Source organism: Pseudomonas sp. BF-R-30, assembly GCF_019956175.1.
Classification (GTDB): Bacteria; Pseudomonadota; Gammaproteobacteria; order Pseudomonadales; family Pseudomonadaceae; genus Aquipseudomonas; species Aquipseudomonas jessenii.
On record NZ_JAHBDE010000011.1, the window covers coordinates 173014 to 229932 of the forward strand.

Consider the following 56919-nt stretch of genomic DNA (forward strand, 5'->3'; position numbering starts at 1 on the left):
CATAAAACCGATCACCCCTTCACTTACATGATCGGCCTTGGTCTTCCAATATTTGGTGTATCGATTATCTGCACCTACATCGGCTTCATCGCCGGCGCAGAACTCACCTCACCGGTCATCTATGCTGCGATGACACTTCTATTACCGCTACAATTTACCGCTTTGGCCGGCAAGCACTGGCCTCATTATTCGGAAGTATCGAGTTACTGGCTTGGCTTTGTCGGCGCACCATTACTGGTCTATCTATTCAAGGATTACAGCTTGCTCTGCACGCCTTTTATAATCGGCGGATTGATCGTGCTAATTGAAAACAATTACAAAAAACGAGGTGGTGTAGCTCCATGACAATCTGGCTTCTTATTGCATTTTCCGCCCTTACCGCCTTTGCATTTCGTGCCCTTCCCTTTGCCTTCAAAAACAGCGCTGCACTTACGCACACCCAAGGTTCCTTTTATAGGTTTATCAGCTACAGCGCACAAGCAATGTTGGGAGTCATCATTTACGACACTGCATTCAACAAGAAGGATGCTCTGACACTGATACAGCAATTTGAAGCGCTGGATGCACTGAAGCTATTCTTGCTAGTCGGCACCTTCATCGCGGTGGCCAAAACAAGAAAAATTCTGCCTGCTTTTTTTGCAAGCCTATTCATTTATGTTGCAGCTTTCGTTTATCTGAACGGCTGAATGCAGTACTTTGCCTGACAGTGGAATTGTTCGCGAGCAAGCTGCAATGGCTGTTCGCGAACTCAATTTTCAGCCAATTCGTCACGCGCCCTCTGCACTTCGTAATCTTTTCCGCCACTGCTCCGCCCTTGATCCTCCCCCCTCGCAGGCCTAATCTAGCGCCACGCAATCGTTTCACCTATCCCCTCGCAGCACCGCTCCATCGCCACTCCATACCCAGGAGGTTCACGAATGTTCGATTTCTACCCCCAGCTCAAGCAGCGCTTCGCTGCCTTGCGCACGGGTGCTGAATTCTTTTCCCTGCGTTATGTGCGCGAATCCGGGCAGTACCTGTCGGTGCGCAAGAACGTCGCCGAACCACCGAGCCTGAGCCGTGACGAAGGGGCGATGCTGACCGTGCGGGTCAATGGCGTCGAGGCCTATGCGGCCACTAACGACCTGTCGCAACAGGGCCTGCAAGCCGCCCTCGAACGCGCCGAATTCCAGGCCCGTCGACTCAAGCCCCACGCCTTGCTGGACCTGCGCGAGCAGGCTGTTTCCAGCGACCGCGCCGATTACTTTTCACCCAACCTCGACCAGGCCTTCCCGTCCCTGAGCGACTGCTTCCAACTGCTTGGCACCGAGTCGGCCGCCGTGCCCAAGGACGAGCGCCTGGTGAACTGGCAGGTCAGCCTGGGTATCACCCACGTCGAGCAGATCTACCTCAACAGCGCCGGTGCCGAACTGCGCCAGGCCCAACGCTTTGTGTACCCCGGCCTGGACGTCACGGCCTACGACGGCAACGACAGCCAGACCCGCAGCCTTGGCCGCGAGAACTTCGGCCAGCAAGGCGCCGCGGACGTCATCAGCCGCTGCGGCCTGATCGGTGCCGGTGCCCAGGTGGCCGATCAGGCCCTGCAATTGCTCCTGGCGCCAAACACCCCGCAAGGCAAGCGCGACCTGCTGCTGATGCCCGACCAGATGATGCTGCAAATCCACGAGTCCATCGGCCATCCGCTGGAACTGGACCGCATCCTCGGCGACGAGCGCAATTACGCCGGCACCAGTTTCGTCAAAGCCAGCGATTTCGGCCGCCTGCAATACGGTTCCGGCTTGCTCAACGTGACCTTCGATCCCGACATCCCCGAGGAACTCGCCAGTTACGCTCATGACGACGACGGTACGCCCGCCAGCAAACAGTTCCTGATCCGCGAAGGCCTGTTGCTGCGTCCGCTGGGCGGTGCGTTGTCGCAATTCCGTGCCGGCATGGACGGCGTCGCCAACAGCCGCGCCTGCGGCTGGAACCGCCCACCCATCGACCGCATGGCCAACCTCAATATCGAGCCCGGCGATCAGTCCATCGAACAACTGATCGCTGGCATCGAACACGGCGTGCTGATGTCGACCAACCGCTCATGGTCGATCGACGATGCACGCAACAAATTCCAGTTCGGCTGCGAATGGGGCCAACTGATCGAAAACGGCGAACTCAAGGGCGTGGTGAAGAATCCCAACTATAGGGGCATCTCCGCGCAGTTCTGGAAAAGCCTCAGCGCCGTCGGCGATGCCGGTACCCTCAAGGTCCTCGGCACACCGAACTGCGGCAAGGGCGAACCGAACCAGGTGATCCGCGTCGGCCACGCGTCACCGGCCTGCGTGTTCAGCAACGTTGATGTATTCGGAGGAGACGCCTGATGAATCCTTCAAACAGCCAGTCCGCGTCGTTCAAGGCGCTGGTCAACAGCCTGCGTGCAGCCCTGCAAGAGCCCGAGCAGTTCACCCTCAGCTACGCCGCCGAGTCGTCGGCCTTCGTGCGTTTCAACCACGCCAAGGTGCGTCAGGCCGGTCAGGTGCAGCAGGCGAGTATCGGCTTGAAGCTGATCAACGAAGGCCGCCATGCCGACCTGAACATCACCCTGGCCGGCGATCCCCAGGTTGATCTGCGACGTTTGACCGAAGGCCTGCAACAGCTGCGGGAAACCTTGCCGCTGCTGCCTCCGGATCCTTATTTACTGCTCAACCACAATGGCTGGCAGAGCAACAACGTACAGTCGCATCCACTGCCGGACACCGAACAGGTGGTCGCGCAAATCACCCAGGCTGCCGAAGGCCTGGATCTTGTCGGTTTCTACGCTGCCGGACCGATCAGTCGCGGCTTTGCCAGTTCTTCGGGTGCCTTCGGCTGGCATCAGGCCAACAGCTTCAATTTCGACTTCAGCCTGTTCCACGAGAATGGCCAGGCCGTGAAAGCCAGCTACGCCGGGCACGACTGGAACAGCGAAGGCTTTGCCAGACGCTTCCAGCAAGCCCGCGAGCAGCTTGAGTTTCTGGGCCGGCCGCTGCGCACTTTGGCGCCCGGCCAATACCGCGCCTACCTGGCACCGGCGGCGCTGGAAGAAATCATGGGCATGCTGTGCTGGGGGGGATTCTCTGCACAGTCGATTGCCAGCAAAAGCAGCCCGCTGCAAAAGCTCTACGGAGGCGACAGCGCGTTCAGCCCGCTGGTCTCGCTGGATGAAAAAGTCAGCGGCTCGCTGAGCCCGGCGTTTTCCGATGAAGGTTATCCACGCAGCGACCTGGGCTTGATCGTCGACGGCAAGGCCGGGGCACAACTGGTCAGCTCGCGCAGCGCCGCGGAATACGGCTTGACCGCCAATGGTGCCAGCGGCGGTGAATCACCGAGCGCGCTGAACATGAAAGCCGGGGCATTGCCTGACGCGGACATCCTCAAGCAACTGGGCACCGGGTTGTACATCAGCAACCTGTGGTACCTGAACTTCTCGGATCAACCGGCCGCCCGCCTGACCGGCATGACCCGGTTTGCCACGTTCTGGGTCGAAAACGGCGAGATTCAAGCACCGGTCAACACCATGCGATTTGATGACAGTGCCTTCAGCCTGCTCGGTTCGCAGCTGGAAGCGCTGACCGCAGAGCGGGAGTTGTTGCTGTCGGCTAGCACCTATAGCCAACGGGCGACGGCGTCGGCGTTGTTGCCGGGAGCGCTCGTGAGCCGACTGACCCTGACACTGTAAACGCAATACCTGTGGGAGCGGGCTTGCCCGCGAAGAGGCCATCAGCTTCAACATTGATGTTGACTGCCCCACCGCCTTCGCGGGCAAGCCCGCTCCCACAGGGTCCGGTTACATGACCACCACAAGAGGTCCCATGCCCAACCGCCCGCCTCTCGACGCCGTCACAGCCCGCTGGGTGCCGTGGGTCGTAGCCATCGCTTTTTTCATGCAGTCCCTCGACGGGACGATTCTCAACACTGCCCTGCCGGCCATGGCCCGCGACCTGGCCGAAGACCCATTGCGCATGCAGGGTGTGATCATCGCCTACATGCTCACGGTCGCCTTGCTGATTCCCGCTTCGGGCTGGATCGCCGACCGTTTTGGCACCAAGAAGATCTTCTTCAGCGCAATCCTGCTGTTCAGCCTTGGCTCACTGCTCTGCGCCCTGTCGAGCAGCCTGAGCATGCTGATCGGCGCGCGGGTGATTCAAGGGTTGGGCGGTGCTCTGATGTTGCCGGTCGGGCGGCTGGTGGTGTTGCGCGCCTACCCGCGCTCGGAGCTGGTGCGGATCATGGGCTTCATCACCATTCCCGGGCTGCTCGGCCCGTTGATCGGCCCGACCATGGGCGGCTGGATGGTGCAATACCTGACGTGGCACTGGATATTCCTGATCAACCTGCCGGTGGGGCTGGTCGGTTGCTACGCCGTGTGGAAGTTCATCCCGGACCTGCGCGGCACCGAGCGCACCCGTTTCGATAGCCTGGGCTTTGTGCTGTTCGGCGCGGCGATGATTCTGATCACCATCGCCATGGAAGGCCTGGGCGAACTGCACCTGCCGCACCTGCGGGTGATGTTGCTGCTGTTCGGCGGCATGGCATGCCTGGCGGCGTACTGGCTGCGTGCCGGGCATATCGAGAATCCGTTGTTTGCGCCGTCGTTGTTCAAGACCCGGACCTTTGCCGTGGGCATTCTCGGCAACCTGTTCGCCCGCCTCGGCAGCGGCGCCCTGCCCTTTCTGGTGCCGTTGCTGCTGCAAGTGGCGCTGGGCTATTCGCCGTCCCAGGCCGGGATGAGCATGCTGCCGCTGGCGGCGGCGGCGATGATCGCCAAGTGGGTGGCGCGGCCGCTGATCGAACATCTGGGTTACCGCATCGTGCTCACCGGCAACACCCTGGCGCTGGGGATCATGCTGGCGAGCATGGGCCTGGTCAGCGAGCAGACGCCGTACTGGCTGCTGCTGTGCCAGCTGGCGATCCTTGGCGCGATCAACTCCTTGCAGTTCACCGCGATGAACACCGTGACCCTGATCGACCTCGACGATGCCAGCGCCAGCAGCGGCAACAGCCTGCTGTCGGTGGTCGCGCAATTGTCACTGAGTCTGGGGGTAGCCTGCGCCGGTGCATTGCTCGGCGGGTTCACGGCCGAGATCGGAAATGACGGCGTGGACACGGTTTTGGGCGCCTTTCAACTGACGTTTGTGACGGTTGGAATCATGGCAATGCTGGCCGCGACGATCTTTTCCCAGCTGTCACGGAATGACGGACGGCGAGTCAAACGTCCGGAAGAACACATAGAGCCTTAGGGCGAATGGCCATCGGGCTGGTACACTGCGCGACATTTTGTTTTGCAGGCCAGTCCCGTGACCACCATCGCCACCGAATTTAATACTTTGCCGCTGTCCGCCGCCATGCTGGCTAACCTCGACTCCCTCGGTTATGCCCAGATGACGCCGATCCAGGCGCAAAGCTTGCCGGTGATCCTCAAGGGGATGGACCTGATCGCCCAGGCCAAGACCGGCAGCGGAAAGACCGCCGCGTTCGGCATCGGCCTGCTGAACCCGATCAATCCGCGTTACTTCGGTTGCCAGGCGCTGATCCTGTGCCCGACCCGCGAGCTGGCCGACCAGGTCGCCAAGGAAATCCGTCGCCTGGCCCGTGCCGAAGACAACATCAAGGTCCTGACCCTGTGCGGCGGCGTGTCCCTCGGCCCGCAGATCGCTTCGCTGGAACACGGCGCGCACATCATCGTCGGCACGCCGGGGCGCATCCAGCAGCACCTGCGCAAGGGCTCGCTGGTGCTCCACGGCCTGAACACCCTGATCCTCGACGAAGCCGACCGCATGCTCGACATGGGTTTCTACGACTCCATCGAAGAAATCATCATGCAGGCCCCGGAACGTCGCCAGACCTTGCTGTTCTCCGCTACCTACCCGGTAGGCATCAAGCAGTTGGCCTCGAAGTTCATGCGCAACCCGCAGCAGGTCAAGGCCGAGGCGTTCCACGACGACACGCAGATCGAGCAGCGCTTCTACGAGATTTCCCCGGATGACCGCATGAGTGCGGTGACCAAGGTGCTTGGCCACTTCCGTCCGGCCTCCTGCGTGGCTTTCTGCTTCACCAAGCAGCAAGTTCAGGAAACCGTCGATCACCTGACCGCCAAAGGCATTTCCGCCGTCGGCCTGCACGGCGATCTGGAACAGCGTGACCGCGATCAGGTGCTGGCGATGTTCGCCAACCGCAGTACTTCGGTACTGGTGGCTACCGACGTCGCCGCCCGCGGCCTCGACATCGACTCGCTGGACATGGTGATCAACGTCGAGCTGGCCCGTGATTCGGAAATCCACATTCACCGCGTCGGCCGTACTGGCCGCGCCGGTGAGAAAGGCCTCGCGATCAGCCTGGTGGCGCCGTCCGAAGCACAGCGCGCCCAGGCTATCGAGCAATTGCAGAAGACACCATTGACCTGGGATCAGGTGGACAACCTCACCTCCAAGGGTGGTGGTCCGCTGTTGCCGCAGATGAGCACCCTGTGCATCGCTGGCGGCCGTAAGGACAAGGTTCGTCCGGGCGACATTCTTGGCGCACTGACCGGTGACGCCGGCATCCCCGGTGCCCAGGTCGGCAAGATCGCGATTTTCGACTTCCAGGCCTATGTGGCCGTGGAGCGCGGCGTCGCCAAGCAGGCCTTGCAGCGACTGAACGACGGCAAGATCAAGGGCCGTTCGTTGCGCGTGCGCATTTTGTAAAACGATCTTCGACCCAACGAAGATCCCCTGTGGGAGCGGGCTTGCTCGCGAATGCAATCTGTCAGTCGATCTATCAGGTGACTGATACACCGCTTTCGCGAGCAAGCCCGCTCCCACATTGGTTTTGTGGTGATACATCAAGAGGACACCGTTTTGCGCTCTACCGAAGTCGTGATCATTGGCGCTGGCGCCGCAGGGTTGATGTGTGCACTGACCGCCGCCGGGCGCGGGCGCAAGGTGTTGCTGCTCGACCATGCCAACAAGGCCGGCAAGAAAATCCTGATGTCGGGCGGTGGCCGCTGCAATTTCACCAACATGTACACCGAGCCGGGCAATTTCCTCTCGCAAAACGGGCATTTCTGCAAATCCGCCCTGGCCCGTTATACCCAGTGGGATTTCATCGGCATGGTGGCCAAGCACGGCGTGCCGTACCACGAGAAAAAACTCGGCCAGTTGTTCTGCGATAACAAATCCAGTGACATTCTCGAAATGCTGCTCAACGAGTGCGATCAGGTCGGCGTCAGCCTGCACCTGGACACCTCGATCCAGACCATCGAGAGGCTTGAAAAAGGCTACTTGCTGGACACGACGCTTGACCAAATCACCTGCGAATCCCTGGTGATCGCCACCGGCGGCCTGTCGATCCCGACCCTGGGCGCCACCGGTTTCGGCTATCAAGTGGCCAAGCAGTTCGGCCACGAACTGCTGCCGACCCGCGCCGGCCTGGTGCCGTTCACCATTACCGATCAGCTCAAAGCCTTGTGCACCGAGTTGTCCGGTACGTCGGTGGATTGCCTGGTGAGCTGCAACGACCAGAGCTTCCGCGAGAACATCCTGTTCACCCACCGCGGCCTCAGCGGCCCGGCGATTTTGCAGATCTCGTCGTTCTGGGAATCCGGCGATACCGTCGAGATCAACCTTCTGCCGGATCACGACGTACCGAGCTGGCTGCAACAGCAACAGGCCGAACGTCCCAACAGCGAGCTGAAAACCCTGCTTGGGGAAATCTTCACCAAGAAGATGGCCAACCTGCTGGCGGACAACTGGTTCGTCTCCAAACCGATGAAGCAGTACACCCACGCGGAACTGGCCGATATCGCGGAAAAACTGGCGAGCTGGAAAGTCGTGCCGGCGGGCACCGAAGGCTATCGCACCGCCGAGGTGACCCTGGGCGGCGTCAACACCAATGAAGTGTCGTCCAAGACCATGGAATCGCTGAAAAGCCCGGGGCTGTACTTCATCGGCGAAGTGCTCGACGTGACCGGGCATCTGGGCGGGTTCAACTTCCAGTGGGCGTGGGCATCGGGCTACGCGGCTGCGCAGTACGTCTGACGAACACAAATCAAAATGTGGGAGCGGGCTTGCTCGCGAAGGGGCCATAACATTCAACATCAATGTTGACTGAAAGGACGCTTTCGCGAGCAAGCCCGCTCCCACATTGGATCTGTGATGATTTGCAGATTGTATTCACACAAGGAAGGAACAGATTTTGCTGTCTGATGTGATCGACGCCATTGCGTCGGCGTCATTAGTGGCTCAATTTAGCGTCATTGCCTCGGAAGGCCTTCGCATTTCATGTCATCGACTTCGTTCCGCCAGTCTCTGCGTCGCCTTTGGGCGCTGGATAAGTTCAGCTACAGCGTGCGGGTATTCATTGCCCTGACCGGCACCATGGCGCTGTGTTGGTATCAGGATGAAATGGGCCTTCTGATCCCGTTGTTCCTGGGGATCATCGCCAGTGCCCTGGCCGAGACCGACGACAGCTGGCAGGGCCGTCTCAACGCACTGGCGGTGACGCTGGTGTGTTTCGCGGTCGCCGCCCTCTCCGTCGAACTGCTCTTCCCCTACCCCCCGCTGTTTATCATCGCCTTCGCCCTGGCCGCGTTCTGCCTGACCATGCTCGGCGCCCTCGGCGAGCGCTATGGCGCGATTGCCTCGGCGACGTTGATCCTTTCGGTCTACACCATGATCGGCGTGGACCAGCGTGGCGGTGCGGTCACCGACGTCTGGCACGAGCCGATGCTGCTGGTGGCCGGTGCTGCCTGGTACGGCTTGCTGTCGGTGTTGTGGCAGGCGCTGTTTTCCAATCAGCCGGTGCAGCAGAGCCTGGCGCGGCTGTTTCGCGAGCTGGGCTTTTACCTGAAGCTCAAATCCTCGCTGTTCGAGCCGATCCGGCAGATGGACGTGGAGGCGCGGCGCCTGGAGTTGGCCCAACAGAACGGCCGGGTGGTGGCGGCACTGAACGCCGCCAAGGAGATCATCCTGCACCGGGTCGGCAACGGGCGCCCGGGGTCGAAAGTCAGCCGCTACCTCAAACTGTACTTCCTCGCCCAGGACATCCACGAGCGTGCCAGTTCGTCGCACTACCCGTACAACGCCCTGGCCGACGCCTTCTTCCACAGCGACGTGCTGTTCCGCTGCCAGCGCCTGTTGCGCCAGCAAGGCAAGGCCTGCCGGGCCTTGGCCGAATCGATCCAGATGCGCCAGCCGTTCACCTATGACGCCAGCTTCGCCGAGGCCCTGAGCGACCTGGATGCCTCTCTCGAACACCTGCGCATCCAGAGCAACCCGGCCTGGCGCGGCTTGCTGCGTTCACTGCGGGCACTGGCGGCCAACCTCGGCACCCTCGACCGCCTGCTCAGCGATGCCAGTAACCCCGACGCCCTGGCCGACGCCACCGACAGCAGCCTGCTCGACCGTTCGCCGCGCAGCCTCAAGGACGTGTGGCTTCGCTTGCGCACGCAGCTGACGCCGACCTCGCTGCTGTTCCGCCATGCCCTGCGATTGCCCCTGGCCTTGAGCATCGGCTACGCCATGGTGCATTTGATTCACCCGTCCCAAGGCTACTGGATCATCCTCACTACGCTGTTCGTCTGCCAACCGAACTACGGCGCCACTCGCCGCAAACTCGGTCAACGGATCATCGGCACCGCCATTGGCCTGACACTGGCCTGGGCGCTGTTCGACCTGTTCCCGAACCCGCTGATCCAGTCATGCTTCGCCATCGCCGCCGGGGTGGTGTTCTTTACCAACCGCACCACCCGCTACACCCTGGCGACGGCGGCAATCACCCTGATGGTGCTGTTCTGCTTCAACCAGGTAGGTGACGGTTATGGACTGTTCCTGCCACGGTTGTTCGATACCTTGCTCGGCAGCCTGATTGCCGGGCTGGCGGTGTTCCTGTTCCTGCCGGACTGGCAGGGCCGACGCCTGAACAAAGTGCTGGCCAACACCCTGGCCTGCAACAGCATTTATCTGCGCCAGATCATGCAGCAATACGCTGCGGGTAAAAGCGACGACCTGGCTTACCGCCTGGCCCGCCGCAACGCGCACAACGCCGACGCGGCACTGTCGACCACACTGGCCAACATGCTGATGGAGCCGGGACATTTCCGAAAGGAGGCGGATGTGGGCTTCCGCTTCCTGGTGCTGTCACACACGCTACTCAGTTACCTGTCGGGCCTGGGCGCGCACCGGGAAACCCAACTGCCGACGGCCGTGCGTGAACATTTGATCGAAGGGGCCGGAGTGAAACTGGCCGCCAGCATCGACGAGATCGCCCAAGGGCTGGCGAGCAAGTCTTCGATTGAAATTCAGAGCGATGAAGAAGAAGCACTGGCCAATGAACTGGAACAGATGCCTGATGAAATCGATGAGGGGCAGCGGTTGGTGCAGACGCAACTGGCGCTGATCTGCCGGCAGTTGGGGCCGCTGAGGACGTTGGCGGCACATCTGATCAAGGACACCAGTGAGGATTGAGATCTGTGGTGTCTGGGCGGGCCTCATCGCGAGCAAGCTCGCTCCCACAGGGGGCTCTGGTGTTCACAAAACTTGTGTCGACTGAAGATCTACTGTGGGAGCGAGCTTGCTCGCGATGAGGCCATCAGCAACAACACAGAAACTGGCTCAACCCACTCACATCCCATGCCGTTTCATCAACTTGTCATAACTCCCGTCTGCCTTCATGGCCGCGATCTCGCGGTCGAAACCGGCGACGATCCGTGCATGCTCGGGATTCTTCAGGCTGACGATGATATGCAGGCTGTTCTCGCTCAATGCCTTGGGCAGGAACTCCACGGCGTTCCGCACCTTGGGTGACTCACGGGCCAGGTAGTAGCGGGCGACGAATTCATCTTCCAGCGTCAGCTTGACCCGGTCCGCCGCGAGCATGCGCACCGCCATGGCGAAACTGTGCACAGGGACTTTCTGCAACGACTCGTCGTTGTCGAACGGGGGCGAATAGGCGTATCCACGCACCACGGCAATCGGATAGGTGTGCAATTGCTGCAGGTTATTGAATTCAATGGGCGCGTCCTTGCGCTTGAGAAAGCGCACGCGATTGAGCAGGTACTCGCCGGAGAACTGGCCAAGCCTGGTCCGCTCCTCCGAGTACCACGCGTTGACCAGCACGTCGTATCGGCCCTCGCCCAATCCCATCAAGGCCCGTGCCCAGGGCACCTGTTCGAAATCACTGGCGTAGCCAGCCCTGGCGAGCGCGGTACTGACAATATCCGTCGCCAGACCACCGTTGACGAGCGTGGAATCGGTAAAGGGGGGCCAGGCATCAGCGACCAGCCGCAGTTTTTCTGCCGCCGCTCCCTGAACCAGCAACAGCAATCCAATCAAGGCCAAAGCTCGATGCAATCGCGGCATGCCAGAAAATCCTTAGCGGGCGGCTTGCCCGACGTGTTTTCAGCCAAAACCCCAAGGCCCCTGTACCGGCAAGGCCCGGGTACTCAACATTCGCTCATCGAAGCCATAGCACAGCGCTTCGATCCAGATTACACAAAGAAGACATCCGCGCGAAAAATGAATGATGGCATTTTGGCCTTTGTCACAGATTCTTCCGCCATAAAGACTTCTGGCGTGAGTGCGCTTAGTATCGGAACGACGTTTTCAGGGAATCAAAACATGACAGTCGACTGGATCTGCAAACACCACAGCGACCTGGGCAAGGAGCAGCTGTACGCCATTTTGCAGCTGCGTGCAGAAGTGTTCGTCGTAGAACAGAAATGCGTTTACCAGGATATCGATGGCCAGGATCTGGAAGGTGACACCCTCCACGTGATGGCCTGGGACGGTAACCGGCTGGTGGCCTACTTGCGCCTGCTTGACCCGCAATCACAGGGCGGCGATGTGGTGATCGGGCGGGTGATCATTGCACCCCAGGCACGCGGTGCCGGGCTGGGGCATGAGCTGATGGAACAGGCACTCAAACAGATCGAAAAATACTGGCCCGGTCTGCCGGTCTACCTCTCGGCCCAGGCGCATTTGCAGGGGTATTACGGGCGGTACGGGTTTGTCGTGGCGGGTGAGGAATATGTCGAGGATGGCATTCCACACATTGGCATGCGTCGCCCTTAAGGACCTCTTCGCGAGCAAGCCCGCTCCCACATTTGAGATCTATCGCACACGAAACCTGTGTTCACTGCTGATCTAATGTGGGAGCGGGCTTGCTCGCGAAGGCGTCGGTTAAATCACTGAAAGATTTCAGGGATACTCCAGCACCGCCTTGATCTGCCGCAGATTGCGCTCGATCCACCCGCGATCGATCGCACCCCACTCGCGAATCCGATAGCGCCCTGCATGGTTGCGCGCGCCCTCTTCCTGCTCGAACTCACAAATGATATCCAGATCCGCCAACGCCGCGATGGTGTCCTGTGCCGTGCGCCGGGGCATACCGGTGACTTCGGTCAGCGCCGGGACGCTGCTGGCCAGCCCGCTGTCGATCAAGTACGCCACGTACAACCGGCGATAGAAGCTGCTCTTGGTCTTGCTCACGTCCATCCAATGCTCCTTAAAAGGTCGCAGCCTGCGGCAGCTCCTACAGATCCCGCCACGTCAGGTACACCCGCACATCAAATTCCACCTGGTGATAACCCGGCAGCATGTGTTCGCACAGTTTGTAGAATGCCTTGTTGTGGTCCGATTCCTTGAAGTGCGCCAGCTCATGCACCACGATCATTTTCAGGAACTCGCAAGGCGCTTCCTTGAACAGCGAAGCGATGCGGATTTCCTTCTTGGCCTTGAGCTTGCCACCCTGCACCCGTGAAATCGTGGTGTGCAGGCCAAGGGCACGGTGGGTCAGGTCCAGACGGTTGTCGAACAGCACCTTGTCGATGGCCGGAGCGTTACGCAAGTACTCCTGCTTGAGGTCCAGAGCATAGGTGTACAGCGCCTTGTCGCTCTGCACCCCGTGCTTTTGCGGGTAACGCTGGTTCAGGTAATCGCCCAGCCGACCGTCGGCGATCAGCTGGCGCACCTGATCCTGCAAGGTGGCGGGATAGGCCTGGAGATATTTCAACACGGTCATCGGGGCGGCAATACAGGTCACTAAAAGGTCGCCAGTGTAGCGAATTCAGCGGGGCAGCGCGCTCCAGTCGAACGGCTGGACAAAGACCCCGGCGTCTTCGGCCATCATGGGCCGGGCTACCAGAAAACCTTGCACATATTCACAGCTGTTGGCTTGCAGCCATTCATACTGAGCGACGGTTTCCACCCCTTCGGCAATCACCAACATCCCGAACTGCTTGCACAGGTCGATCACACTGCGCACCAGCGCCGCATCCCTTGCCGAATCCGGCAACCGGGCGATCAAATGGCGGTCGATCTTCAGAGTATCCAGCGCCAGGTCGCGCAAGTGCGTCAGGGAGCAGAGTCCGGCCCCGAAGTCATCCAATGCCACTCGTACGCCCAGGTTGTGCAGCAGGCGCAACTGCTTGCGGGTTTCTTCGGGGTTGTGCATCAAGGCCTCTTCCGTGACCTCGACTTCCAGGTGACGCGGTTGCAGGCCATGACGCTCCAGCACCTGGCGCAACTCGGTGACCAGGTTGGGCATGCCGAACTGCGTACTGCTCAAGCTGACGCCGAGCACCAGGTCCTCGGCAAACAGGGACTCCCAGGCTTTGCGTTGCCCGGCGCCGCGATGGTAAATCCAGCTGCCCAGGCGACTGATCAGTCGCGCCTCCTCCAGCAATGGCAAAAACAGCCCCGGGGGGACATCGCCAACGCTCGGATGCTGCCAGCGCAACAAGGCCTCGAAGCCACGAATCCGCCCGTCGGCAATCGCAACCTGAGGCTGATACACCAGATTGAAATCCCGGTTCTCGATGGCCGTGCGCACACTTTCTTCCAGCATCAGCCGCGTGCGCGCCCGGCCGTTCATTTCATGATCGTAGAAGCGATATTGCTGGCGGCCGGCACGCTTGGCCTCGTACATGGCAATGTCGGCCGCCCGCATCATCCCGTCGAGATTGGCGCCACAATCAGGGAACGTGGCAATGCCGATGCTGGCACCCAGAGCGATATCGAGGCCGTCGATCTGCTGACAGATCGACACTCGCTCGATGAGCTTCTCGGCAATCTTCGCCGCCTGCTCGGGGAACTCCAGATCCAGCAGCGCGGTGAATTCGTCGCCGCCCATTCGCGCTAGAGTGTCGAAGGGCCGCAGGCAAGCCTTCAACTGTTCGGAGACCCAGCGCAGCACCCGATCGCCGGCATCGTGCCCGAGCGAATCATTGACTCGCTTGAAGCCGTCGAGGTCCAGATACATCAAAACCCAGGAGCTGTCGGAACGCTCACCGCGCAACAGCAGGTTCTCTACGGTCTGGTAGAAACCCCGGCGGTTGAGCAATCCGCTCAGCGGATCGGTGACCGCCTGAAACTCCAGTTGCTGATGCAGATGGCGCACCACCGACATGTCCAGCACGGTCACGACCATCGCATGTTGCTCGGCGGGCAATGGCGCGCAGGACAAGGCCACCGGCACTTGCTGCCCGGGCGCCGTACGTAGCAGGGCATCGTGCAGGCGCAGGGTTTCGCCGCGTTTGTATCCGGCCAGCAACTCGGAATCGGCCCAGATCGGGATATGCGGTTTTTGCAGGTAGTCCAGAAACTCCTTGCCTTGCAGTTCCTGCACCGTGGCATTGAGCAACCGTGACATCGCCGGATTGGCAAAACGAATCAGACCGTCCTCACCCAACACCAGAATGCCTTCGGCTGCGTTTTCCAGCACCGACGCATTAAAGGCACGAGCCGCTTCCAGATCATGACTCAGTCGCTGCAAGGCCCGGCGGTTACGCTGGTGCTCGAGCAACGCCTGGACCTTGGGCGTAAAGACCTGTGGGTCGAACGGCTTGAACAGATAATCCACCGCACCACTGGCATAGCCCTTGATCACGGCATCCTGGGACTGTTCGTTGGCGGTCAGGAAAATGATCGGCGTCAGACGGGTCCGCTGGCTACCGCGCATCAGGCGCGCCACTTCATACCCGTCCATGTCCGGCATCTGCACGTCCAGCAGCACCAGGTCGATATCGTGCTCAAGTAACAAGCCGAGGGCCTCGAAACCCGAGGTGGCAGTAATGACCCGCCAGCCCTGGCGCTGTAACAACGCGCGCATGCTGATCAGGTTTTCGGGGTAATCGTCGACGACTAAAAGGGTTGAGCCGCCTTCTACTGGCGTGGGTTGCGCGCATTCCATGCTGCTTCTCTAATTGCGGGGTGTCAGGCCGGTTTCTCGTGAAAACCGGACACATACTGCGCCTTCACTCTAGACCCGGTTCTGCAAAAGCAGAAGGTGTCAGTAAGCCATCATTTAATCATAGTGTCTTTTTACCGACTAACGGTCGATGGTTCAGGCGATGGAAACCGGGAAAGATGTCGCTTCGACAGGATGTTGACGTCAGCCACCCGTCAGACGGGCATTAACAAAATCTCCCGCTACGCTTATAAAGGCCGCCCCCGAAGGTGCGGGCTAGAGCTTCTGGCACGTCCGTGCAGCATGAATCAAGTGGAAGAACCGACATGATCGATCTTGCAACCTGGAACCTCAGCGTCCCCGTTGGCAGCCCGCCGTACACCGTCGAAACCGCCAAACTGGTGGACGGTTTCAAGGATCAATACTTCCATTCCGACACCGGCACACTGTTTTTCTGGTCGCCCGTGACCGGCTCCCGTACCGAAAACGCAATTTACCCACGTACCGAATTGCGTGAAACCTACAGCAACGGCACGTTGAAAAACTGGTATTACCCGGAAGCCGACAATTTGTTGTATGCCACTCTGGCAGTGAACCAGGTGCCGAGTTCCGGGAAAATCGTCATCGGCCAGATCCATGCCTATCAAAGCCAGAAACCTCTGGTGAAGGTTGAATACCAATACAAGACCAGCACAGGCACCGGCAATATCGTCGCCAAGGTCCGGATGCATCCCGATGACGATACAGGCCGGGTGATCATCGTTGCGACGGGGGTGAAACTCGACCAGGAGTTCAACTACCTCATTCACCTCAGCCCCGGTGGCGCCTTGGGCATCAGCGCGGCAGGTTATCAATGGGATACGCAAATCAGCACAACCTGGCGTGACAAACCGCTGTATTTCAAGGCCGGGGTCTATGTACAGGACAACACCGGGTACACCACTGAAGGCGGCAAAGTGACCTTCAGCAAGCTGGATATCGATCACAACAATTGATATCGAGGCACTGTTGATCTGGTGGGAGCGGGCTTGCTCGCGAAGGCGTAGTGTCAGACGAAATTAATGTTGAATGACACACCGCTTTCGCGAGCAAGCCCGCTCCCACACTGACCGCGTCGATCCTGGATCATCGCCCATAAAAAACCCGCCTGTCTCGGCGGGTTTTTTATGGGGCTCAAACGCGAAAGGCTTAGTTGACCTTGGCGTTCAACTCACCTTTCAGGTAACGCTGATACATGCCTTCCAGCGAGATCGCCTTGATTTTCGAAGCGTTGCCGGCAGTACCGAAGGCTTCGTAGCGAGCGATACACACGTCGCGCATGGCGGTGACGGTGGCGCCGAAGAATTTACGTGGGTCGAACTCGCTCGGGTTGGTGGCCATCAGGCGACGCATTGCGCCAGTGGACGCCAGGCGCAGGTCGGTGTCGATGTTGACTTTGCGCACGCCGTGCTTGATGCCTTCGACGATTTCTTCAACCGGTACGCCGTAGGTTTCCTTGATGTCGCCGCCGTACTGGTTGATGATCGCCAGCCACTCTTGCGGAACCGAAGACGAACCGTGCATCACCAGGTGAGTGTTCGGAATGCGCTTGTGGATTTCTTTGATACGGTCGATGGCCAGCACGTCGCCGGTAGGCGGCTTGGTGAACTTGTAGGCGCCGTGGCTGGTGCCGATGGCGATGGCCAGGGCATCCACCTGAGTGCGTTTTACGAAGTCAGCGGCTTCTTCCGGGTCGGTCAGCATCTGGCTGTGATCCAGGACGCCTTCGGCGCCGATGCCGTCTTCTTCACCGGCCATGCCGGTTTCCAGCGAACCCAGGCAGCCCAGCTCGCCTTCTACCGAAACGCCACAGGCGTGAGCCATGGCTACGGTTTGTTGGGTCACACGGACGTTGTAGTCGTAGTCGGTCGGGGTCTTGCCGTCTTCACCCAGGGAGCCGTCCATCATCACCGAGCTGAAGCCCAGCTGGATGGAGCGCTGGCAGACGTCCGGGCTGGTGCCGTGGTCCTGGTGCATGCACACCGGGATGTGCGGGAATTCTTCGATGGCTGCCAGGATCAGGTGACGCAGGAACGGTGCACCGGCGTATTTGCGAGCACCGGCCGAAGCCTGGACGATCACCGGGGAGTCAGTCTTGTCAGCGGCTTCCATGATGGCGCGCATCTGCTCAAGGTTGTTGACGTTGAAGGCTGGAACGCCGTAGCCGAACTCGGCTGCGTGGTCCAGCATCTGGCGCATGCTGATAAGTGCCATTGTGTATATCTCTCCCGGTTGAGGGTCGTTAATCGTGCCAGCCTGCCGTAGCGGCGGCGGCTATTCAAGTTATTGCAGATCGGGGGTTGAGCCCGGGCTGCGAATTCGGTGTTGCATCAATCTCAATCACGACACAAAACAACTGTGGGAGCGGCGGTGCGACGTTTCGACTTGCTCGCGAATGCGATTTAACATTCAACATTTATGCAAGCTGATCTACCGCTTTCGCGAGCAAGCCCGCTCCCACATGGGGTCCGTGGTGTTTCAGTTATTGCGCCTTACAACCGCGGCCAATCAAATCATTGGTGGCGACCCAGTAAACCAGCCCTTCTTCACCTTTTATGTGAAACGCCAGCATGTCATTGCTGTACAGCGAACCCGATGCACCCGGCTCCTGTTTCAAGCGGTAGACCTGATCGGCACCGCCCAGGCGCACGTCGACTTCCCTAAGGCTTTCGTCGGTGTAGCGCCACAGCACTTTGGCCTGGCTGTCGCAGGTCCAGGTGGTCCAGTTATCCACAGGCGCGGACGACTGGAACGGGTTCAACTGAGCACAACCTGCCAACAGCGCCAGCGCCGTAACGGCGATAAAACCTTTCATCCATGTCCCTCGACCGACGGCGCATGCCATCAGCCCTGAGTAAAGAGTCAGACCCGTCAAGGGCAGCCATGTTCCTTGGCGGGTGCCCGGGTCTCGTATTTGTCCAGGCCCTCGGGCCCGGAGCGCTTGTTGAGCACCGGGTTGGTTTCCGCCTGCCAGTCGGCCTGATAACAGCCGTTGCGCGACGCAGGCGCCTCGGGTTCCGGCGTGGCTTTCGGGCTGCTCCCGCAAGCCGCCAGTGAACCCGCGACGATCAACAGCGCTAACGTCTTGACCATGTCAACACTCCCTTGCCTGGTCAAACGGGCGACCTTCAGGCCTTGGCCCGGCTTTCCAGGACTTCCACGGCTGGCAGGACCTTGCCTTCGACGAATTCGAGGAACGCACCGCCACCGGTAGAAATGTAGGAGATCTGCTCTGCCACGCCATACTTGTCGATGGCCGCCAGGGTGTCGCCACCGCCGGCAATGGAGAACGCCGCGCTGTCCGCGATGGCCTGGGCCAGCACCTTGGTGCCATTGCCGAACTGATCGAATTCGAACACGCCGACCGGACCGTTCCACAGGATAGTCTTGGACGACTTCAGCAGCTCGGCGAAATTCGCCGCGGTCTGCGGACCGATGTCCAGGATCATGTCGTCGGCAGCGACGTCAGCGATCAGCTTGACGGTCGCAGCGGCGCTTTCCGCGAATTCCTTGGCAACCACTACGTCCACTGGCAGCGGTACGCTGACCTTGGCGGCGATGGCGCGAGCGGTGTCCAGCAGGTCCGGCTCGTACAGGGATTTACCGACCGGGTGACCGGCAGCGGCCAGGAAGGTGTTGGCGATGCCGCCACCGACGATCAACTGGTTGCAGATCTGGCTCAGGCTGTTCAGCACGTCGAGTTTGGTCGACACCTTGGAGCCGGCAACAATAGCCGCCATCGGCTGGGCCGGGGCACCCAGGGCTTTGCCCAGTGCGTCCAGTTCAGCGGCCAGCAGCGGGCCAGCAGCAGCGACTTTGGCGAACTTGGCCACGCCGTGGGTCGAACCCTCGGCACGGTGAGCAGTGCCGAAGGCGTCCATCACGAACACGTCGCACAGGGCGGCGTATTGCTGGGCCAGTTCGTCAGCGTTCTTTTTCTCGCCTTTGTTGAAGCGCACGTTTTCGAACAGCACGATGTCGCCCGCTTTCACGTCAACACCGCCCAGGTAATCGGCCACCAGCGGCACTTCACGACCCAGAGCACGGCTCAGGTAGTCGGCGACTGGCTTGAGGCTGTTCTCGGCCGAGAACTCGCCTTCGGTCGGACGGCCAAGGTGCGAGCAGACCATCACGGCCGCGCCTTTTTCCAGGGCCAGCTTGATGGTCGGCAGCGAGGCCAGGATACGCGCATCGCTGGTGACAACACCGTCCTTGACTGGAACGTTGAGGTCTTCGCGGATCAATACGCGCTTACCTTGCAGATCGAGGTCGGACATCTTCAACACGGTCATGGGTCGCACTTCCTACGGTTTTTTTGAAGTTGCTGTTTGCAGATAGTGTTCTGCAACGTCCAGCATTCGGTTGGCAAAACCCCATTCATTGTCGAACCAGGCCAGGATGTTCACCAGCCGAGGGCCGGAAACGCGGGTCTGACTGGCATCGACGATCGCCGAATGTGGGTCATGGTTGAAATCACAGCTTGCGTGGGGTAGCTCGGTGTAGGCCAGCAGGCCTTTGAGCGGGCCGCTGGTGGCGGCTTCGCGCAGGATCCGGTTTACCTCGGTGGCGTCGGTCGCGGTGGCGGTCTGCATCGTGATATCGAGGCAGGACACGTTGACCGTCGGCACCCGCACGGCTTTGGCCTGAATTCGTCCGGCAAGTTCCGGCAGCAGGCGTTCGATACCTCGCGCCAGACCGGTGGACACCGGAATCACCGACTGGAACGCCGAACGGGTACGGCGCAGGTCTTCGTGGTGATAGGCATCGATGACCGGCTGATCGTTCATCGCCGAGTGAATGGTGGTGATCGACACGTAGTCCAGGCCAATGGCCTGATTCAGCAGGCGCAACAGCGGCACGCCGCAGTTGGTGGTGCAGGACGCGTTGGACACCAGCAATTCGTCGCCGGTCAGGCAGTCCTGGTTCACGCCGTAGACGATGGTCGCGTCAACGTCCGTCTCGCTGGCCATCGGCTGGGAAAACAACACACGCGGGGCGCCGGCGTCGAGGAAACGCTGGCCGTCTTCGCGAGTGTGATAAGCGCCGGAGCACTCCAGCACCAGATCGACGCCCAGGGACGCCCAATCGATGCCTTCGGGGGTGGCACTGCGCAGGACCTTCACGCAGTCGCCATTAATATGCAGACAATCGCCCTCGACCTTCACTTCGCCGGGGAACCGGCCATGGGTGGAGTCAAAGCGTGTCAGGTATTCGATACTGGCCATGTCCGCCAGATCGTTGATCGCGACAATCTCGAACCCGGCCTTTTCGCCTCGCTCGAACAACGCACGCAAGACGCAACGACCAATCCGGCCGTAGCCGTTGAGTGCAACTTTGTAGGGACGCGGTTGAGGCATGGGATTCTCGATTACCGTGGTGAATCTGTCATCGCAGCGTTGACCGAACCACCGTCTTCGCGAGCAAGCCCGCTCCCACAGGGAAATGCATTCCAATGTGGGAGCGGGCTTGCTCGCGAAGGCGGCAGTCCGGATGACGCAACTTCTGGATCAGTCTTCCAGCAGCTCTTCAGCCTGACCCAGGATGTTTTCCAGGGTGAAGCCGAACTCTTCGAACAAGGCCGGCGCAGGCGCCGACTCGCCGTAGGTGGTCATGCCGATCACGCGGCCTTCCAGGCCCACGTACTTGTACCAGTAGTCCGCGTGGGAAGCTTCGATAGCGATACGGGCGCTGACCTGCAACGGCAGGACCGATTGCTTGTAGCCGGCGTCCTGGGCATCGAACACGCTGGTGCACGGCATGGAAACCACGCGCACCTTGCGGCCCTGCTCGGTCAGTTTGTCGAAGGCCTGAACGGCCAGGCCGACTTCCGAGCCGGTGGCGATCAGGATCAGCTCAGGCTCGCCCGCACAGTCCTTCAACACGTAACCGCCACGCGCGATCTCTTCGATCTGAATCGCATTGCGGGTTTGGTGCTGCAGGTTCTGACGCGAGAAGATCAGGGCCGAAGGACCGTCCTTGCGCTCCAATGCGCACTTCCAGCTCACCGCCGATTCAACGGCGTCGGCTGGGCGCCAGGTATCGAGGTTCGGCGTGCAGCGCAGGCTGGCCAGTTGCTCGATTGGCTGGTGAGTCGGGCCGTCTTCGCCCAGACCGATGGAGTCGTGGGTGTAGACGTGGATCACCCGCTGTTTCATCAGGGCCGACATGCGCACCGCGTTACGCGCGTATTCCATGAACATCAGGAAGGTCGCGCCGTATGGCACCAGGCCGCCGTGCAGCGCCACGCCGTTCATGATCGCCGTCATGCCGAATTCACGCACGCCGTAGTACATGTAGTTGCCGCTGGCATCTTCGGCGGTAACACCTTTGCAACCTTTCCACAGGGTCAGGTTGGAACCGGCCAGGTCAGCCGAACCGCCGAGGAACTCAGGCAGCAACGGGCCGAACGCATTCAGGGCGTTCTGGCTGGCTTTACGGCTGGCGATGGTTTCGCCCTTGGCCGCCACTTCGGCGATATAGGCCGAAGCTTTTTCGCTGAAGTCAGCTGGCAGGTCACCGCTCAGACGACGCACCAGTTCATTGGCTTCAGTCGGGAACGCGGCGGAGTAAGCAGAGAAACGCTGGTCCCACTCGGCTTCAACAGCGCGACCGGCTTCCTTGGCGTCCCACTCGGCATAGATATCGGCCGGGATTTCGAACGGGCCGTGATTCCATTTCAGCGCCGCACGGGTCAGGGCGATTTCCGCGTCACCCAGCGGGGCGCCATGGCAATCTTCCTTGCCTTGCTTGTTCGGAGAACCGAAACCGATGGTGGTCTTGCAGCAGATCAGGGTTGGCTGCTCGCTTTTACGTGCAGTGTCGATCGCCGTCTTGATCTCTTCCGGGTCGTGACCATCGACATTGCGGATCACTTGCCAGTTGTAGGACTCAAAACGCTTCGGGGTGTCGTCGGTGAACCAGCCTTCGACTTCGCCATCGATGGAGATGCCGTTGTCATCGTAGAAGGCGATCAGCTTGCCCAGGCCCAGGGTACCGGCCAGGGAAGCGACTTCGTGGGAAATGCCTTCCATCATGCAGCCATCACCCAGGAACACATAGGTGTGGTGATCGACGATGTTGTGGCCAGGACGGTTGAACTGCGCCGCCATGACTTTTTCAGCCAGGGCAAAACCCACGGCGTTGGCCAGGCCCTGGCCCAGTGGACCGGTGGTGGTTTCTACGCCCGGGGTGTAGCCGAGTTCCGGGTGGCCCGGGGTGCGGCTGTGCAGTTGACGGAACTGCTTGAGGTCATCGATCGACAGGTCGTAGCCGGTCAGGTGCAGCAGCGAGTAGATCAGCATCGAGCCGTGGCCGTTGGACAGCACGAAGCGGTCACGGTCGGCAAACGAAGGATTGCTCGGGTTGTGCTTGAGGTAGTCGCGCCAAAGCACTTCGGCGATATCTGCCATACCCATAGGGGCACCGGGATGGCCGCTGTTGGCTTTTTGCACGGCATCCATGCTGAGGGCACGAATGGCGTTGGCACGCTCACGACGGCTAGGCATCGCTGTTCTCCTGGGGGCTTGATTAAAACGAAACGGAAAAAAGGCGAGCATTTTCCCTCACCGGGCCGCCTCGGGGCAATGACAGATAGTCATCTGAAGGCGTTTTTCCAATGGATAACGACGTATTCGCCTGGTGAAACCTTTCCGCCGTCCGATTGTTGACAAAAGCTAACGTCGAGAAGTGCCATCTATCGAGCAATATCAAAACTTTTTGATATTGCTCTTGCGATACCTTCGACCCGTGACTAGACTGCCGGCCTTATGAATTTACGCGTGCCCTCCATTCAACATGACGATTGCGATGAGCTGGCGGCCTTGTGCAAGGCTGGCGGCGATCCCCTGCGGTTGAATGTCTTGCGCGCACTGGCCAATGACTCGTTCGGCGTACTGGAACTGGCGCAGATCTTCGGCATCGGCCAGTCAGGCATGAGCCACCACCTCAAGGTACTGGCACAGGCCGACCTGGTGGCAACGCGCCGCGAAGGCAACGCGATTTTCTACCGTCGCGCGCTGCCCCACACCGAACTGCTGGGCGGCAAACTGCACGCAGCATTGCTCGAAGAAGTGGACAACCTGACGCTGCCGACCGACGTACAGTCGCGCATCACCCAGGTCCATGGGCAACGTGCGGCGGCCAGCCAGGATTTTTTCTCAAGGGTTGCGGAGAAGTTTCGCGCCCAGCAAGACTTGATCGCCGGCCTGCCGCAATACCGCGAAAGCGTGGTGGCCCTGCTCGACAAGCTGAGCTTCGACAAAGACGCCACGGCCATTGAAGTCGGCCCCGGCGATGGCGCATTCCTGCCGGACCTGGCGCGCCGCTTCGCGCAAGTCACGGCGCTGGATAACAGCAGCGCGATGCTCGAACTGGCGCGCCAGGTCTGCGAACGCGACAAGCTGACTAACGTTAGCCTGCAACTGGCCGATGCTTTGAACGGCGTCAGCCTCAAGGCCGATTGCGTGGTACTGAACATGGTGCTGCACCATTTTGCCGCACCGGCCGATGCGCTCAAGCACATGGCCCATTTGCTGCAACCAGGCGGTAGCCTGTTAGTGACAGAGTTATGTAGCCACAACCAGAGTTGGGCCAAGGAGGCCTGCGGTGATCTCTGGCTGGGGTTTGAACAGGACGATCTGGCCCGTTGGGCCACCGCTGCGGGACTCGTTCCCGGGGAAAGCCTCTATGTAGGCTTACGTAATGGTTTCCAGATCCAGGTCCGCCATTTTCAGCGACCGGCTGGCGACACTCACCATCGGTAATTTCAGGAAAACATCGAGATGAGCGAATACTCCCTTTTCACCTCCGAGTCCGTGTCTGAAGGGCATCCGGACAAAATCGCCGACCAGATTTCTGATGCGGTGCTGGACGCCATCATTGCTGAAGACAAGTTCGCCCGTGTGGCGTGCGAGACTCTGGTGAAAACGGGCGTGGCGATCATCGCCGGCGAAGTCACCACTTCCGCCTGGGTTGACCTGGAGCAGATCGTTCGTGACGTGATCACCAACATCGGCTACACCAGCTCCGACGTCGGCTTTGACGGCGCGACCTGCGGCGTGATGAACATCATCGGCAAGCAGTCCCCTGACATCAACCAGGGTGTCGACCGTGCCAAGCCTGAAGATCAGGGCGCCGGCGACCAGGGCCTGATGTTCGGCTACGCCAGCAATGAAACCGACGTGCTGATGCCTGCACCGATCACCTTCTCGCACCAGCTGGTACAGCGCCAGGCCGAAGCCCGTAAATCCGGCCTGCTGCCTTGGCTGCGCCCGGACGCCAAGTCGCAAGTGACCTGCCGTTACGAAAACGGCAAGGTTGTCGGTATCGATGCCGTCGTTCTGTCGACCCAGCACAACCCGGAAGTGTCGTACAACGACCTGCGCGAAGGCGTGATGGAGCTGATCGTCAAGCACGTGCTGCCTGCCGAACTGCTGAGCAAGGACACCCAGTTCCACATCAACCCGACCGGCCAGTTCATCATCGGCGGCCCAGTGGGTGACTGCGGTCTGACCGGTCGCAAAATCATCGTCGACAGCTACGGCGGCATGGCCCGTCACGGCGGTGGCGCGTTCTCCGGTAAAGATCCATCGAAGGTTGACCGTTCGGCGGCCTACGCCGGTCGTTACGTGGCCAAGAACATCGTTGCCGCCGGCCTGGCCGAGCGTTGCGAGATTCAGGTGTCCTACGCCATCGGCGTTGCCCAGCCGACTTCGATCTCGCTGAACACCTTCGGCACCGGCAAGATCAGCGATGACAAGATCGTCAAACTGGTCCGCGAAGTGTTCGACCTGCGTCCATACGCGATCACCACCATGCTCGACCTGCTGCACCCGATGTATCAGGAAACCGCTGCGTACGGCCACTTCGGTCGCACCCCGGCGACCAAGACCGTTGGTGACGACACCTTCACCACGTTCACCTGGGAAAAAACCGACCGCGCCGACGCCCTGCGTTCTGCTGCCGGCCTGTAAGGTTCCCCCGCAACACCCGAAGCCCCGCACGGTTCGCGCCCTGCGGGGCTTTTTATTGGTATTCGCTTTACACCGTATCGAGGCCTTCGCGAGCAAGCCCGCTCCCACAGTTGATCTTTGGTGTGACAAAGATCCATGGGCAAACGCAATTCCCTGTGGGAGCGAGCTTGCTCGCGATGAGGCCAGCACAACTACCAGAAATACCCGGCAAAACACCCCCTCGCTGCGCCAACTGATACTGACCTAGCCTTCACGCACCTCACCGAGCAAGGACGCTCAAGATGCTTCCCGACCTGCGCCTGTTTTTCGCCGCTCTACTGACCCTTGCCTACCTGACCGCCAGCGCCGCCGAGTGCCCGGACTGGCCACCAGAACGCGCCCGGAACGAAGTCCGCAAACTGCAACAACAAATCGACCTCTGGGACGACAGCTATCACCGCCTGGGACGCTCACTGGTCGCCGATGAACTCTACGACCAGTCCCGCGCGCGACTCACCCAATGGCGCCACTGCTTTAACCTGAGCCCGCCCGCAGACCCCTTGCGCACTGCGCGCGGTACGCTGCCCCACCCCATCGCCCACACGGGCCTGGACAAACTGCACGATCAGCCCGCCGTGGAAAAATGGCTGCGTGACCGGGTCGACGTCTGGGTCCAGCCTAAAATCGATGGCGTGGCGGTGACCCTGGTTTACCGCAGCGGCCTGTTGGCCCAGGCAATCAGCCGCGGCGACGGCCAAAGCGGCCAGGACTGGACGGTTCCTGCACGGCAGATTCCGGCCATCCCGCAACGGCTATCTCAGGCCCGGGACTTGATCGTGCAAGGCGAACTGTATTGGCGCCTGACCGATCACGTGCAGGCCCGGGCCGGTAGCCTCAATGCTCGTGGCTCGGTGGCCGGTCTGATGGCACGCAAGGTCTTGAGCGCCGAACAGGCCGCCGGCATCGACCTGTTTGTCTGGGACTGGCCCCAAGGACCGGCGAGCGTACCCGAGCGTGCCGCGGCGCTGACTGCGCTGGGCTTCCCGAGTACCACTGCATACAGCCAGCCCATCGCCTCCGTCATTGATGCCGAACGCTGGCGCGAGCACTGGTATCGTTCCCCCTTGCCCTTTGCCAGCGACGGCATCGTCCTGCGCCAGAATCAGCGCCCAGCCGCCGAACGCTGGCAAGCCAGGTCACCCTACTGGGCCATCGCCTGGAAATACCCCTTCGCCCAGGCACTGGCCGAAGTCCGCCAGGTACACTTCAAAATCGGCCGGACCGGGCGGATCACTCCGGTTCTTGAACTGACCCCGGTAAAGCTCGATGACCGGCAGATCAAGCACGTCAGCGTCGGTTCGTTGCAACGCTGGCAGACGCTGGACATCCGCCCGGGTGACCAGGTCGCCATCAGCCTGGCCGGGCTGACCATTCCCAGGCTCGATAGGGTTGTATTGCGCAGCAGCGAACGCGCCGAATTGAACGCGCCGCGGGCAGAGGACTTTCATTCATTGAGTTGCTGGCAACCGACTCCGGGCTGTGAGAGCCAGTTTCTCGCGCGCCTGACCTGGCTCAGCAGCAAACAAGGCCTGGCGCTGCCCAACGTGGGTCCGGGCACCTGGGAAAAACTTCTTGCAACAGGTCGGCTGAACGGCCTGTTGGATTGGTTGACCCTCGATGCCCAAGAGCTTGCTACCATTGACGGTTTCGGCGAGCGCAGCGCGGCTCGTCTTGCGGACAGCTTCAACCGAGCCCGGCAACGCCCGTTCGCGCACTGGCTGAAAGCCTTGGGATTGCCGCCGACAGGTCAGGCGCATCTCGGCGATTCATGGCTGGTACTGGCGCAGCGAGACATCGAACAATGGCGGGCCGAGGCCGATATCGGGCCAGGGCGCGCGGCGCAACTGAGCGCTTTTTTCCGCGATCCGCAGGTACTGGGCTTGAGTGAAACGTTACGTGATGCGGGGATTGACGGCTTTTAGCTGCCGGCCCTGCGCCCACCGGGAACCCCAAGGGACCGCTGGGCTCCAACAAGCCATTGCCACAGTGGTCTGCTTGCTTTCCTACATGGAGCTTTTATGAAATTTCTTTCACCGCTCGCCCTGTTGACCCTTTGCAGCGTGCTGGCCACCCCGTTGATGGCGGACGAGGAAGCGCCGGGGCTGACCGGTTGCGCCGCCAAGAAGCAAGGCATCGTCAACCAGATCGAATTGGCCAAGGTCCACGGCAACGCCGACCAGCAGGCAGGCCTGGAAAAGGCCTTGAGCGAAGTCGAAGCGAACTGCACCGACGCCTCGCTGAAGAAGGAACGGGAAAACAAGGTGCTCGACGCCAAGCACGAAGTCAGCAAGCGTCAGGCAGACCTCGACAAGGCCATGAGCAAAGGCGATCCCGACAAGATCAACAAGCGCAAAGACAAACTCGCCGATGCCCGCAAGGAATTGCAGAACGCATTGGATGAACTGGATAAGTAATCACTGGTAACGAACAGAGATCTTCGGTGTTGCCGAAGCAGCCTTCGCGAGCAAGCCCGCTCCCACAGGGGATCGGTGTTGTGAACACTTTTTGTGCCACACCACAAATCCCCTGTGGGAGCGGGCTTGCTCGCGAAGACGTCAGTCCGGGCAACGCCAATCAATGATCCCGAAACGCCTTATGACACCCACTGCAAGCATCTTCGACTTTCTGTACCGCCGGCCCCAGGTTGCTGGCCTTGTAGGGTTGGACCTGGCTGGCGATCACCAATTCACCGGTGGCGCTTTCAAGGTCGCGGGCCATTGCCTGAAAGCGTGTCTGTTGCTCCCAGACATCGCTCTTGGCGCTGGTGTGATCCTCCTCGCGCACTTGCGGAAAATGCTGCCACGGCTCACGGGACAACGCATCGAGTTTCACCGCACCTTCGGCGAACTTCGGGCCATCGAAGGCAATGCGCCCACGCAACATGCCGCCCAGGTCTTCGCCAGTCTTGAGCATCTGCTTGAAAATGGCCTTGCGCTGGCCGAGCGGCGAGTTGGGGTCGATACCGCCACAAGCGGACAGCGTCAGGCAGGCCAGCAATACAACAGAAAGTCTTTTAAGAGTCATGGTGGCTTCAGGTCACGGGAAACGGCGGCCAGTATCCTCGCGTCATCGGCAAAGACCAATAGCCCTATTATCAACAAGGGTTGCTTGAACGCATGGAGCGCTCAGGCAACCGGCAAAGGAATCACTCCATGAACAGCCGTTTCAACGCGTGGCGTCACCGCCTGGCCTGGACCCTGCCGATGGTGGCCCTGCTCGCAGGCTGCACCGGTGGCGACAACCAACAACCGAAAACCCACGCCCTGGCCACCTACTCCAGCGCCACATGGGAAGCGCTGCCGGCGGTGTCCGACAGCGACCTGGTCGCCGGTTTCGGTTCCTGGCGCAGCGCCTGTACCCGACTCAAGACCGATCCGGTCTGGGGTGGCATCTGCGCAGCGGCTGTCAACGTGCCGCAAACCGCCAGCGACATTCGCGGTTTTCTCAAACAGAACCTCGATGTCTATGGCCTGCGCGCCGCCAACGACAACCCCAACGGCCTGATAACCGGCTACTACGAACCGGTCTATCCCGGGAGCCTGACCCAGACCAGCGCTGCCAATGTCCCGGTCTATGGCGTCCCCGAGGACATGATCATCGTCGCCCTCGACAGCATTTACCCGGAACTCAAGGGCAAGCGCCTGCGCGGTCGACTCGAAGGTCGCGTGCTCAAGCCATACGACGATGCGGCAGCCATCGAAAGCAAAGGGGTCAATGCGCCGGTCGTGGCCTGGCTGACCGATCCGATGAACCTGCAGTTCCTGCAAATCCAGGGTTCGGGTCGTATCCAGCTCGACAATGGTCGCCAGTTGCGCATTGCCTACGCCGATCAGAACGGCCACCCGTATCGACCGATCGGTCGCTGGCTGGTGGAACAGGGCGAACTGAAAAAAGAAGACGTGACCATGGGCGCCATCAGCACCTGGGCCAAGGCCAATCCATCGCGGATTCCCGAACTGCTCGGCAGCAACCCCAGCTATGTGTTCTTCACCCGCAACCCGGACAGCAACGAAGGTCCGCGCGGCTCGCTGAACGTACCGTTGACCGCCGGTTACAGCGCGGCAGTGGATCGCAAGGTGATTCCGCTGGGCAGCCTGTTGTGGCTGTCCACCACCAGACCGGACGGCACGGCCCTGGTTCGCCCCGTTGCAGCACAGGACACCGGCGGCGCCATTGCCGGCGAGGTTCGGGCGGATCTGTTCTGGGGCACCGGGGATGCGGCCGGGCAACTGGCCGGGGACATGAAACAGCAGGGGCAGATCTGGATGCTCTGGCCCAAAGGCGCGACGTTGCCGCAAGTGCCGCAGGTGGCGGATGCGCAGAAGACCACCCCTTAAATGCTGCTTCGCCTGTTAGATAGCTTTCGCGAGCAAGCCCGCTCCCACATGAGATCACCATCGAACACAGAATCTGTGTCCACTGAGGATCAAATGTGGGAGCGGGCTTGCTCGCGAAGAGGTCCTCACAGGCGATGAAGACTCAGGCTGACACCACAAAGAAACTCACGATCAACCCCATCCCCACGAACCACATCAACGACCGCAGCGTCGCCCAGTCCGCCAGATAGCAAATGATGTAGAGCAGCCGGCTGGTAATGAACAGCACGGCCAGCACATTGATCGTCACCAGTTCGGCATTGCCGGCCAGATGCGCCACGATCACCGCCGCAGCGAACGCCGGGGTCACTTCAAAGCTGTTCAGTTGCGCCGCATTCGCGCGCCTGCCCAAGCCTTCCAGCGAATCGAGAAAGTCCCGGGGATCATGGTTGTCTCTCAACCTGAACCCGCCGCTGATCTTGGCCACGCCCACACACACATACGGCAGGAAAATCGCGATCAAAATGCACCACAGAGCAACCGTCATAAAGCAGTCCCTTCTTCACGTTTCAGAACAGTCAAAATTTCATGACCAATATACCGATCAGCACCAGCCCACAGGCCAAGAGGCGCGGCCCGCCAAAAGGCTCCTTCAGGTAACGCATGCCAAACAGCACCACCAGAATTACGCTGATCTCGCGCAACGCCGCCGCTTCTGCAATCGAGCCCAGCTGCATCGCCCACAGCACCAGAGCGTAGCTGAACAGCACGCAGAACCCGACGGCCAGGCCCAGTCGCCACTGCTCGCGCCAGAACAACATGAACGCGGGTCGTTTGCGCACCAACGCCAACAGCGGAAACGGCCAGGCACTGAGCAAGGTGACCCAGACCAGATAGTCCAGTGGATGGGACCAGCGCCGCAATGCCTGCCCGTCAATGTAGGTGTAGCAACCGATGCACAGGCCGATCAGCGCCACCACCGGTAACATCGACCAGGGCAAACGCGCACCGCCACCGCCCTGCCAGAGCAGGCACAGCATGCCGAACGGGATCAGCAGGATTCCGAAAATCTGCTGATGGGTCAGCACTTCCCCGGCAAAGATCAGCGTCAGCGCCAGCACCACCAACGGTGACAGGCCGCGCATCAATGGATAGACCAGCCCGAGGTCGCCGACCCGATAGGCCTGTATCAGCAAATAGCGATAGAGCAACTCGAACGCCGCCGACGCCAGGATCCACGGCCAGATCTCCAGTGGCGGCATGCTCAGGAACGGCAGCATCAGCACGACAAAGAGCAGCGCCACGCTGTCCATGCAGGCCACCACCAACAGCCGCTCCGCACTGAACTTGATCAGGGTATTCCACGCCGCATGCAACAGCGCCGCCACCAACACCAACGCCGTCGCAAGCACGGCCTACTCCTTTTGTTGTCTCCACAATCCCTGTAGGAGCGAGCTTGCTCGCGAAAAACGTGAGGACAACGCGCTCAATCAGAGAGCACCCGTCATCGTTCACGTCCATCGCGAGCAAGCTCGCTCCTACAGGGGCCGGGTAGAGAATTGATTCGCCATATTTCACTGTCTGTTTATACTGCAAGCGACCACGCCGCACTCAGTTGCGCACACACTAATTCCAATAAAAATCCTGCCCGGCCCGCTCTCGTCGAGAACGGTCGTCGGCCTGCGTATGCCTGATCACAGCGTCAAGACTACCGACAGAGACCTTGCGCATGCCACTCGCTTTGCTTGCCCTCGCCGTTGCCGCCTTCGGCATCGGCACCACCGAATTCGTCATCATGGGTCTTTTGCCCGATGTCGCCCGCGACCTCGGCGTGAGCATTCCCGACGCCGGATTACTGATCACCGGCTACGCCCTGGGCGTGGTATTCGGTGCACCGATCCTCGCGGTCGGCACCGCCAACATGCCGCGCAAGGCCACGTTGTTGGGCATGACGCTGATGTTCATCCTCGGCAACATGCTCTGCGCGCTGGCGCCAAACTACGCCACGCTGATGGCCGCGCGCGTGATCACGGCACTGTGCCACGGCGCATTTTTCGGCATTGGTTCGGTGGTGGCCGCCGGGCTGGTGGCCCCCAACAAAAGGGCTCAGGCGATTGCCATGATGTTCACCGGCCTGACCCTGGCCAACGTGCTCGGTGTGCCACTGGGTACCGCACTCGGGCAATACGCAGGCTGGCGCTCGACCTTCTGGGCTGTGTCGGTGATCGGGGTGCTGGCGGCGATTGCGCAATGGGTCTGGCTGCCGAAAAACATCGCGATGGATAAAGCCAACCTGGCCAGCGAGTTCAAGGTACTGGGCAAGGCCAACGTACTGCTGGCCCTGGGCATGAGTGTACTGGCCTCGACCAGCCTGTTCAGTGTGTTCACTTACATTGCGCCGATCCTGCAGGACATCACCGGTGTCAGCCCCCACGGCGTCACCATCATGCTGCTGTTGTTCGGTGTGGGCTTGACCGCCGGCAGCATGCTCGGTGGTCGCCTGGCGGACAGCCGCTTGCTGCCTTCACTGGTGGGCATGGCGCTGGCGGTGCTGGTGGTACTGGCGGCATTCACGCAAACCAGTCACTCGGTCATCCCGGCGGCCATCACACTGGTGTTGTGGGGGACGTTTGCCTTTGCCTTGTGCCCGATCCTGCAACTGCTGATCATCGATCAAGCCTTTGAGGCACCAAACCTGGGTTCGACCTTGAACCAGAGCGCCTTCAACCTCGGCAACGCCGCCGGGGCATGGATTGGCGGGCTGGTTGTGGCCAGCGGCGCCGATCTGGCGGACCTGCCCTGGACCGGTGCACTGGTCAGCGGTCTGACCGTGTTGACCGCACTGTTCTTCATCTATCGCCAGCGTCGCGCTGCGGCTGCGCTTGATGCGGTGGGCTGAGGATCAGCTTGATGGTTTTTTGATTTTCTGCGGATCGGGCGCTTCGCTCTGATCCGTAGATTTTTTCGGCGGCCCGCTTTCGCTGCGAATCTGCGCATGGCTGATCAGCGCGAAAATAAAACTGCCACCGATGATGTTCCCCGCCAGCGTCGGCCCGGCGAACACCAGCCAGAAATCACTCCACGGCAACTCGCCGGCAAATACCAGATACGAAACCTCCAGCGAACCGACCACGATGTGGGTGAAATCCCCCAGCGCCATGAGGTAGGTGATGAGGATGATGATCCACATCTTGGCGCTCTCCATGGACGGGATCATCCAGACCATGGTGGCGATCATCCATCCGGAAATGATGCCCTTGGCGAACATCTGGCTGGCGTGGTTTTCCATGACCTTGCGGCCGATATCGAGGAAGGCGACATCGGTCTTGCTGTCGAAAATCGGCAGTTCCAGCATCACGTACGCCACCAGCAAGGTGCCACAGAGGTTGCCGATCAGCACCACCGTCCACAGCCGTAGCAGCCGGCCGAAGTTGGCCAGCGTCGGTTTGGTCATTACCGGCAACACCGCAGTCAGGGTGTTTTCGGTGAACAGTTGCTGACGAGCGAGGATCACCGCGAGGAAACCGGCGCAATAACCGAAACTCGCGATCACCTTGAATCCTTCGCCATCCGGAAGACGTGAATTGAGCAAGCCCATGCCCATCAGCGACAGACCCATGGTCAACCCCGCCGCAAGCGCCGACCACCACAACGCGGCAATGCTGCGCTCCAGTTCCTGGTCGCCCTGGGTACGGATGATCTCGTGCAGCACCGCGGCACGGGGTGGCTGGCTCTTTTCGACTTCGTGCTCTTCTTGTGCCGAAAGGTTCGGGGTCTTGCCGTCTTGTGCCGAGTTCATGGGATGCGCAACCGGTGGCGGGCTATTCAGCTATGACCTGTGCAGCGGGGATTCCGTTCTGTAGGAGCGCGCATGCTCGCGATGGACTTGAGAGCACCACTGGGTGTCAGGTACCCAGTGTTATCGTTAACGACCATCGCGAGCAGGCTCGCTCCTACACGCTGGCGTCGTCCTTGAACTGATCCTTGACGTACCTGATCTCGGTCCGGCCGTGAGGCGCCGGCAAGCCGTCTTCACCGAGGTTCACGAACACCATTTTTTCAACGGTGAGGATGCTCTTGCGGGTGATCTTGTTGCGCACCTCGCACGTCAGGGTGATCGAAGTGCGGCCGAACTCGGTCGCCGTGATGCCCAGTTCGATGATGTCGCCCTGGCGCGAGGCGCTGACGAAATTGATTTCTGAAATGTACTTGGTGACCACACGCTGGTTGCCCAACTGAACGATGGCGTAGATCGCCGCCTCTTCGTCGATCCAGCGCAGCAGGCTACCGCCGAACAGCGTGCCGTTAGGGTTGAGGTCTTCGGGTTTTACCCATTTGCGGGTGTGGAAATTCATGTTCACTCCTGAGCGTCTTGCCGAATGATGCCTACCATCATGGCAGAGCCCGACCTAGAGCTCTATTGAGCATCGTCTATGGTCTCGATTACCGTTCGGACATTGACCGACAGAAACGCTTTGGAAGATCGGCATAGCCCGCTATAATCGCCACCGTTTCAAAACGGTCATCTTCAATTGCTACCGTTTCCCGCCACCTGTCCGAGGGGCGCTGCAGCAGGTTTGACCTGTCAGGCTCGGATGGGGCGTTGCCTGGCCTTCACTGGCTGGACACTAAACGCACAACGGCGCCCATTCGCATACATTACGAATGGAGGCTCTTCATGAGCGCTGTTATCACGCCTGCAGATTTTAACGATTACAAAGTTGCCGACATGTCCCTGGCTGCCTGGGGCCGTCGCGAAACCATCATCGCCGAATCCGAAATGCCAGCCCTGATGGGTCTGCGCAACAAGTATTCCGCCGAGCAACCGCTCAAGGGCGCGAAGATCCTCGGCTGCATCCACATGACCATTCAGACTGCCGTGCTGATTGAAACCCTGGTTGCCCTGGGTGCCGAAGTACGCTGGTCGTCCTGCAACATTTTCTCGACTCAGGACCAGGCTGCTGCTGCCATCGCCGCTGCCGGCATCCCGGTTTTCGCCTGGAAAGGTGAAACCGAACAAGAGTACGAGTGGTGCCTGGAGCAGACCATCCTCAAAGATGGCGCGCCTTGGGATGCCAACATGATCCTCGACGACGGCGGTGACCTGACCGAGCTGCTGCACAAGAAGTACCCACAGGTTCTGGACCGCGTCCACGGCGTGACCGAAGAAACCACCACCGGCGTTCACCGCCTGCTGGACATGCTGGCCAAGGGCGAGCTGAAAATCCCGGCCATCAACGTCAACGACTCCGTGACCAAGAGCAAGAACGACAACAAGTACGGCTGCCGTCACAGCCTGAACGATGCGATCAAGCGCGGCACCGACCACCTGCTGTCCGGCAAGCAAGCGCTGGTCATCGGCTACGGCGACGTGGGCAAGGGTTCGGCCCAGTCCCTGCGTCAGGAAGGCATGATCGTCAAGGTTTCCGAAGTCGACCCGATCTGCGCCATGCAAGCCTGCATGGACGGTTTCGAAGTGGTTTCGCCGTTCATCGACGGTATCAACAACGGAACTGAAGCAAGCATCGACAAGGCATTGCTGGGCAAGATCGACCTGATCGTGACCACCACCGGTAACGTCAATGTTTGCGACTCGAACATGCTCAAGGCCCTGAAGAAGCGTGCCGTTGTCTGCAACATCGGCCACTTCGACAACGAAATCGACACCGCTTTCATGCGCAAGAACTGGGCATGGGAAGAAGTGAAGCCGCAGGTTCACAAGATCCACCGTACCGGCGCTGGCGATTTCGACCCACAGAACGACGACTACCTGATCCTGCTGGCCGAAGGCCGTCTGGTTAACCTGGGTAACGCCACCGGCCACCCGAGCCGTATCATGGACGGTTCGTTCGCCAACCAGGTTCTGGCCCAGATCTTCCTGTTCGGCCAGAAGTACGCCGACCTGTCGCCAGCCCAGAAAGCCGAGCGCCTGACCGTTGAAGTACTGCCGAAAAAACTCGACGAAGAAGTGGCCCTGGAAATGGTCCGTGGCTTCGGCGGCGTAGTGACTCAACTGACCAAGACCCAGGCCGACTACATCGGCGTGACCGTTGAAGGTCCGTTCAAGCCGCACGCCTACCGCTACTGATAGACCGGCTTTTCCTGTGTAGCAGCGAGCTCGCTCGTGATGGACGTCAACGATAACGCGTGTTGCCTGGATGAACGCGTTGCCTTGATGTTTTTCGCGAGCAAGCTCGCTCCTACAGGGGGCCAGCGTCCGCCTTATGAGTTTCCAAGGATATGACCATGTCCCAAGATCGTCGCTACAGCTTCGAGTTCTTCCCTACGAAGACCGATGCTGGGCATGAAAAGCTGCTCGCCACTGCTCGCCAGTTGGCCATCTACAACCCCGATTTCTTCTCCTGCACCTACGGCGCCGGCGGTTCGACCCGCGATCGCACGCTGAACACCGTGCTGCAGCTCGAAAGCGAAGTCAAAATCCCTGCCGCTCCGCACCTGTCCTGTGTGGGCGATAGCAAGGACGACCTGCGCGGCCTGCTGGCCCAGTACAAGGCTGCCGGCATCAAGCGTATCGTCGCCCTGCGCGGTGACCTGCCTTCGGGCATGGGCATGGCCAGCGGTGAGTTGCGCCACGCCAATGACCTGGTTGAATTCATTCGTGAAGAAACCGGTGATCATTTCCACATCGAAGTCGCCGCTTACCCGGAAATGCATCCGCAAGCGCGCAATTTCGAAGACGATGTGGCCAACTTCGTGCGCAAGGCCAACGCTGGCGCCGACAGCGCGATCACCCAGTACTTCTTCAACGCCGACTGCTATTTCTACTTCGTCGAACGCGTGCGGGCGCTGGGCGTGAACATCCCGATCGTGCCGGGCATCATGCCGATCACCAACTACAGCAAGCTGGCGCGCTTCTCCGATGCCTGCGGTGCGGAAATCCCGCGCTGGATCCGCAAGCAACTGGAAGCCTATGGCGACGACACCCAGAGCATTCAGCGCTTTGGCGAACAGGTCATCACCGAGATGTGCGAACAACTGCTGCAGGGTGGCGCTCCAGGGCTGCACTTCTACACCCTGAACCAGGCTGAAGCGAGCCTGGCGGTGTGGAACAACCTGAAGTTGCCGCGTTAAAAAGTCGTCGAAGCACGATTAAAAGATCGCAGCCTGCGGCAGCGCCTACAACGGAATGTCAAATCCCGTAGGCGCTGTCGCAGGCTGCGATCTTTTGCTTTCAACGCACTATTAATGTGCGGCAATCCACGGAGTTAGAGCATCTGCGGTCAGTTTCTGGCTCTTTCCGGTTTCTCGTCGTAATCTCAGCCTATGCCTTTGATCACGCAGTTTATCGCCGTGCTTGTCTTCACTTGCCTGAGCTTCGCCGCCCGGGGCGAGAAGCTGCGCATTGTCACGGAGCCATGGGCGCCCTATGTGTACGAAGACAACGGCAAATCCCTGGGCCTGGACTACGAAACCACCGCCATTGTCTTCAAGCGCCTGGGCATTGAAGTGGAGTGGCAATTCCTGCCATGGAAACGCTGCTTGTCGATGCTTGAAACAGGCCAGGCCGACGGCGCCCTGGACATCTTTCACAGCGACGAACGCGAAGCGACGCTGCTCTACCCCAGCGAACCGCTCTCGGAAGTCCAGTTCGTGATGTTCTACGCCAATGACCGGCCCCACCCGTTTCGCAGCCTCGAAGACTTGCGCGGCCTGACCATCGGCACCTCGCCGGGTTACCTGTACAGCAAGGACTTCAGCGATTCGACGCTGTTCACCCGCGAGCCGGCCCCCACCCATGAAGCCAACTTCGGCAAACTGGTACGCGGGCGAATTGACCTGCTGATCACCGACCGCCGGGTCGGTCAGCATTTGCTCGACGAACTGGGCATCCGCGACAAGATCACCGAAAACCCCACGGTCATCAGCCAGCAAAGCCAGTTTCTCGCGGTGCGGCGCAATGCGGGCATGGATCTGCTGGTGCAGCGTTTCGGCGCCGAACTCAAGCGTTTCAAGCGCGAGCCCGCCTACGCTGAACTGAGCGCCCGCTACGGCGCGGAACCGGCAGCCAGCGTGAAGTCTGAAAAGGCCACGGCCGCCACGGAAAAAACCGTTGAGCAGCAGGAAAGCGGCGCGCAGTGATAGCTCTGTTATACTCCGGCCTTCCCGCCAGGCTCACGCCCGGACGCTCGGAATCGTTAAAGGCATCTCAACCCCGCTACTGCGCAGCTTTCAGCCCGCGCGAGCGCTTGCAGACGAGCCTTCGAAACCCAGCAGGACCGGACGGGATTGCGTCCTCTTAAACGCCATTCGCGCCAGGCAAGACTCCCATTGGGCCAAGCCCTAACTAGAACAGGATTACTCATGTCCTTTGCTTCCCTCGGTCTCTCCGAGGCTTTAGTCCGCGCCATCGAGGCGGCGGGCTATACCGAGCCTACTCCGGTGCAACAGCGGGCCATTCCCGCCGTGTTGCAAGGTCGCGACCTGATGGTCGCGGCACAGACAGGTACTGGTAAAACCGGCGGTTTCGCCCTTCCGATCCTGGAGCGGTTGTTCCCCAACGGTCATCCGGACAAGTCCCAGCGTCACGGCCCGCGCCAACCGCGCGTACTGGTCCTGACCCCGACTCGCGAACTCGCCGCGCAAGTGCATGAAAGCTTCAAGGTCTATGCCCGTGACCTGAAGTTCGTCAGCGCCTGCATCTTCGGCGGTGTCGGCATGAACCCGCAGGTTCAGGCCATGTCCCGCGGCGTAGACGTGCTGGTGGCCTGCCCTGGCCGCCTGCTCGACCTGGCCGGCCAAGGCAGCGTCGATCTGTCCCACGTGGAAATCCTCGTGTTGGACGAAGCCGACCGCATGCTCGACATGGGCTTCGTCCATGACGTGAAAAAGGTCCTGGCCCGTCTGCCGGCCAAACGCCAGAACCTGCTGTTCTCGGCGACCTTCTCCAAGGACATCACCGACCTCGCCGGCAAGCTGCTGCACAACCCGGAACGCATCGAAGTCACGCCGCCAAACACCACGGTCGAGCGTATCGAACAGCGCGTATTCCGCCTGCCGGCCAGCCACAAGCGCGCTCTGCTGGCCCACCTGATCACCGCTGGCGCCTGGGAACAGGTACTGGTGTTCACCCGCACCAAGCACGGCGCCAACCGCCTGGCCGAGTACCTGGACAAGCACGGCCTGAGCGCCGTCGCGATCCACGGCAACAAGAGCCAGAACGCCCGCACCAAAGCCCTGGCCGACTTCAAGGCCGGCACTGTGCGCATCCTGGTGGCCACCGACATCGCCGCCCGCGGCCTGGACATCGACCAGTTGCCACATGTGGTCAACTTCGAACTGCCGAATGTCGATGAAGACTACGTACACCGTATCGGCCGTACCGGCCGTGCCGGTCGTTCGGGCGAGGCGATTTCGCTGGTAGCCCCGGACGAAGAAAAACTGCTGAAAAGCATCGAACGCATGACCAAGCAGAAAATCGCCGACGGCGACCTGATGGGCTTCGATGCAAGCACCATCGAGGCGGAAAAGCCTGAAGTGCGCGAGCGTCCGGACATGCGCAACCCGCGCAATCCACGTGGCCCGCGCGGCGACGGTCCGAACGGCAGCGGTGGCGGCGGTGGTCGCAAGGACAAAGGCAAGGACAAGGGCAAGGAAAAACCGGCCGGCGAACGCGGCGAGCGCCCGGCCCGTCAGCAGAAACCACGTGAAGGCACTCCGGCTCGCGAACAGCGTCCGTCGCAGCCTCCTCGTGCCGCCGCTGACCGCGCCCCGGACGAGTTCCTGGACGACGATATCGATAACTTCGGCAACCGTGTCGACTACGTGCCGCAGCAGAAGCCCGCGCAAGGCCGTGGCCGTCGCCCGGGTGCTCCGGCACAAGGCACCGCGGCGGGTTCGGGCGCTCCACGTTCCGGCAAGCCACAAGGTCGCCAGAACGGTCCCCGCAACAGCGATGGCGCCAGCACCGGCACTCCGCCAGCCAAGCGTAACGGCCCTCGCAGTGGCGCACCGCGCGACGGCCAGGCCCGTCGCGAAGATTCGCGCAATCGCCGTCCGGCCCGTGACGACCAGCCACGTTCGGAACCTGCCGTGCAGAACCCGCGTGGCCCGGCGCCGAAGATCATGCACAAGGAGTCGAAAGCGGATCGCTTCCCGACACCTGAGCAGCTGGATCAACTGCCAAGCCGTCCTCGTGGTGAGAAACCAGCGCTGCTGACCCGCAATCGCTGAGTTATCGCTGCAATGAAAAATGCCCCGGTTCGAAAGAGCCGGGGCATTTTTTTGATCAGTGCAAAAACCTGTGGGAGCGAGCTTGCTCGCGATGGTCGTCAACGATAACGCTGGAAGCCTGATGCTCCGCGGCGCTCTCAGGTCTATCGCGAGCAGGCTCGCTCCTACAGTCTCAGCATTACTTCGCTTTTACACCTTCAAAGGTCACGTACATCTCAACCGCATCGGACGATGGGCCCAGGTCTTTCTGCTTGCCGAAGTCGGAACGCTTGAGGCTGAAAGTACCCTCGAAGCCTGCACGGTAGCCGCCCCATGGATCCTTGCCTTCACCCAGGAAAGTAGCCTTGACCACGATTGGTTTGGTTACACCGAGGATAGTCAGGTCACCAGCTACATCGGCAGTGTCCTTGCCAGCGGCGTTTTTGCCGGTGGGTTTGACGCTGGTGGAAACGAACGTGGCTTTGCTGGCGTTCAGGAAGTCTTTGCTGGAGATGTGCTTGTCACGCTCGGCGTTGTTGGTGAAAACGCTGGCGGTGTTCACGTTGAACTCGATCTTGCTGTCTTCAGGCTTGGCAGCGTCGAAGCTGAACTTGCCGTCGATGTCCTTGAAAGTACCGGTGATGAAGCTGTAGCCCAAGTGGCTGATCTTGAAGTCAACGAAGGCGTGCTGGCCTTCTTTGTCGACCACGTAGTCAGCGGCCATTACGTTACCGGCGGACAACAGGGCGGAACCGATTGCCAGAGCGGCCAGAGTCTTTTTCAACATGCTTTGTTTTCCTTTGGAGTCGAGGTTGAACTTCAGGCTTTGCGACCCAGCATTCGCTTGAGGGTCACATCACGGTCGATAAAGTGGTGCTTCAATGCTGCCAACGCATGGAGGCCGGAAAAAATTACCAGCACCCACGCCAGGTAGAGGTGAATCACGCCAGCGGTATCTGCCTGGTCCGGCAGTCCGGATACCAGCGCAGGGACTTCAAACAAGCCAAACACCGGGATACCGACACCTTCTGCGGTGGAAATCAGGTAACCGGCAATCAACACGGCAAACAGACTGATGTACAGAAAGCCATGGCCGAACCTGGCGCCGAGGCGCGTCATGCGGCTGTAGCTGGCCAGGGTTGGCGGCGGTGGGCTGATGAAGCGCCACAGCACCCGCAGCAGCATCACACCCAGCAACACCAGGCCGATACTCTTGTGCAGGTCCGGCGCGTCTTTGCGCCAGGTGCTGTAGTAGTCGAGCCCGACCATCCACAGCCCAAGCGCGAACAGACCGAAGACCGCCAGTGCCACAACCCAGTGAATGACGATGCTGACCCAGCCGTAGCGGGAGGTAGAGTTACGTAGCTGCATTGCCTAGATCCTGTAAGTGCTGGCCCAAGACTATCGAGTTATCTATCGAATTAAAGCGGAAAAATTTGCTTTGAAATATCGAAAAATGCGATCAAGAGTCTGAAGCCTGCGAGTTAAGGAAAGATTAAACGCGAAATTGTGAGAAAAAGTGAATACAAACCGGAGAACACCTGTATCAAAAGGTTTATTCGATTCTGGTCCCGGTTTTTCTCCAGGCAAAAAAAACGCAGCCCTTGAGCCGCGTTTTTTTCGCCTGAACGTTGCTGAGCCTTGGTGTCAGTGGCCCCTCTGCTCTTCGATTCAACATTTTTGACCGGTGCCGTCCTGGCAGGCTCCGCCCTCCCCGATCCAGACACCTGATGGCTGCCGCTTCCTTTTCTGCTTCACGCTAACCTTCAACGGTTTATTTATTAAAGCGATACATGTGTATCGCCATTTCCGTAGTTGAACTTGGTTCAATGTGGGTTCAACAGTTCATTGAACAATGAAAAAACATGGCCATTACATACACCCACTTTCAAGCAAGTAGCTCGCAGGCGTACCCCCCAATCACGTGATGTCGGCAGGATAGTAACTTATGTCCGGAAATTGACGATTTCGATTGGTGTTGCAAGCTGACGGAAATCTAGTCATTTACGATCAACGCACGGCGAATCTATGCTGGGCACGCTTTGGATTCGCCCCTGGGCGTATTCCAAAAAAGAAGGCCACGTTAATAATCAGTGACATCTCCAGTAGAATCTCGACACACGCTAATTATGATAAAAACCTTGATTACTTAGCCCCTTGGAAAACCGGAGGCGGCTGAAAACAATCAGCATCGTACGGATTTATCTGGCATTTATAGGCCAATTCAGGGCTGTCCCCCTTAGGAAACCATTCGCTATTTACACAGCCAGAAAGTGCTATCAACATGATTATTACTGCTAGTGATTTCATATATCCTCCCGTTATCTGAAGAACATAAAGTCAAAGATCTGGAGCCAGCTATCATTTAGCTCCGAATCTTTTGTGAGAAGCTTCTGATGCATCGCAGCAGCATGTAGGACCGCACAGCCAAACCGGATGGTTGATATTTGATGGCAAAAAAAAGCGCGGCCCTTGGGTCGCGCTTTTTTACACCTGAACGTTACTGAGCCTTGGTCACAGTGGCCGTCGCAGGTTTGGCCGCTGGCTTCTTCGCCGTCTCGGCTTTCTTCACCGGAGTCTTGGCCGGGGCCTTTTTCGTTTCGGTCTTGGCTGGGGCGGCCTTGGCCGGTGCCTTCTTCGCAGGCTCGGTTTTCACCGGTGCCGCAGGCTTCGGTGGTTCGACCGGTGCCGGTGCAGCAACCGGTGCTGAAACAGGTGCCGGAGTTGCCGGTGCTACCGGTTCAGGTGCCTTGACTGGCTCTGGTTTCTTCTCGTCATCCGAGCCGCCGAACAGGTTGCTGAAGAAATTGCCTTTCTTCGCCACCACCGCACCAGCGCCCGCCGCTGCGGCGGCCGGACCCACTTTCGCCGGTTCGAACGACTTGCCCGCTGCCAGGTCTTCAACCTGGCTGGCCGCACGCTGACCGGTGCGCAGCGCGCCTTCCAGGGTGCCTGGGTACAGGGTGTCGGTGTGTTCGCCAGCGAAGGCTACGCGCTGAATCGGGCGCTCCCACAGGCGCCAGAACTTGCTGATCTGGCCCGGGCCGAAGGCCAGGTAGGCACCGCCAGTCGACGGGTCGGTGCTATAGCGACGGATTTCATAACCGGTGAACGAACCACGGGCCTGTGGATAAAAAGCGTGCAGGCGAATCAGCACCTGATCGGCCATCTGCTTGTCGCCGAACGCCTGCATGACGCGGGCGTTGTCGCCGGACAGGTTGATCACCACGTTGGCACCGCCCTTCAGGGCAGGCTCGACCCACAACATCCCCAGGCCGGTGTTGCTGTAGATCTCGCCGGACATGCGCGCCTTGCTTTCCCACACCGGCGTCTTGAACTTGAGCATGATCTGGTCGCGCCAACCGTAGTTGGTACCCTTGATCGCCGCCAGGTGCTGGGCGTCCAGCGCCGGGGTCATCTGGATCTTGTTCAGGGCGCGCAGTGGCACGGCCAGCACGGCGTAGTCAGCCTTATAACTGACGTTGTCGACTTTGACGGTCACACCATCCTTGTCCTGGATGATCGCCGAGACCGGGGAGCTGGTCTTGATGGTTTTCAGCTGCTTGACCAGGGCCTGGGCCAGCACCGGGCTGCCACCGACCAGGCGCGATGCACGCAGGTCACGATCGGAGACACCACGGTAAACGCGGCTCTGCTGTGCGAAGTACAGCAGCGACAGGCGCGAAGGTTCATCGTAGCGGGTACGAATCTGCTGGTTGATCAACTGGCGAGCGGTGGCCGGCAGGTTCTGCTTGTCGAGCCAGCTCGACACGTTGATCTGATCCAGCGCGTGCAGGGTGTTGTTGGCGGCCGGGTTCAGCGGGTCGTCGATCGAGCGCGCCAGATCGTCCACGGTCTTGTCGAAACGCTTGAGCGCCTCGGCGGTGGCTGGCTGCTTGGTCGCCAGATCGGCGGCGGAGAAATACTCGCCATCGATCAGGTAGCTTGGGGTCCGCACGAATTCAGGGGCCGGCGTGGTGCTCAGCTTGAAGTTCGAGACGTACTTGTTCAGCACCGGCTGAGCTTTGTCATTGCCGATCCACTCACTGGTGGCCATGCCGGAACGACCGCCCAGGCTAGATCTGGCTTCCAGCAGAGTGACCTGCCAGCCCTTGTTCTGCAGCTCGTATGCGGCAGTCAGGCCCGACAGGCCGCCGCCGATCACGATCGCGGTTTTATCCTTGGCCAGCGCAGACACGCTGAACAGCCCCAACATCACCAGCGCACAGGCGCGCAGCCAACCGACAGACATTCAGCGAACTCCGGAATTACACGAGGAAAACAGTAGTTTTTGCGAGCCAGACGGCTCAAGAGCCGCGAAGGATACGTCAGCCTTCAGACGCCCGCCAGCAACGTCTATCGGCCTGGATAAAGTAGCTGATTCGACACAATGGGTTGTCCCCGTGGCACGCATTGCATAGGCTTGCGCGATTGTTTGTCCGCGCTGGTCACGGACCGCCTCCAGGAGAGTGAAAATGGGCCTGAATAATCAGTGGATGCAACGCGATCTCGCCGTGCTGTGGCATCCCTGCACCCAGATGAAAGATCACGAACAACTGCCGCTGATCCCGATCAAGCGCGGGGAAGGCGTGTGGCTGGAAGACTTCGAAGGCAAACGCTACCTCGATGCGGTCAGCTCCTGGTGGGTCAATGTGTTCGGACACGCCAACCCGCGGATCAACCAGCGCATCAAGGACCAGGTCGACCAGCTCGAACATGTGATCCTGGCCGGCTTCAGTCATCAACCGGTGATCGAGTTGTCCGAGCGTCTGGTGAAGATGACGCCGGAAGGCCTGACCCGGTGCTTCTACGCCGATAACGGCTCGTCCTGCATCGAAGTCGCGCTGAAAATGAGCTTTCACTACTGGCTCAATCGCGGTCAGCCGAACAAGAAGCGCTTCGTCACTCTGACCAACAGCTACCACGGCGAAACCATGGCGGCGATGTCGGTGGGTGACGTGCCGCTGTTCACCGAGACCTACAAAGCGCTGTTGATGGACACCATCAAGGTGCCGAGCCCGGATTGCTACCTGCGCCCCGAGGGCATGAGCTGGGAAGAGCATTCGCGCAATATGTTCGCGGCCATGGAGCAGACCCTGGCCGAAAACCACGACACGGTCGCGGCGGTGATCGTCGAGCCGCTGATCCAGGGCGCCGGTGGCATGCGCATGTACCACCCGGTGTACCTCAAATTGCTGCGAGAAGCCTGCGACCGCTACGGCGTGCACCTGATCCACGACGAAATCGCCGTCGGCTTCGGCCGCACCGGGACGATGTTCGCCTGCGAACAGGCCGGCATCCGCCCTGATTTCCTGTGCCTTTCCAAAGCCCTGACCGGCGGCTATCTGCCGCTGGCGGCGTGCATGACCACCGACGAGGTCTACAGCGCCTTCTACGACGACTACCCGACCCTGCGCGCCTTCCTGCACTCCCACAGCTACACCGGCAACCCGCTGGCGTGCGCGGCGGCCCTGGCGACCCTGGACATCTTCGAAGAAGACAACGTCATCGAGAACAACAAGGCCCTGGCGCAGCGCATGGCTACGTCGACGGCGCATCTGGTCGACCACCCGAACGTGTCCGAAGTGCGCCAGACGGGCATGGTGCTGGCCATCGAGATGGTCAAGGACAAGGCCAGCAAAGAGGCTTGGCCATGGCAGGAACGTCGCGGCCTGAAGGTGTTCCAGCACGCCCTGGAGCGCGGTGCCTTACTGCGTCCATTGGGTAGCGTGGTGTATTTCCTGCCGCCGTATGTGATCACCCCGGAGCAGATCGACTTCCTTGCCGAAGTGGCCAGCGAAGGGATCGACATCGCGACCCGTGACAGCGTCAGCGTGGCGGTGCCGAAGGACTTCCACCCGGGGTTCCGTGATCCGGGCTAAGTCGCTCGGTTGAGATTCTGTGGTGTCCGGGCCGGCGTCTTCGCGAGCAAGCCCGCTCCCACAGGGTATGCGCTGTCAACTGTGGGAGCGGGCTTGCTCGCGAATGAAGGCGACACCGATTCCACTGATTCACATTTTTCCAGAGATCCAGCATGAGACTGTCCCGTTTCTTCATCGACGCCCCCCTGAGCATCGGCGAGCACGAGTTGCCCGAAGCCCAGGCCCACTACATCAGCCGCGTGCTGCGCATGGCCGAGGGCGATGCGTTGCAGTTGTTCGACGGTTCGGGCCAGGAGTTTCGCGCCAGGCTGGTCGACGTCGGCAAAAAGCGCGTCGTGGTGCAGATCGATGAAAGCTTCGCCGGGCAGATCGAGTCGCCGCTGCAAATCCATCTCGGCCAGGGCCTGTCCCGGGGTGAACGCATGGACTGGGCGATCCAGAAAGCCACGGAACTGGGCGTCACTGAAATCACCCCGATCTTCACCGAGCGCTGCGAAGTCCGACTCAAGGACGAGCGCGCCGACAAACGCCTGCTGCACTGGCGCCAGGTGGCGATCAGCGCATGCGAACAGTGCGGGCGTTCAAGGGTGCCGGTGATTCATCCGCCGCTGTTGCTGACTGACTGGTTGAAGCAGACACAAGCTGATTTGAAACTGGTGCTGCACCCGGTGGCCGAACCGTTGGTGAGCCACGCCAAACCTTCAAATCTGGCATTCCTGATCGGCCCGGAGGGTGGTTTGTCCGATGCCGAAGTCGATCAGGCCAAGGCCGGCGGCTTCCACGCCGCCCGCCTCGGTCCACGGGTGTTGCGCACCGAAACCGCGCCGGTTGTTGCACTGGCGGTGGCCCAGCAACTCTGGGGTGATTTCTAGTGCCTCTTCGCGAGCAAGCCCGCTCCCACAGGGGAATGCGTTCCAATGTGGGAGCGGGCTTGCTCGCGAATGGCCGCGACACGGTCTAGAGGCCGATCTGGCTGCTACTGCACCGGATCACTCACCGGTTTGGCAATGATCGCCTTGAGTTCGCTGGTCATCGGGAACTCAAGGTTCAAACCCTTCGGCGGGATCGGCTGCTCGAACCAGCGTTTGTAGATGCCATTGATCTCGCCCGAGCTGTACAGATCCGCCAACGCGCCGTTGACCAGCGCCAGGAACTGCGGATCGTCCTTGCGCACCATGCAGCTGTAGATCTCCCGCGATTGCTCCTCCCCGACCACCACCCACTTGTGCGGGTCATTGGCCTTGGCGCGCTCACCGTAGAGCAGCGCGTCGTCCATGTAGAACGCCGCCGCCCGGCCCGACTGCAGCATCTGGAAGGCTTCGCCGTGGTCCTTGGCGCTGATCACGAACATGTCGATCTTGTGATCGACGTTGTAGCTTTTCAGGAAGCGCTCGTTGGTGGTGCCGGCGGTAGTCACCACGTTCTTGCCGCGCAGGTCAGCGAAGTTCTTGATCCCGCTGTCCTTCGCGGTCAGCAACTGGCCTTTGACATAGATGAAGCCATAGGAGAACGCCACCTGCTTCTGCCGTTCGGCGGTCACGCCGGTGGAGCCGCACTCCAGGTCCACGGTGCCGTTCTGCACCAGTGGAATGCGGGTCTGCGAGGTCACCAGGTTGTACTTCACCTTCAGGTCCGGCAGCGCCAGTTGCTGCTGGATGCGCTCGACGATCTTGCCCGCCAGATCCACCGAGTAACCCATCGGCTTGCCGCTGTGATCACCCACGTAGGAGAACGGCACCGAAGCATCGCGATAGCCCAGGGTGATGCTGTTGGCGCTGGCGATCTTGCTCAGGGTGCCGGTCAGCGGCGCTTCATTGGCCTGAACCTGACTGCCGAGCAACAGGCCAAGCGTACAAGCGAGCAACGTGATTTTTTGCATTGTTATTCTCCGTTGTGGGTGTTGGTTTATCAGACGCGTGCAGCGATGACGGTGATTTCCACCAGCACCTGCGGGCGGGCCAGTTCGGCCTGCACGGTGGTGCGGCTCGGTGCCTGCCCCGGCGATAGCCAGGCCGACCAGACCTCGTTCATCGCGGCGAAATCCTCTGTGATGTTCTTCAGGTAAATGGTCGCGCTGAGCAGATGATCCTTGTCGCTGCCCGCCTCCGCCAGCAAGGTATCGATTTTCGCCAGCACTTCGCGGGTCTGGCCGGTGGCATCCAGGGCATCGCCCGGCACCTGCCCGGAGAGAAACACCAGGTCGCCAAAGGTCACGGCGCCAGACAGGCGCGGGTTGCTGTGCAGTCGGGTAATGGTCATTGCAGTGTCCTCTTCTGAAATCAGTATTCAGGCGGCCCGGTGGCTGAAACCCTGAAGGTCAATGGAAGGCCGGCGCTCGCCGATCAGCTCGCTGAGCAAGCGTCCGCTGCCGCATGCCAGGGTGAAACCCAGCGCGCCGTGGCCGAGGTTGAGCCACAGGTTGCGATACGCCGTCGCGCCCAGTAGCGGCACGCCGCTGGGGGTGGCCGGGCGCATGCCGGCCCACTCGACGGCTTCGTCATAGGCGCCGGCATTTGGAAAGGTGTCATGGGCCTGACGCTTGATCAGCGCCAGACGCTTGGGGTCCAAAGCAGGGTCGAAGCCGACGATGTCGACCATCGCCGCCACTCGCAATTGCTTACCGATGCGGGCGTAGACAATCTTGCGGTCATAGTCGGTGATGCTCACGTCCGGTGCCCGGTGACCGGCGCCGATCGGCACGGTCAGACTGTAGCCCTTGAGCGGATAAAGCGGCAGTTGCAGCCCGGGTAGCGCCAACAACGGACTGCGGTGACCGGCAGCGATCACCAGTTGATCGACCGACAGCAATTGCCCGCCCAGTTCGATGGCGTTGACACTGCCGTTGCTGTGGCGAATGCCGGTCACCGCTTGCCCGAGACGAAACTCGCAACGGCCGGACGCTTGCAGCCGGGCGGCCAGTTGCTGGCAGAAGCCGTGGCAGTCACCAACCTCTTCGTCCGGGGTGTAGATCGCCCCGACAAAGGGCGCATCGATCAGCGCCGGTTCCAGTTGCGCGCATTCGGCCGGCGACAACACTTGCTGTTGCTGCGGGTCGGCCAAGCCTTGGCGCGCATGCTCGAAGCTGCTGTTCTGGCGGAAAGTCACCAGTTTGCCATTGCGCCGCCACTGGAATCCCGCCAGTCCATCATCCTCGCGCCAGGACTTCAATGTGTCCTGGCTGAACAACGCCAGGCGCAGCAAGTGCGCGGCGTTCTCGCGGTTGACCGAGCGGCGGCAGGCGCCGAGGAACGACGCCATCCAGCGCCACTGGGCCGGGTCGAAGCGCGGGCGCAGCTTCAGCGGTGAGTCGCCGCGCAACATCCAGCCGATGGCTTGCAAAGGCACACCGGCGTCGGCCAGGGGGGCGACATAGCGATAGGACAACTGGCCACCGTTGGCGAAGCTGGTTTCGCTGCCCAGCGAGTCCCGCGCCTCGACCACCGTCACCTCAAAGCCGTCGCGCACCAGCGCATAGGCCGTTGCCAGGCCAATCACGCCGCCACCGATGATGCACACACGCTGAGCCATGTCCGTCCTTAAAACCGTTGTGAAGACGACACCGAGGTTAGAGCCAGGTGACAGACCTTGAACAATGCATAAAGATGGCAAACCCATAAACAAAGGTTATGGACTTGCCATGCGCCTTCGCCATATCGAGATTTTCCAGGCCATCCGCCAGACCGGCTCAATCAGCGCCGCCGCGCAATTGCTGCATGTCTCGCAGCCGGCGGTGAGCAAGGTGTTGCAGCACGCCGAGCAACAATTGGGCTTCCCGTTGTTCCTGCGGGTGCGCGGCAAGTTGCAGGCGACCCCGGAAGCGCTGGAGCTGGAGCGCGAAGTGGACAAGGTCAGCGAAAGCCTGCAAGGCGTACGACGCCTGGCGCAGAGCCTGCGCCGCGAGCCTGGCCACAGCCTGCGCATCGGTGCCACTCCGGCGCTGGCCCTGTCATTGCTGCCGCCGGCCATTCACGAATGGACCGGGCGTTACCCGGACATCGTTTGCGAACTTTCCAGCGCCCACAGTCGCGAACTGGTGCAGAACCTGTTGATGCGCGAAGTGGATGTCGCCCTGACCCTGCAACGCCCGGATCACCCGGGGCTCAAGGCCCAGGCGCTGGCGTCCGGCGTGCTGGTGGCACTGGCGCCGAGTGGTTACTGGCCTCAGGAAGATGCAGGCAAACCGTTGCCTCTGATGGCGCTGGCGGATGCGCCGCTGATCGGTTTATCCAGCGCCGATCCGCTGGCCGCGCGGCTCGACAGTTACCTGGAAGCGGTCGAACCCCCGCCCCGGGTACGCATCGCCGTGCAAACCTACTCACTGGCACGGGCGATGGTGGAATCTGGCGCGGGCCTGGCGGTGATCGATCCGTTCACCGCCCTTGGCGCCTCTCCCGCCACCACAACGATCCGCCCTCTGGCACCGCCGTTACCCATCACCCTGTACGCAGTGACACGCGCCGCCGAACCGCCGCCCCACACCTTGAACGATCTGTTGCAGGTATTCAGCCGTCGAGCCCGGGAGCAGTTGGATCGCCTGGTCCCGGTACAGCCTTAAAGGACATAAAACAAAATCGCCACAAAGTGCAGCAAACTCCCGGCGATCACGAACAGATGCCAGATCCCGTGGGCATGGCGCAGGCGATGATCGAGGGCAAAAAAGATAATCCCCACGGTGTACAACACGCCGCCCGATGCCAGCCACGCAAACCCGGCGCTGCCCAGCGCCGCGAGCAGCGGCTTGACCGCCACCAGTACAATCCAGCCCATCACCGCATAAATCACGATCGACAGAATCCGCGCTTCCGAACGCGGCTTTATCTCTTGCAGGATGCCGATCAGCGCCAGTCCCCAGACAATCCCGAACAACGTCCAGCCCCACGGCCCGCGCAGGGTCACCAGACAGAACGGCGTGTAGCTGCCGGCGATCAACAGGTAGATCGAAAAGTGATCGACCTTCTGCATGATCGCTTTCTTGCGCCCGCGCACGCTGTGGTACACGGTCGAAGAGCTGTAGAGCACCAGCAAGGTAAAGGCGTAGATCGCCATGCTGACAATCTTCCACGGACTGCCGTCGAGACTGGCCAGCACAATCAGCCACACCCCGCCGATAAACGCCGCCACGGCCCCGACAAGATGCGTCCAGGCGTTCAGTCTTTCCCCGTGATACATGCGTTGCTCACCTCGAAATTCGTTACCGCAGAGCGCAAGGCTCAGGCTTGAAGCGTAAAAGCGCAATGTTTCTGTACGACGGGCCCGGAGTAATTGGGCACAATCGAGTCATTCCAAAAAGAGTCCGCCCCATGCTGATCGATGAAGAGTTGACCCTGAAAAAACTCGAGGTGTTCCTGGCTTTCATGCGCACCGGCAACCTGGCGCGGGCCGCTGCCGAGTTGCAGACCAGTAACGTCAGCGTGCATCGGGCGATCCATTCCCTGGAAAGCGCCCTGCGCTGCCCCCTGTTCAAGCACGAAGGCCGCAGCCTGACGCCGCTGGAAAGCGCTTATGTGCTGGAAGAGCGGGCGCAGAAGCTGATTCAGGATGTCGTCGAAAGCGTGCGCCTGACCCGCGAAGCCGCCGGGTTCTCCGCCGAACGTTTCAAGCTGGGCTCGCTGTATTCACTGACGGTCAAGACCGTGCCGCAACTGATCATGGGTTTGAAGATCCGCCGCAGCGAGCTCAACATCGACCTGATTCTGGGCTCCAACATCGACCTGCTCTACAAGCTCAAGAACATGGAAGTCGATGCGGCCCTGGTGTCGCTGGACGACAGTGTCAACGACCCGGATTGCGAGCAGATCCCGCTGTTTTCCGACGACATCTTCCTCGCAACCCCCGCCGACTCGAAGTTTGCCCAGCGAACCGAAGTCGACCTGGCCGAGGTCCGCGACGAAACCTTCATCACCCTGACCCAGGGCTTCGCCACCCATCAGGACGGCAAGCGGGTATTCGAGCAGGCAGGGTTCGAACCGAAGGTGGCGATGCAGGTCAACGACATCTTCACCCTGCTGAGCATGGTCAGTTCGGGCGTGGGTTATGCGTTGCTGCCGGGGCGGATTGCGGCGGTGTACGAGAACCGGGTGAAGCTGATCCCGTTGCAGGAAAAGTACCGGTTGCAGCAGCACATTGGCGTGGTGTTCCTCAAAGCCAAGGAGCGTGATCCGAATCTGCTGGCGTTGCTGGCGGAGTGTCGGATGTATGCCAATCGGCAGGCTTGAAACCGTGTCGAGCCCTTCGCGAGCAAGCCCGCTCCCACATTCGACCGCATTCCAAATGTGGGAGCGGGCTTGCTCGCGAAAGCGTCGGACCCGACAACTCAGCCCCTGAACCTAGCCGACAATCCCGCGAACAATGAAGTACAACAACGAAGGCCCCAGCAAGCAGCCCAACCCGGTGTGGAATGTCGCGGTCAGCGCGCCATAAGGCACCAGACGCCGATCCGTCGCCGCCAAACCGGCAGTCACGCCACTGACCGTCCCGGCCAGCCCACCGAACACCATCGCCGAGCGCGGATTGTCCAGGCCCATCCAGCGCGCCGCCATCGGCGTGCCGACCATCACCAGAATCGCCTTGATCAGACCGGTGGCAATCGACAGCGCCACCACATCGGAACTGGCGCCAATGGCCGCGCCGGTCACCGGCCCGACAATGTAGGTCACCGCACCGGCGCCGATGGTGGTCATGCTCACCGCATCGCGGTAGCCGAAGACCCAGGCCATGCACGCGCCGACAATAAACGGCAGCACTGTGCCCAACAGCAGCGCGATCACACCGATCAAGCCGGCCTTTTTCGCTTCCGTGGCCTGCACCTCGAAGGCCGTGGCGACGATGGCGAAGTCCCGCAGCATGGCGCCGCCCATCAGCCCGATGCCGGAAAACAGGGTCAGGTCCGCCAGGCCTTTTTGACCGCCGGTCATCGTGCCGCCGACCCAGGCCAGTACCAGGCCGATGACGATGGCAATCGCCGAGCCGTGGATACGCCCGAAGGTCAGGCGTTTGGAGATCACTACCGACACCCACATGATCACGCCGACAAAGGCGAATGCGGTGACCAGACCGTTGTGTTCCAGACCGTTCTTGATGAGTTCCCACATATCAGCGACCTCCTGCCGGTGCGCCAACCGCCGTTACATCCACCGGTTCATCGGGCAAGGGTTCGCCTCTATGGGTCCGGCTGATCAGGGCAATGGTGCAGCCGCAGATCACCACCGAACCGATCGCTGCCAACACCGCCACCGGACCACCATGCAGCGCCGTGACCACGTTTTGTTGTGCCGCCATCGCCACCACCACCGGGATGTACATCGCGCCCCAGAAGCCGACGCCCATCTCGCAATCCTTGGTCATGCCGCCACGCTTGTGCATCCACAACCGTGCGCAAATCAGCAGGATCATCGCGATCCCGACACCGCCGACGTTTGACTTCACACCCAGCAACACCCCGAGCATGTCCCCCATGATCACCCCTGCCAGCGTACAGATCGCCAACAGCGCCACACCGTAAATAATCATTGCTGTAGTCCTCAAAGTGCATTTCGAATGTTGTTTTTGTTGTGCGAAGCCTTAAGTCAGATGATCTAAAGGTGGCGGCTTCCCTCCTCACGCATCAGCGCCTGCAAGGTGTCGAGCCGTGCACCGTCGAAGGCAATCACGGTGCCCTGCTCGAACACCCGGCGCGCCAGTCCGGTCAGCACCGCACCGGGCGGCAGTTCGATCTGTAGACGTACGCCGCGCTCGTAGGCGCTTTGTACCGTGCCGCGCCAATCGACGATGCGGCACATGTTGAAGGCCAGGTCGTCACGCAAGGCTTCAGGCTTGATCAGCGGACGCGCGCGACTGCCGCTCAGGTAGCCCATCTTCGGGGTGTGCAGCGGCACCTTGGCGAAGGCTTCGGCCAACCGTTGCGCGGGCGCCTCAAGCAATGGGCAGTGGGACGGCACGCTCACTGCCAGACGCTTGGCCAAGCCCGCTCCGCAACCTTTCGCCAACCCGGCCACCGCTTTCATCGCCGCGTCGCTACCGGCAATCACCACCTGGTTATCGGCGTTGATATTGGCCAGATAAACCGGCATTTCTGCGCTGTGCACCCGGGCCAGTAATCCTTCCACCGTGGCCAGGTCCAGACCGATGATCGCGGTCATGCCGTAGCCCTGTGGATAAGCCTGCTGCATCAGCTCACCGCGCAGGCTGACCAGATGCAGCGCATCGCTGAAACCCAAGGCACCGGCCACCACCGCTGCCGGGTAAGCGCCGATCGACAAGCCGGCCACGTAGTCGGGGGCCATGCCCAACTGGCGTGAAGCAGCGACGCCGGCGATCAGCAGGCAAAGCTGAACCGCCCTCGTCGACTGCAACGCCTCGGCAGAATCCAGCTGCGTCACATCTTCACCGAGCAGGTCGCTCGCCTCGTTCAACGTTTCCCGAGGTAAACGCGCCAGCATTCCGGGTTGTTGTGCACCCTGGCCGGGGAACACCAGCAAGCTGCTCATGCTGCTTGCTCCTGTGGATTCCACGGATCAGTCACCAGGGTGGCTTGAATGGCATTTTTCAGCAGGACTCGCGACGAAGCACCGGCCCATTCGCGCAAGGCAACGGCACCCGACGGCGCCTGCAGTTGCAGGTCCACGCGGCATACGGCTGTATCAAGAACGGCCACCAACGCCTGGGCGTCGACACGACTCAACGGACGTGGCGTACGCAGGATCAGGTCGAGGTCGCTGCCCTGGTGCAAAGCGGCAAACCCACTGGCCAACTCGAACCCGGCGCTGCCGCTGACACCCCAGACCCAGCCACTGCCATCGAGGTGCGAGCGCAGTTGCGCCAAGGCACGCAGTGCCGGGAAATCGCGCCGGCCTTGAACATGGCACAGCTCTTCCGGCTGTACCCGCCGGGTGATGGCGGCGACTTCCATCACCGCGGCAAATCGCTGTTCGCGCAATGGCCCGCGCACGCCCACGGCCACCTGCCCCGCCGCGCTCAAGGCGCGACGGACCACCACCGGCTGGCCGGCACTGATCGACTCGATCACCCACGCAGGCGCATCCGTCGGCAACTGCTGCGGGGTCATGCCCCACAGCAGGTCGTGAGCCAGTAGCGTGCTCACCACTGCGCTCTCAGCAATTGACGAACCTTGCTCGACGCCGCCCGATTGGCCGCACCCAGCCGACCGCTCAGATCACGGCCAGCGGCGGCCACATCGTCAATCGCCTGATGCAGGCACTCGGTCACCCGCGCCAGATCCGCCGCCGTCGGCTGCTCGATCTTCTCCACCGCCAAGGTTTCCCACAGCAACCCGAGGCTGGCATAGCTGTCGATGTCATAGGCCATCGGCGGCACGCTGGCAGCCAAGGCTTCGAGCTCTTCGACGCTGCGCAAGGTCACCCGCGCGGCCGACGCCTTGCCCATGGCGTGCACCATCACTCCCGGATCGCGCAGGGCGATCAAGCGATTGGCCTGATAGCCGTGAGCCAGAAACGCGCCCGACATCGCCTTGCCCACCAGCAAACCGATCACCGCATGACCGGCCAGACGGGCACGGGCATAACTGCCCGCCGCAGCGGCCAGCGCCTGATGAATGCCGAGGGCTTCCTCCCGTCGACCATAAGCCTGGCTCGGCACGTCGACGATGGCGATCAGAGCGCGCTTGCGTGCCTTGTTTTGATCGGTGGCGATGACTTCATCCACGGCCTTGGCCAGGCCCCAGCCTTCGAGCAAACCCACTTCGCCGTTACGTGCACGGACGAAGCGGTTTTCCGGGTCGGCCACCACCGCGAGGAAACGCACAGGCTGATCGCCCAGCACGGCGTCCGCGACCTTCAGCGAAGCCGGCAAACCCTCGATCGCTTTCGTTCCGGCGCTCAAGGCGTTGAACCAGTTCAAGCCTCGCAGGGAATACGAACTCATGGGCGTTCTCCTTGGTACAGATCGCGAACCACGGACGGCTCGATTTGCGGTTCGGCATCCAGACGCGCCAACCGTTGCAGGAACAACTCGGCCTGTTGGCTACGCGGTTGCGTTGGCAATCCTTGCTGGAGTAACTCACCCACCTGCTGGCGGATCTGCGCCACGTCGTCGGCAACATAACCGTCCACCAGACCACTGGCGAAGCGTTGCTCACCACCGGTCAGGCTCCAGATGAAGGGCCGGTCGCGGGAGTCGTACTCCTCGAGTCCGGCTTCCTGTTCGATCACCTGCGGGCCGTTCAGGCCGAGCCGCGCTTCCTGGGTCACCAGCAGATAGCTGCACAACCCGGCGGCAATCGACATGCCGCCAAAGCAACCGACGCTGCCCGCCACCACACCGACCACGGGTTGGTACTGCTGCAAATCGACTATCGCCGCGTGGATGTCGGCAATTGCCGCCAGGCCGAGGTTGGCTTCCTGCAAGCGCACGCCACCGGTTTCCAGCAGCAGCACGGCGCGGGTCGGGATACCGTTGCGGTTGTCTTCGGCGGCCAGTTCCAGCGCGCCGGCAATTTTTGCTCCGCCGACTTCACCGAGGCTGCCGCCCTGGAACGCGCCTTCGATGGCCGCGATCACCACCGGCAAACCATCGAGGTTGCCCTTGGCGATCACCACGCCGTCGTCGGCTTGCGGCACCACGCCCTGGCGCGATAACCACGGCGACATGATCCGTTGAAAGGGGTCGAGCAGTTCGCGGAAGGTGCCGGCATCGAGCAGGGTCTTGGCCCGTTGCCGGGCACCGAGTTCGACGAAGCTGTGCTTGTTGAGCAAAGATGCGCTGTCAGTCATGGCCGATCTCCTCGAAGCCTTGCTCCAGACGCAGGCGCACCACGCCCGGCGTCGCGCCGAAATCGTGGATATCGATATCCATGGCCGGGGGCGTCTGGCCATCGAACATCCGTGCAAACAGATGCCGCCAGCGTTGTTCGCTGCCGTTGACCGAGGTCTGCACATTGATCGTCAACTTGCCGGCCTGACCCGGTTCGATCAGCACTTCCAGATCGCCAGAGCCGACACAACCCACCAGGGTGCGACCGCGTGGCGGCTGCCCGGCGGGGAATTCAAAGGATAAGGTTTCCATCAAAACACTCCCTGGATAAGGCCGTCGCCAGACGCGATACGGTCGATGAACAGGCAGGCTGCGAGCAGGTCGGCAGCGCCACCGGGCGAGGCATTCAGCGCGATGAGTTGTTGGTCCAGCTCATGCAGGCGGCGACGTCCGCCGAGGCTGGCGCTGCCGCCCGCATCGAGCACCGCCCGGGCGCCCAGTTGCATGGTGTTCAGGCCTTCTTCACCGGCGCGGTAAAGCACGCAGGTGTCGGCCAGACTCGTCATGATCGCCAACAGTGCGTCGAGCCGGGCG

Annotated in this window: 54 protein-coding genes and 1 riboswitch (2 of these 55 cut by a window edge); of the genes, 24 read left to right on the plus strand and 30 right to left on the minus strand. The window is 60.8% G+C overall.

Annotation, left to right across the window (positions count from 1 at the left end):
- The 8 genes from KGB20_RS07570 to yccS form a co-directional block, all read left to right on the plus strand.
- Window positions 1-345: the final stretch of an AzlC family ABC transporter permease gene (locus KGB20_RS07570; RefSeq protein WP_154909904.1), read on the plus strand. Its footprint begins 381 nt before the window's first position; the window shows 345 of its 726 coding nt (coding positions 382-726); its start codon lies beyond the left edge, outside the window; it ends in the stop codon at window positions 343-345.
- Window positions 342-686 (plus strand): AzlD domain-containing protein, encoded by a 345-nt coding sequence (locus tag KGB20_RS07575; RefSeq protein WP_154909905.1) that lies wholly within the window; start codon window positions 342-344, stop codon window positions 684-686. Before KGB20_RS07570 ends, KGB20_RS07575 begins: the two co-directional genes overlap by 4 nt.
- 231 nt (window positions 687-917) lie before the next feature.
- A complete protein-coding gene (locus KGB20_RS07580; RefSeq protein ID WP_154860994.1) occupies window positions 918-2360 on the plus strand; it encodes a TldD/PmbA family protein in 1443 nt (480 codons plus the stop codon).
- Window positions 2360-3697 carry a TldD/PmbA family protein gene (locus tag KGB20_RS07585; RefSeq protein WP_154860993.1) on the plus strand — a complete coding sequence of 446 codons (1338 nt, stop codon included), beginning with the start codon at window positions 2360-2362 and terminating at the stop codon, window positions 3695-3697. Before KGB20_RS07580 ends, KGB20_RS07585 begins: the two co-directional genes overlap by 1 nt.
- Before the next feature lie 112 nt (window positions 3698-3809).
- Entirely contained in the window at window positions 3810-5258 is a 1449-nt protein-coding gene (mdtD, locus tag KGB20_RS07590) for a multidrug transporter subunit MdtD (protein ID WP_223532187.1), read from the plus strand.
- A 105-nt stretch (window positions 5259-5363) separates the two neighbouring features.
- Window positions 5364-6701 (plus strand): ATP-dependent RNA helicase DbpA, encoded by a 1338-nt coding sequence (dbpA, locus tag KGB20_RS07595; RefSeq protein ID WP_235863953.1) that lies wholly within the window; start codon window positions 5364-5366, stop codon window positions 6699-6701.
- Window positions 6702-6854: 153 nt separating this feature from the next.
- The gene (locus KGB20_RS07600; protein WP_154909907.1) at window positions 6855-8033 is read left to right on the plus strand and encodes an NAD(P)/FAD-dependent oxidoreductase; all 1179 of its coding nucleotides are present in this window, start codon (window positions 6855-6857) and stop codon (window positions 8031-8033) included.
- 243 nt (window positions 8034-8276) lie between these two features.
- A complete protein-coding gene (gene yccS, locus KGB20_RS07605) occupies window positions 8277-10460 on the plus strand; it encodes a YccS family putative transporter (protein ID WP_154909908.1) in 2184 nt (727 codons plus the stop codon).
- A gap of 156 nt (window positions 10461-10616) precedes the next feature.
- Here the strand turns inward: yccS and KGB20_RS07610 are convergent, their stop codons facing one another.
- Window positions 10617-11354, minus strand: a complete 738-nt coding sequence (locus KGB20_RS07610; protein ID WP_150813777.1) for a substrate-binding periplasmic protein — start codon at window positions 11352-11354, stop codon at window positions 10617-10619.
- A gap of 258 nt (window positions 11355-11612) precedes the next feature.
- Here KGB20_RS07610 and KGB20_RS07615 point away from each other — a divergent pair, with 258 nt between their 5' ends.
- Window positions 11613-12065, plus strand: a complete 453-nt coding sequence (locus KGB20_RS07615; protein ID WP_057712970.1) for a GNAT family N-acetyltransferase — start codon at window positions 11613-11615, stop codon at window positions 12063-12065.
- A 126-nt stretch (window positions 12066-12191) separates the two neighbouring features.
- Here the strand turns inward: KGB20_RS07615 and KGB20_RS07620 are convergent, their stop codons facing one another.
- Genes KGB20_RS07620 through KGB20_RS07630 form a run of 3 tightly spaced genes read right to left on the minus strand, consistent with a single transcriptional unit; the run spans window position 12192 to window position 15183 of the window.
- Complete coding sequence (locus KGB20_RS07620; RefSeq protein ID WP_090178776.1) at window positions 12192-12488, minus strand: helix-turn-helix domain-containing protein; 297 nt, start codon at window positions 12486-12488, stop codon at window positions 12192-12194.
- Window positions 12489-12525: 37 nt separating this feature from the next.
- On the minus strand, window positions 12526-13014 hold the full coding sequence (locus tag KGB20_RS07625) for a YgjP-like metallopeptidase domain-containing protein (protein WP_057712969.1): 489 nt from the start codon (window positions 13012-13014) through the stop codon (window positions 12526-12528).
- 45 nt (window positions 13015-13059) lie between these two features.
- Window positions 13060-15183, minus strand: a complete 2124-nt coding sequence (locus KGB20_RS07630) for a putative bifunctional diguanylate cyclase/phosphodiesterase (protein WP_154909909.1) — start codon at window positions 15181-15183, stop codon at window positions 13060-13062.
- A 323-nt stretch (window positions 15184-15506) separates the two neighbouring features.
- Here KGB20_RS07630 and KGB20_RS07635 point away from each other — a divergent pair, with 323 nt between their 5' ends.
- Window positions 15507-16175 (plus strand): polysaccharide lyase family 7 protein, encoded by a 669-nt coding sequence (locus KGB20_RS07635; protein WP_150813775.1) that lies wholly within the window; start codon window positions 15507-15509, stop codon window positions 16173-16175.
- 193 nt (window positions 16176-16368) lie between these two features.
- Here KGB20_RS07635 and fba read toward each other — a convergent pair whose 3' ends face one another.
- From fba to tkt, 6 genes are all read right to left on the minus strand, one after another.
- Window positions 16369-17433 (minus strand): class II fructose-bisphosphate aldolase, encoded by a 1065-nt coding sequence (gene fba, locus KGB20_RS07640; protein WP_007981624.1) that lies wholly within the window; start codon window positions 17431-17433, stop codon window positions 16369-16371.
- A gap of 268 nt (window positions 17434-17701) precedes the next feature.
- A complete protein-coding gene (locus KGB20_RS07645; RefSeq protein WP_154909910.1) occupies window positions 17702-18034 on the minus strand; it encodes an MliC family protein in 333 nt (110 codons plus the stop codon).
- Window positions 18035-18090: 56 nt separating this feature from the next.
- Entirely contained in the window at window positions 18091-18312 is a 222-nt protein-coding gene (locus KGB20_RS07650) for a hypothetical protein (RefSeq protein WP_150813772.1), read from the minus strand.
- A 35-nt stretch (window positions 18313-18347) separates the two neighbouring features.
- Window positions 18348-19511, minus strand: a complete 1164-nt coding sequence (locus KGB20_RS07655; protein ID WP_057712964.1) for a phosphoglycerate kinase — start codon at window positions 19509-19511, stop codon at window positions 18348-18350.
- A 12-nt stretch (window positions 19512-19523) separates the two neighbouring features.
- The gene (gene epd / locus KGB20_RS07660; protein WP_057716543.1) at window positions 19524-20576 is read right to left on the minus strand and encodes an erythrose-4-phosphate dehydrogenase; all 1053 of its coding nucleotides are present in this window, start codon (window positions 20574-20576) and stop codon (window positions 19524-19526) included.
- A gap of 150 nt (window positions 20577-20726) precedes the next feature.
- Complete coding sequence (gene tkt / locus KGB20_RS07665; protein WP_057712963.1) at window positions 20727-22724, minus strand: transketolase; 1998 nt, start codon at window positions 22722-22724, stop codon at window positions 20727-20729.
- 261 nt (window positions 22725-22985) lie between these two features.
- On the opposite strand from tkt, the gene KGB20_RS07670 reads away from it, so the two are divergent.
- The 4 genes from KGB20_RS07670 (at window position 22986) to KGB20_RS07685 (ending at window position 27643) form a co-directional block, all read left to right on the plus strand.
- Entirely contained in the window at window positions 22986-23981 is a 996-nt protein-coding gene (locus tag KGB20_RS07670) for an ArsR/SmtB family transcription factor (protein ID WP_057712962.1), read from the plus strand.
- A gap of 18 nt (window positions 23982-23999) precedes the next feature.
- Window positions 24000-25190 (plus strand): methionine adenosyltransferase, encoded by a 1191-nt coding sequence (gene metK / locus KGB20_RS07675; RefSeq protein WP_008050251.1) that lies wholly within the window; start codon window positions 24000-24002, stop codon window positions 25188-25190.
- 281 nt (window positions 25191-25471) lie between these two features.
- Window positions 25472-27151 carry an NAD-dependent DNA ligase LigB gene (gene ligB / locus KGB20_RS07680; protein ID WP_154860986.1) on the plus strand — a complete coding sequence of 560 codons (1680 nt, stop codon included), beginning with the start codon at window positions 25472-25474 and terminating at the stop codon, window positions 27149-27151.
- Between the two features lie 96 nt (window positions 27152-27247).
- Window positions 27248-27643: a DUF1090 domain-containing protein gene (locus KGB20_RS07685; RefSeq protein WP_057712960.1), complete on the plus strand. Its 396-nt coding sequence runs from the start codon at window positions 27248-27250 to the stop codon at window positions 27641-27643.
- A 160-nt stretch (window positions 27644-27803) separates the two neighbouring features.
- On the opposite strand, the gene KGB20_RS07690 is transcribed toward KGB20_RS07685, so the two are convergent.
- A complete protein-coding gene (locus tag KGB20_RS07690) occupies window positions 27804-28253 on the minus strand; it encodes a c-type cytochrome (protein ID WP_154860985.1) in 450 nt (149 codons plus the stop codon).
- Between the two features lie 128 nt (window positions 28254-28381).
- On the opposite strand from KGB20_RS07690, the gene KGB20_RS07695 reads away from it, so the two are divergent.
- Entirely contained in the window at window positions 28382-29566 is a 1185-nt protein-coding gene (locus KGB20_RS07695; protein ID WP_154909911.1) for a murein transglycosylase A, read from the plus strand.
- Between the two features lie 142 nt (window positions 29567-29708).
- On the opposite strand, the gene KGB20_RS07700 is transcribed toward KGB20_RS07695, so the two are convergent.
- Window positions 29709-30092, minus strand: a complete 384-nt coding sequence (locus KGB20_RS07700) for an MAPEG family protein (protein ID WP_057712957.1) — start codon at window positions 30090-30092, stop codon at window positions 29709-29711.
- Between the two features lie 31 nt (window positions 30093-30123).
- Entirely contained in the window at window positions 30124-30957 is an 834-nt protein-coding gene (locus KGB20_RS07705; RefSeq protein ID WP_090451887.1) for an EamA family transporter, read from the minus strand.
- Between the two features lie 317 nt (window positions 30958-31274).
- On the opposite strand from KGB20_RS07705, the gene KGB20_RS07710 reads away from it, so the two are divergent.
- Complete coding sequence (locus KGB20_RS07710) at window positions 31275-32444, plus strand: MFS transporter (protein ID WP_154909912.1); 1170 nt, start codon at window positions 31275-31277, stop codon at window positions 32442-32444.
- 3 nt (window positions 32445-32447) lie between these two features.
- Here the strand turns inward: KGB20_RS07710 and KGB20_RS07715 are convergent, their stop codons facing one another.
- A complete protein-coding gene (locus tag KGB20_RS07715; protein WP_150815195.1) occupies window positions 32448-33344 on the minus strand; it encodes a formate/nitrite transporter family protein in 897 nt (298 codons plus the stop codon).
- 154 nt (window positions 33345-33498) lie between these two features.
- On the minus strand, window positions 33499-33900 hold the full coding sequence (locus tag KGB20_RS07720; RefSeq protein WP_150815196.1) for an acyl-CoA thioesterase: 402 nt from the start codon (window positions 33898-33900) through the stop codon (window positions 33499-33501).
- Window positions 33901-34097: 197 nt separating this feature from the next.
- A riboswitch (S-adenosyl-L-homocysteine riboswitch) is annotated at window positions 34098-34200 on the plus strand.
- A 23-nt stretch (window positions 34201-34223) separates the two neighbouring features.
- Between KGB20_RS07720 and ahcY the strand changes: the two genes are divergently transcribed.
- From ahcY to KGB20_RS07740, 4 genes are all read left to right on the plus strand, one after another.
- On the plus strand, window positions 34224-35633 hold the full coding sequence (gene ahcY, locus KGB20_RS07725; protein WP_090451894.1) for an adenosylhomocysteinase: 1410 nt from the start codon (window positions 34224-34226) through the stop codon (window positions 35631-35633).
- Window positions 35634-35791: 158 nt separating this feature from the next.
- A complete protein-coding gene (metF, locus tag KGB20_RS07730) occupies window positions 35792-36637 on the plus strand; it encodes a methylenetetrahydrofolate reductase [NAD(P)H] (protein ID WP_150815197.1) in 846 nt (281 codons plus the stop codon).
- Between the two features lie 192 nt (window positions 36638-36829).
- A complete protein-coding gene (locus tag KGB20_RS07735; RefSeq protein WP_154909913.1) occupies window positions 36830-37645 on the plus strand; it encodes a substrate-binding periplasmic protein in 816 nt (271 codons plus the stop codon).
- A gap of 222 nt (window positions 37646-37867) precedes the next feature.
- Complete coding sequence (locus KGB20_RS07740; protein WP_090451898.1) at window positions 37868-39736, plus strand: DEAD/DEAH box helicase; 1869 nt, start codon at window positions 37868-37870, stop codon at window positions 39734-39736.
- Between the two features lie 178 nt (window positions 39737-39914).
- Here the strand turns inward: KGB20_RS07740 and KGB20_RS07745 are convergent, their stop codons facing one another.
- From KGB20_RS07745 to KGB20_RS07755, 3 genes are all read right to left on the minus strand, one after another.
- Window positions 39915-40502 carry a YceI family protein gene (locus KGB20_RS07745; protein WP_154909914.1) on the minus strand — a complete coding sequence of 196 codons (588 nt, stop codon included), beginning with the start codon at window positions 40500-40502 and terminating at the stop codon, window positions 39915-39917.
- A gap of 32 nt (window positions 40503-40534) precedes the next feature.
- Window positions 40535-41086: a cytochrome b gene (locus KGB20_RS07750; protein ID WP_154909915.1), complete on the minus strand. Its 552-nt coding sequence runs from the start codon at window positions 41084-41086 to the stop codon at window positions 40535-40537.
- A gap of 1129 nt (window positions 41087-42215) precedes the next feature.
- The gene (locus KGB20_RS07755; RefSeq protein ID WP_154909916.1) at window positions 42216-43967 is read right to left on the minus strand and encodes an FAD-dependent oxidoreductase; all 1752 of its coding nucleotides are present in this window, start codon (window positions 43965-43967) and stop codon (window positions 42216-42218) included.
- Between the two features lie 223 nt (window positions 43968-44190).
- Between KGB20_RS07755 and KGB20_RS07760 the strand changes: the two genes are divergently transcribed.
- Together KGB20_RS07760 and KGB20_RS07765 are read left to right on the plus strand one after the other, a co-directional pair.
- Entirely contained in the window at window positions 44191-45597 is a 1407-nt protein-coding gene (locus tag KGB20_RS07760; RefSeq protein ID WP_057712946.1) for an adenosylmethionine--8-amino-7-oxononanoate transaminase, read from the plus strand.
- Window positions 45598-45749: 152 nt separating this feature from the next.
- On the plus strand, window positions 45750-46469 hold the full coding sequence (locus tag KGB20_RS07765; protein ID WP_150815073.1) for a 16S rRNA (uracil(1498)-N(3))-methyltransferase: 720 nt from the start codon (window positions 45750-45752) through the stop codon (window positions 46467-46469).
- Window positions 46470-46573: 104 nt separating this feature from the next.
- Here the strand turns inward: KGB20_RS07765 and KGB20_RS07770 are convergent, their stop codons facing one another.
- Genes KGB20_RS07770 through KGB20_RS07780 form a run of 3 tightly spaced genes read right to left on the minus strand, consistent with a single transcriptional unit; the run spans window position 46574 to window position 49125 of the window.
- Window positions 46574-47476: a transporter substrate-binding domain-containing protein gene (locus KGB20_RS07770; RefSeq protein ID WP_090451909.1), complete on the minus strand. Its 903-nt coding sequence runs from the start codon at window positions 47474-47476 to the stop codon at window positions 46574-46576.
- 29 nt (window positions 47477-47505) lie between these two features.
- A complete protein-coding gene (locus KGB20_RS07775) occupies window positions 47506-47856 on the minus strand; it encodes a RidA family protein (protein ID WP_057712943.1) in 351 nt (116 codons plus the stop codon).
- A 27-nt stretch (window positions 47857-47883) separates the two neighbouring features.
- Window positions 47884-49125 (minus strand): D-amino acid dehydrogenase, encoded by a 1242-nt coding sequence (locus KGB20_RS07780; RefSeq protein WP_154909917.1) that lies wholly within the window; start codon window positions 49123-49125, stop codon window positions 47884-47886.
- 109 nt (window positions 49126-49234) lie between these two features.
- On the opposite strand from KGB20_RS07780, the gene KGB20_RS07785 reads away from it, so the two are divergent.
- Window positions 49235-50152: a LysR family transcriptional regulator gene (locus tag KGB20_RS07785; RefSeq protein ID WP_102672868.1), complete on the plus strand. Its 918-nt coding sequence runs from the start codon at window positions 49235-49237 to the stop codon at window positions 50150-50152.
- Here KGB20_RS07785 and trhA read toward each other — a convergent pair.
- The gene (gene trhA, locus KGB20_RS07790; protein ID WP_150815076.1) at window positions 50149-50766 is read right to left on the minus strand and encodes a PAQR family membrane homeostasis protein TrhA; all 618 of its coding nucleotides are present in this window, start codon (window positions 50764-50766) and stop codon (window positions 50149-50151) included. The two genes, KGB20_RS07785 and trhA, sit on opposite strands and share 4 nt — an antisense overlap.
- A gap of 131 nt (window positions 50767-50897) precedes the next feature.
- Between trhA and KGB20_RS07795 the strand changes: the two genes are divergently transcribed.
- A complete protein-coding gene (locus KGB20_RS07795; RefSeq protein ID WP_057712939.1) occupies window positions 50898-51812 on the plus strand; it encodes a LysR substrate-binding domain-containing protein in 915 nt (304 codons plus the stop codon).
- A 111-nt stretch (window positions 51813-51923) separates the two neighbouring features.
- Here KGB20_RS07795 and madM read toward each other — a convergent pair whose 3' ends face one another.
- From madM to KGB20_RS07835, 8 genes are all read right to left on the minus strand, one after another.
- A complete protein-coding gene (gene madM, locus KGB20_RS07800; RefSeq protein ID WP_154909918.1) occupies window positions 51924-52688 on the minus strand; it encodes a malonate transporter subunit MadM in 765 nt (254 codons plus the stop codon).
- A gap of 1 nt (window position 52689) precedes the next feature.
- Window positions 52690-53106: a malonate transporter subunit MadL gene (gene madL, locus KGB20_RS07805; RefSeq protein WP_154909919.1), complete on the minus strand. Its 417-nt coding sequence runs from the start codon at window positions 53104-53106 to the stop codon at window positions 52690-52692.
- Window positions 53107-53171: 65 nt separating this feature from the next.
- Complete coding sequence (gene mdcH, locus KGB20_RS07810; RefSeq protein WP_154909920.1) at window positions 53172-54083, minus strand: malonate decarboxylase subunit epsilon; 912 nt, start codon at window positions 54081-54083, stop codon at window positions 53172-53174.
- A complete protein-coding gene (locus KGB20_RS07815) occupies window positions 54080-54700 on the minus strand; it encodes a malonate decarboxylase holo-ACP synthase (RefSeq protein ID WP_154909921.1) in 621 nt (206 codons plus the stop codon). Before KGB20_RS07815 ends, mdcH begins: the two co-directional genes overlap by 4 nt.
- A complete protein-coding gene (gene mdcE, locus KGB20_RS07820; protein WP_154909922.1) occupies window positions 54694-55497 on the minus strand; it encodes a biotin-independent malonate decarboxylase subunit gamma in 804 nt (267 codons plus the stop codon). The genes KGB20_RS07815 and mdcE overlap by 7 nt, the downstream gene beginning before the upstream one ends.
- Complete coding sequence (locus KGB20_RS07825) at window positions 55494-56345, minus strand: biotin-independent malonate decarboxylase subunit beta (protein ID WP_154909923.1); 852 nt, start codon at window positions 56343-56345, stop codon at window positions 55494-55496. The genes mdcE and KGB20_RS07825 overlap by 4 nt, the downstream gene beginning before the upstream one ends.
- Entirely contained in the window at window positions 56338-56637 is a 300-nt protein-coding gene (locus KGB20_RS07830; protein ID WP_057712932.1) for a malonate decarboxylase subunit delta, read from the minus strand. Before KGB20_RS07830 ends, KGB20_RS07825 begins: the two co-directional genes overlap by 8 nt.
- On the minus strand, window positions 56637-56919 hold the final stretch of the coding sequence (locus KGB20_RS07835; RefSeq protein ID WP_154947418.1) for a triphosphoribosyl-dephospho-CoA synthase. The gene runs 593 nt beyond the window's last position; 283 of the gene's 876 nt are visible here — the last part of the coding sequence; the start codon falls outside the window, past its right edge; its stop codon occupies window positions 56637-56639. The genes KGB20_RS07830 and KGB20_RS07835 overlap by 1 nt, the downstream gene beginning before the upstream one ends.

Coding starts and splice junctions, on each gene's coding strand:
- metF (WP_150815197.1), top strand. CDS start 35,792: ATGTCCCAAGATCGTCGCTACAGCTTCGAGTTCTTCCCTACGAAGACC.
- KGB20_RS07825 (WP_154909923.1), bottom strand. CDS start 56,345: ATGACTGACAGCGCATCTTTGCTCAACAAGCACAGCTTCGTCGAACTC.
- KGB20_RS07785 (WP_102672868.1), top strand. CDS start 49,235: ATGCGCCTTCGCCATATCGAGATTTTCCAGGCCATCCGCCAGACCGGC.
- mdtD (WP_223532187.1), top strand. CDS start 3,810: ATGACCACCACAAGAGGTCCCATGCCCAACCGCCCGCCTCTCGACGCC.
- KGB20_RS07740 (WP_090451898.1), top strand. CDS start 37,868: ATGTCCTTTGCTTCCCTCGGTCTCTCCGAGGCTTTAGTCCGCGCCATC.
- trhA (WP_150815076.1), bottom strand. CDS start 50,766: ATGTATCACGGGGAAAGACTGAACGCCTGGACGCATCTTGTCGGGGCC.
- KGB20_RS07795 (WP_057712939.1), top strand. CDS start 50,898: ATGCTGATCGATGAAGAGTTGACCCTGAAAAAACTCGAGGTGTTCCTG.
- KGB20_RS07635 (WP_150813775.1), top strand. CDS start 15,507: ATGATCGATCTTGCAACCTGGAACCTCAGCGTCCCCGTTGGCAGCCCG.
- ligB (WP_154860986.1), top strand. CDS start 25,472: ATGCTTCCCGACCTGCGCCTGTTTTTCGCCGCTCTACTGACCCTTGCC.
- KGB20_RS07645 (WP_154909910.1), bottom strand. CDS start 18,034: ATGAAAGGTTTTATCGCCGTTACGGCGCTGGCGCTGTTGGCAGGTTGT.
- KGB20_RS07620 (WP_090178776.1), bottom strand. CDS start 12,488: ATGGACGTGAGCAAGACCAAGAGCAGCTTCTATCGCCGGTTGTACGTG.
- KGB20_RS07580 (WP_154860994.1), top strand. CDS start 918: ATGTTCGATTTCTACCCCCAGCTCAAGCAGCGCTTCGCTGCCTTGCGC.
- KGB20_RS07720 (WP_150815196.1), bottom strand. CDS start 33,900: ATGAATTTCCACACCCGCAAATGGGTAAAACCCGAAGACCTCAACCCT.
- KGB20_RS07770 (WP_090451909.1), bottom strand. CDS start 47,476: ATGCAAAAAATCACGTTGCTCGCTTGTACGCTTGGCCTGTTGCTCGGC.
- mdcH (WP_154909920.1), bottom strand. CDS start 54,083: ATGAGCAGCTTGCTGGTGTTCCCCGGCCAGGGTGCACAACAACCCGGA.
- KGB20_RS07735 (WP_154909913.1), top strand. CDS start 36,830: ATGCCTTTGATCACGCAGTTTATCGCCGTGCTTGTCTTCACTTGCCTG.
- yccS (WP_154909908.1), top strand. CDS start 8,277: ATGTCATCGACTTCGTTCCGCCAGTCTCTGCGTCGCCTTTGGGCGCTG.
- fba (WP_007981624.1), bottom strand. CDS start 17,433: ATGGCACTTATCAGCATGCGCCAGATGCTGGACCACGCAGCCGAGTTC.
- ahcY (WP_090451894.1), top strand. CDS start 34,224: ATGAGCGCTGTTATCACGCCTGCAGATTTTAACGATTACAAAGTTGCC.
- KGB20_RS07755 (WP_154909916.1), bottom strand. CDS start 43,967: ATGTCTGTCGGTTGGCTGCGCGCCTGTGCGCTGGTGATGTTGGGGCTG.
- epd (WP_057716543.1), bottom strand. CDS start 20,576: ATGCCTCAACCGCGTCCCTACAAAGTTGCACTCAACGGCTACGGCCGG.
- KGB20_RS07775 (WP_057712943.1), bottom strand. CDS start 47,856: ATGACCATTACCCGACTGCACAGCAACCCGCGCCTGTCTGGCGCCGTG.
- dbpA (WP_235863953.1), top strand. CDS start 5,364: ATGCTGGCTAACCTCGACTCCCTCGGTTATGCCCAGATGACGCCGATC.
- KGB20_RS07695 (WP_154909911.1), top strand. CDS start 28,382: ATGAACAGCCGTTTCAACGCGTGGCGTCACCGCCTGGCCTGGACCCTG.
- KGB20_RS07830 (WP_057712932.1), bottom strand. CDS start 56,637: ATGGAAACCTTATCCTTTGAATTCCCCGCCGGGCAGCCGCCACGCGGT.
- KGB20_RS07700 (WP_057712957.1), bottom strand. CDS start 30,092: ATGACGGTTGCTCTGTGGTGCATTTTGATCGCGATTTTCCTGCCGTAT.
- KGB20_RS07575 (WP_154909905.1), top strand. CDS start 342: ATGACAATCTGGCTTCTTATTGCATTTTCCGCCCTTACCGCCTTTGCA.
- KGB20_RS07760 (WP_057712946.1), top strand. CDS start 44,191: ATGGGCCTGAATAATCAGTGGATGCAACGCGATCTCGCCGTGCTGTGG.
- KGB20_RS07650 (WP_150813772.1), bottom strand. CDS start 18,312: ATGGTCAAGACGTTAGCGCTGTTGATCGTCGCGGGTTCACTGGCGGCT.
- KGB20_RS07750 (WP_154909915.1), bottom strand. CDS start 41,086: ATGCAGCTACGTAACTCTACCTCCCGCTACGGCTGGGTCAGCATCGTC.
- KGB20_RS07710 (WP_154909912.1), top strand. CDS start 31,275: ATGCCACTCGCTTTGCTTGCCCTCGCCGTTGCCGCCTTCGGCATCGGC.
- KGB20_RS07630 (WP_154909909.1), bottom strand. CDS start 15,183: ATGGAATGCGCGCAACCCACGCCAGTAGAAGGCGGCTCAACCCTTTTA.
- KGB20_RS07715 (WP_150815195.1), bottom strand. CDS start 33,344: ATGAACTCGGCACAAGACGGCAAGACCCCGAACCTTTCGGCACAAGAA.
- KGB20_RS07780 (WP_154909917.1), bottom strand. CDS start 49,125: ATGGCTCAGCGTGTGTGCATCATCGGTGGCGGCGTGATTGGCCTGGCA.
- KGB20_RS07765 (WP_150815073.1), top strand. CDS start 45,750: ATGAGACTGTCCCGTTTCTTCATCGACGCCCCCCTGAGCATCGGCGAG.
- madL (WP_154909919.1), bottom strand. CDS start 53,106: ATGATTATTTACGGTGTGGCGCTGTTGGCGATCTGTACGCTGGCAGGG.
- KGB20_RS07585 (WP_154860993.1), top strand. CDS start 2,360: ATGAATCCTTCAAACAGCCAGTCCGCGTCGTTCAAGGCGCTGGTCAAC.
- KGB20_RS07685 (WP_057712960.1), top strand. CDS start 27,248: ATGAAATTTCTTTCACCGCTCGCCCTGTTGACCCTTTGCAGCGTGCTG.
- KGB20_RS07670 (WP_057712962.1), top strand. CDS start 22,986: ATGAATTTACGCGTGCCCTCCATTCAACATGACGATTGCGATGAGCTG.
- KGB20_RS07610 (WP_150813777.1), bottom strand. CDS start 11,354: ATGCCGCGATTGCATCGAGCTTTGGCCTTGATTGGATTGCTGTTGCTG.
- madM (WP_154909918.1), bottom strand. CDS start 52,688: ATGTGGGAACTCATCAAGAACGGTCTGGAACACAACGGTCTGGTCACC.
- metK (WP_008050251.1), top strand. CDS start 24,000: ATGAGCGAATACTCCCTTTTCACCTCCGAGTCCGTGTCTGAAGGGCAT.
- tkt (WP_057712963.1), bottom strand. CDS start 22,724: ATGCCTAGCCGTCGTGAGCGTGCCAACGCCATTCGTGCCCTCAGCATG.
- KGB20_RS07655 (WP_057712964.1), bottom strand. CDS start 19,511: ATGACCGTGTTGAAGATGTCCGACCTCGATCTGCAAGGTAAGCGCGTA.
- KGB20_RS07615 (WP_057712970.1), top strand. CDS start 11,613: ATGACAGTCGACTGGATCTGCAAACACCACAGCGACCTGGGCAAGGAG.
- KGB20_RS07690 (WP_154860985.1), bottom strand. CDS start 28,253: ATGACTCTTAAAAGACTTTCTGTTGTATTGCTGGCCTGCCTGACGCTG.
- mdcE (WP_154909922.1), bottom strand. CDS start 55,497: ATGAGTTCGTATTCCCTGCGAGGCTTGAACTGGTTCAACGCCTTGAGC.
- KGB20_RS07625 (WP_057712969.1), bottom strand. CDS start 13,014: ATGACCGTGTTGAAATATCTCCAGGCCTATCCCGCCACCTTGCAGGAT.
- KGB20_RS07745 (WP_154909914.1), bottom strand. CDS start 40,502: ATGTTGAAAAAGACTCTGGCCGCTCTGGCAATCGGTTCCGCCCTGTTG.